Annotated in this window: 48 protein-coding genes and 1 pseudogene (1 of these 49 only partly in view); 21 read left to right on the top strand and 28 right to left on the bottom strand. The window is 72.5% G+C overall.

The features are described from left to right. From hpnH to ACGFQC_RS29420, 15 genes are all read right to left on the bottom strand, one after another. Positions 1-152 carry the start of an adenosyl-hopene transferase HpnH gene (gene hpnH, locus ACGFQC_RS29490; RefSeq protein ID WP_363090673.1) on the bottom strand. Its footprint begins 871 nt before the window's first position, so the window shows 152 of its 1,023 coding nt (coding positions 1-152); its start codon is at positions 150-152; its stop codon lies off the left edge, out of view. 5 nt (positions 153-157) lie between these two features. Then, complete coding sequence (locus ACGFQC_RS29485) at positions 158-799, bottom strand: 1-hydroxy-2-methyl-2-butenyl 4-diphosphate reductase (protein ID WP_363090674.1); 642 nt, start codon at positions 797-799, stop codon at positions 158-160. Beyond that, positions 799-2,817 (bottom strand): squalene--hopene cyclase, encoded by a 2,019-nt coding sequence (gene shc / locus ACGFQC_RS29480; RefSeq protein WP_363090675.1) that lies wholly within the window; start codon positions 2,815-2,817, stop codon positions 799-801. Before shc ends, ACGFQC_RS29485 begins: the two co-directional genes overlap by 1 nt. A gap of 119 nt (positions 2,818-2,936) precedes the next feature. After that, positions 2,937-4,001 (bottom strand): polyprenyl synthetase family protein, encoded by a 1,065-nt coding sequence (locus ACGFQC_RS29475; protein WP_363090770.1) that lies wholly within the window; start codon positions 3,999-4,001, stop codon positions 2,937-2,939. A 74-nt stretch (positions 4,002-4,075) separates the two neighbouring features. Then, on the bottom strand, positions 4,076-5,596 hold the full coding sequence (hpnE, locus tag ACGFQC_RS29470) for a hydroxysqualene dehydroxylase HpnE (RefSeq protein WP_393288907.1): 1,521 nt from the start codon (positions 5,594-5,596) through the stop codon (positions 4,076-4,078). Beyond that, positions 5,593-5,745, bottom strand: coding sequence for a DUF6380 family protein (locus ACGFQC_RS29465; RefSeq protein WP_363090676.1), 153 nt, complete (start codon positions 5,743-5,745; stop codon positions 5,593-5,595). The genes hpnE and ACGFQC_RS29465 overlap by 4 nt, the downstream gene beginning before the upstream one ends. Further along, on the bottom strand, positions 5,745-6,695 hold the full coding sequence (hpnD, locus tag ACGFQC_RS29460) for a presqualene diphosphate synthase HpnD (protein ID WP_363090677.1): 951 nt from the start codon (positions 6,693-6,695) through the stop codon (positions 5,745-5,747). The genes ACGFQC_RS29465 and hpnD overlap by 1 nt, the downstream gene beginning before the upstream one ends. Then, positions 6,692-7,615, bottom strand: coding sequence for a squalene synthase HpnC (hpnC, locus tag ACGFQC_RS29455; protein WP_363090678.1), 924 nt, complete (start codon positions 7,613-7,615; stop codon positions 6,692-6,694). Before hpnC ends, hpnD begins: the two co-directional genes overlap by 4 nt. 329 nt (positions 7,616-7,944) lie before the next feature. Beyond that, positions 7,945-8,724, bottom strand: a complete 780-nt coding sequence (locus tag ACGFQC_RS29450; RefSeq protein WP_363090679.1) for an ABC transporter ATP-binding protein — start codon at positions 8,722-8,724, stop codon at positions 7,945-7,947. Continuing rightward, positions 8,717-9,646, bottom strand: a complete 930-nt coding sequence (locus tag ACGFQC_RS29445; protein ID WP_363090680.1) for an ABC transporter permease — start codon at positions 9,644-9,646, stop codon at positions 8,717-8,719. Before ACGFQC_RS29445 ends, ACGFQC_RS29450 begins: the two co-directional genes overlap by 8 nt. A gap of 97 nt (positions 9,647-9,743) precedes the next feature. Continuing rightward, positions 9,744-10,589 (bottom strand): glycosyltransferase family 2 protein, encoded by an 846-nt coding sequence (locus tag ACGFQC_RS29440; RefSeq protein WP_393288919.1) that lies wholly within the window; start codon positions 10,587-10,589, stop codon positions 9,744-9,746. A 35-nt stretch (positions 10,590-10,624) separates the two neighbouring features. Next, the gene (locus tag ACGFQC_RS29435) at positions 10,625-11,404 is read right to left on the bottom strand and encodes a CDP-alcohol phosphatidyltransferase family protein (protein ID WP_363090682.1); all 780 of its coding nucleotides are present in this window, start codon (positions 11,402-11,404) and stop codon (positions 10,625-10,627) included. Next, positions 11,382-12,443: an iron-containing alcohol dehydrogenase family protein gene (locus ACGFQC_RS29430; RefSeq protein ID WP_363090683.1), complete on the bottom strand. Its 1,062-nt coding sequence runs from the start codon at positions 12,441-12,443 to the stop codon at positions 11,382-11,384. The genes ACGFQC_RS29435 and ACGFQC_RS29430 overlap by 23 nt, the downstream gene beginning before the upstream one ends. Continuing rightward, on the bottom strand, positions 12,431-13,192 hold the full coding sequence (locus ACGFQC_RS29425; RefSeq protein ID WP_363090684.1) for a phosphocholine cytidylyltransferase family protein: 762 nt from the start codon (positions 13,190-13,192) through the stop codon (positions 12,431-12,433). The genes ACGFQC_RS29430 and ACGFQC_RS29425 overlap by 13 nt, the downstream gene beginning before the upstream one ends. Continuing rightward, on the bottom strand, positions 13,189-15,036 hold the full coding sequence (locus ACGFQC_RS29420) for a DUF5941 domain-containing protein (protein WP_363090685.1): 1,848 nt from the start codon (positions 15,034-15,036) through the stop codon (positions 13,189-13,191). The genes ACGFQC_RS29425 and ACGFQC_RS29420 overlap by 4 nt, the downstream gene beginning before the upstream one ends. A gap of 300 nt (positions 15,037-15,336) precedes the next feature. On the opposite strand from ACGFQC_RS29420, the gene galE reads away from it, so the two are divergent. The 3 genes from galE to idi all read left to right on the top strand — a co-directional run bounded on the left by galE (position 15,337) and on the right by idi (position 18,195). Then, complete coding sequence (gene galE / locus ACGFQC_RS29415) at positions 15,337-16,326, top strand: UDP-glucose 4-epimerase GalE (RefSeq protein WP_363090686.1); 990 nt, start codon at positions 15,337-15,339, stop codon at positions 16,324-16,326. Between the two features lie 118 nt (positions 16,327-16,444). Next, positions 16,445-17,386: a cation diffusion facilitator family transporter gene (locus tag ACGFQC_RS29410; protein WP_363090687.1), complete on the top strand. Its 942-nt coding sequence runs from the start codon at positions 16,445-16,447 to the stop codon at positions 17,384-17,386. A 215-nt stretch (positions 17,387-17,601) separates the two neighbouring features. Further along, positions 17,602-18,195: an isopentenyl-diphosphate Delta-isomerase gene (gene idi, locus ACGFQC_RS29405; protein ID WP_363090688.1), complete on the top strand. Its 594-nt coding sequence runs from the start codon at positions 17,602-17,604 to the stop codon at positions 18,193-18,195. Between the two features lies 1 nt (position 18,196). On the opposite strand, the gene ACGFQC_RS29400 is transcribed toward idi, so the two are convergent. After that, the gene (locus tag ACGFQC_RS29400) at positions 18,197-18,757 is read right to left on the bottom strand and encodes an ATP-binding protein (RefSeq protein WP_363090771.1); all 561 of its coding nucleotides are present in this window, start codon (positions 18,755-18,757) and stop codon (positions 18,197-18,199) included. A gap of 399 nt (positions 18,758-19,156) precedes the next feature. Between ACGFQC_RS29400 and ACGFQC_RS29395 the strand changes: the two genes are divergently transcribed. Continuing rightward, entirely contained in the window at positions 19,157-19,918 is a 762-nt protein-coding gene (locus ACGFQC_RS29395) for a DUF1254 domain-containing protein (protein WP_363090689.1), read from the top strand. 297 nt (positions 19,919-20,215) lie between these two features. Further along, positions 20,216-20,965, top strand: coding sequence for an enoyl-CoA hydratase/isomerase family protein (locus tag ACGFQC_RS29390; protein ID WP_363090690.1), 750 nt, complete (start codon positions 20,216-20,218; stop codon positions 20,963-20,965). A gap of 100 nt (positions 20,966-21,065) precedes the next feature. Here the strand turns inward: ACGFQC_RS29390 and ACGFQC_RS29385 are convergent. Next, a pseudogene (locus ACGFQC_RS29385) lies at positions 21,066-21,611 on the bottom strand (GlxA family transcriptional regulator); the annotation flags it as partial. A 255-nt stretch (positions 21,612-21,866) separates the two neighbouring features. Here ACGFQC_RS29385 and ACGFQC_RS29380 point away from each other — a divergent pair. Then, a complete protein-coding gene (locus ACGFQC_RS29380; RefSeq protein ID WP_363090691.1) occupies positions 21,867-21,998 on the top strand; it encodes an LPFR motif small protein in 132 nt (43 codons plus the stop codon). Between the two features lie 89 nt (positions 21,999-22,087). Further along, positions 22,088-24,493, top strand: a complete 2,406-nt coding sequence (locus ACGFQC_RS29375) for a Tex family protein (protein WP_363090692.1) — start codon at positions 22,088-22,090, stop codon at positions 24,491-24,493. Between the two features lie 190 nt (positions 24,494-24,683). Here the strand turns inward: ACGFQC_RS29375 and ACGFQC_RS29370 are convergent, their stop codons facing one another. Beyond that, positions 24,684-26,324 carry an ABC-F family ATP-binding cassette domain-containing protein gene (locus ACGFQC_RS29370; RefSeq protein ID WP_363090693.1) on the bottom strand — a complete coding sequence of 547 codons (1,641 nt, stop codon included), beginning with the start codon at positions 26,322-26,324 and terminating at the stop codon, positions 24,684-24,686. Between the two features lie 352 nt (positions 26,325-26,676). Between ACGFQC_RS29370 and ACGFQC_RS29365 the strand changes: the two genes are divergently transcribed. After that, the gene (locus tag ACGFQC_RS29365; protein WP_363090694.1) at positions 26,677-27,399 is read left to right on the top strand and encodes a MerR family transcriptional regulator; all 723 of its coding nucleotides are present in this window, start codon (positions 26,677-26,679) and stop codon (positions 27,397-27,399) included. A gap of 13 nt (positions 27,400-27,412) precedes the next feature. Here ACGFQC_RS29365 and ACGFQC_RS29360 read toward each other — a convergent pair whose 3' ends face one another. From ACGFQC_RS29360 to ACGFQC_RS29350, 3 genes are read right to left on the bottom strand one after another with little or no spacing between them, the layout of a single operon-like run. After that, complete coding sequence (locus ACGFQC_RS29360; protein ID WP_363090695.1) at positions 27,413-29,605, bottom strand: 3-hydroxyacyl-CoA dehydrogenase NAD-binding domain-containing protein; 2,193 nt, start codon at positions 29,603-29,605, stop codon at positions 27,413-27,415. Positions 29,606-29,646: 41 nt separating this feature from the next. Beyond that, a complete protein-coding gene (locus ACGFQC_RS29355; protein WP_363090696.1) occupies positions 29,647-30,861 on the bottom strand; it encodes an acetyl-CoA C-acetyltransferase in 1,215 nt (404 codons plus the stop codon). Then, positions 30,858-32,033, bottom strand: coding sequence for a CaiB/BaiF CoA-transferase family protein (locus ACGFQC_RS29350; RefSeq protein ID WP_363090697.1), 1,176 nt, complete (start codon positions 32,031-32,033; stop codon positions 30,858-30,860). The genes ACGFQC_RS29355 and ACGFQC_RS29350 overlap by 4 nt, the downstream gene beginning before the upstream one ends. A 203-nt stretch (positions 32,034-32,236) precedes the next feature. Between ACGFQC_RS29350 and ACGFQC_RS29345 the strand changes: the two genes are divergently transcribed. Beyond that, complete coding sequence (locus ACGFQC_RS29345) at positions 32,237-33,415, top strand: saccharopine dehydrogenase NADP-binding domain-containing protein (protein WP_363090698.1); 1,179 nt, start codon at positions 32,237-32,239, stop codon at positions 33,413-33,415. 73 nt (positions 33,416-33,488) lie between these two features. On the opposite strand, the gene mmpA is transcribed toward ACGFQC_RS29345, so the two are convergent. Together mmpA and ACGFQC_RS29335 are read right to left on the bottom strand one after the other, a co-directional pair. Continuing rightward, positions 33,489-33,635, bottom strand: a complete 147-nt coding sequence (mmpA, locus tag ACGFQC_RS29340) for a morphogenic membrane protein MmpA (RefSeq protein ID WP_094102551.1) — start codon at positions 33,633-33,635, stop codon at positions 33,489-33,491. 155 nt (positions 33,636-33,790) lie between these two features. Beyond that, complete coding sequence (locus ACGFQC_RS29335; RefSeq protein ID WP_363090699.1) at positions 33,791-34,486, bottom strand: endonuclease V; 696 nt, start codon at positions 34,484-34,486, stop codon at positions 33,791-33,793. Positions 34,487-34,536: 50 nt separating this feature from the next. Here ACGFQC_RS29335 and ACGFQC_RS29330 point away from each other — a divergent pair, with 50 nt between their 5' ends. Beyond that, positions 34,537-34,833 (top strand): YciI family protein, encoded by a 297-nt coding sequence (locus tag ACGFQC_RS29330; RefSeq protein WP_363090700.1) that lies wholly within the window; start codon positions 34,537-34,539, stop codon positions 34,831-34,833. A gap of 17 nt (positions 34,834-34,850) precedes the next feature. On the opposite strand, the gene ACGFQC_RS29325 is transcribed toward ACGFQC_RS29330, so the two are convergent. Together ACGFQC_RS29325 and ACGFQC_RS29320 are read right to left on the bottom strand one after the other, a co-directional pair. Then, positions 34,851-35,177, bottom strand: a complete 327-nt coding sequence (locus tag ACGFQC_RS29325) for a plasmid stabilization protein (protein WP_363090701.1) — start codon at positions 35,175-35,177, stop codon at positions 34,851-34,853. Between the two features lie 50 nt (positions 35,178-35,227). Continuing rightward, the gene (locus ACGFQC_RS29320; RefSeq protein WP_363090702.1) at positions 35,228-36,373 is read right to left on the bottom strand and encodes an oxidoreductase; all 1,146 of its coding nucleotides are present in this window, start codon (positions 36,371-36,373) and stop codon (positions 35,228-35,230) included. Positions 36,374-36,597: 224 nt separating this feature from the next. Here ACGFQC_RS29320 and ACGFQC_RS29315 point away from each other — a divergent pair, with 224 nt between their 5' ends. The 4 genes from ACGFQC_RS29315 to ACGFQC_RS29300 all read left to right on the top strand — a co-directional run bounded on the left by ACGFQC_RS29315 (position 36,598) and on the right by ACGFQC_RS29300 (position 41,062). Next, positions 36,598-37,014, top strand: coding sequence for an SsgA family sporulation/cell division regulator (locus ACGFQC_RS29315; RefSeq protein ID WP_363090703.1), 417 nt, complete (start codon positions 36,598-36,600; stop codon positions 37,012-37,014). Between the two features lie 307 nt (positions 37,015-37,321). Next, positions 37,322-38,944: an ABC-F family ATP-binding cassette domain-containing protein gene (locus ACGFQC_RS29310; protein ID WP_363090704.1), complete on the top strand. Its 1,623-nt coding sequence runs from the start codon at positions 37,322-37,324 to the stop codon at positions 38,942-38,944. 129 nt (positions 38,945-39,073) lie between these two features. Beyond that, positions 39,074-39,850: a dimethylargininase gene (gene ddaH, locus ACGFQC_RS29305; RefSeq protein WP_363090705.1), complete on the top strand. Its 777-nt coding sequence runs from the start codon at positions 39,074-39,076 to the stop codon at positions 39,848-39,850. Positions 39,851-40,084: 234 nt separating this feature from the next. Continuing rightward, positions 40,085-41,062, top strand: a complete 978-nt coding sequence (locus ACGFQC_RS29300) for an acyl-ACP desaturase (RefSeq protein ID WP_363090706.1) — start codon at positions 40,085-40,087, stop codon at positions 41,060-41,062. 272 nt (positions 41,063-41,334) lie between these two features. Here the strand turns inward: ACGFQC_RS29300 and ACGFQC_RS29295 are convergent, their stop codons facing one another. Beyond that, a complete protein-coding gene (locus ACGFQC_RS29295) occupies positions 41,335-41,580 on the bottom strand; it encodes a WhiB family transcriptional regulator (RefSeq protein ID WP_363090707.1) in 246 nt (81 codons plus the stop codon). A gap of 245 nt (positions 41,581-41,825) precedes the next feature. On the opposite strand from ACGFQC_RS29295, the gene ACGFQC_RS29290 reads away from it, so the two are divergent. After that, positions 41,826-42,617, top strand: a complete 792-nt coding sequence (locus tag ACGFQC_RS29290) for a VOC family protein (protein ID WP_363090708.1) — start codon at positions 41,826-41,828, stop codon at positions 42,615-42,617. A 48-nt stretch (positions 42,618-42,665) separates the two neighbouring features. Here the strand turns inward: ACGFQC_RS29290 and ACGFQC_RS29285 are convergent, their stop codons facing one another. Both ACGFQC_RS29285 and ACGFQC_RS29280 read right to left on the bottom strand, forming a co-directional pair. Continuing rightward, the gene (locus ACGFQC_RS29285; protein ID WP_363090709.1) at positions 42,666-43,724 is read right to left on the bottom strand and encodes a LacI family DNA-binding transcriptional regulator; all 1,059 of its coding nucleotides are present in this window, start codon (positions 43,722-43,724) and stop codon (positions 42,666-42,668) included. Between the two features lie 106 nt (positions 43,725-43,830). Then, entirely contained in the window at positions 43,831-44,814 is a 984-nt protein-coding gene (locus ACGFQC_RS29280; RefSeq protein WP_363090710.1) for a multicopper oxidase domain-containing protein, read from the bottom strand. Positions 44,815-45,012: 198 nt separating this feature from the next. Between ACGFQC_RS29280 and ACGFQC_RS29275 the strand changes: the two genes are divergently transcribed. The 6 genes from ACGFQC_RS29275 to ACGFQC_RS29250 all read left to right on the top strand — a co-directional run bounded on the left by ACGFQC_RS29275 (position 45,013) and on the right by ACGFQC_RS29250 (position 57,569). Then, positions 45,013-47,526: a ThuA domain-containing protein gene (locus ACGFQC_RS29275; protein ID WP_393288901.1), complete on the top strand. Its 2,514-nt coding sequence runs from the start codon at positions 45,013-45,015 to the stop codon at positions 47,524-47,526. 14 nt (positions 47,527-47,540) lie between these two features. Further along, on the top strand, positions 47,541-49,745 hold the full coding sequence (locus ACGFQC_RS29270) for an OmpL47-type beta-barrel domain-containing protein (protein ID WP_363090773.1): 2,205 nt from the start codon (positions 47,541-47,543) through the stop codon (positions 49,743-49,745). 717 nt (positions 49,746-50,462) lie between these two features. Next, positions 50,463-50,723: a hypothetical protein gene (locus ACGFQC_RS29265; protein ID WP_363090711.1), complete on the top strand. Its 261-nt coding sequence runs from the start codon at positions 50,463-50,465 to the stop codon at positions 50,721-50,723. Between the two features lie 333 nt (positions 50,724-51,056). Then, positions 51,057-52,415 carry a DNRLRE domain-containing protein gene (locus ACGFQC_RS29260; RefSeq protein ID WP_363090712.1) on the top strand — a complete coding sequence of 453 codons (1,359 nt, stop codon included), beginning with the start codon at positions 51,057-51,059 and terminating at the stop codon, positions 52,413-52,415. Between the two features lie 2 nt (positions 52,416-52,417). Continuing rightward, on the top strand, positions 52,418-57,226 hold the full coding sequence (locus ACGFQC_RS29255; RefSeq protein WP_363090713.1) for an RHS repeat-associated core domain-containing protein: 4,809 nt from the start codon (positions 52,418-52,420) through the stop codon (positions 57,224-57,226). A 7-nt stretch (positions 57,227-57,233) separates the two neighbouring features. Then, positions 57,234-57,569 (top strand): hypothetical protein, encoded by a 336-nt coding sequence (locus tag ACGFQC_RS29250; RefSeq protein WP_363090714.1) that lies wholly within the window; start codon positions 57,234-57,236, stop codon positions 57,567-57,569. Positions 57,570-57,671: the final 102 nt, after the last annotated feature.

Genomic DNA, 57,671 nt, shown 5'->3' with positions numbered 1-57,671 from the left:
GGATGCTGGATCTTGCCGCAGCCCTCGCACTTGAGGTTGCAGGCGAAGAGGGGCTCCAGCTCGACGATGAGCGGGAACTTCTCCCGCTTGCGGAGCTTTTGTTCAGCCAAGTAAGTAGCGACCTTGATGGACTGGCGCAGCGGCATGGCCATCTGGCTCACCTCCGGGGGAGCAGCACGTTGCGGTGCCATTCGAAGAATGCGGGCAGGACGGAACGAAGGACGCGGAAAGCCGATATTCCACCGCGCACCGTTCCGATCCGGACGAGTTCATGTTCAGGAGCGTCCACGACCACCCGGACGGCCGCAACCGGGCGCGTGCCCGCGCGGACGGCGCTCAGGAGCGTGGCCGCCGACTCCATGTCGACCGCGATCGCGCCGGTGGCGAGCAGGTCGGACCGCTCCGGTCCGCGCACCACGTGGTCGGAGCCGGTCAGGGGGCCGGTGTGGACGGTGCGCCCGGGCAGGGTGCGCACGAGTTCCTTGACGAGCAGTTCGGTGTCCACGCACGGCACGGTGCCGCACGGGTCGCGGGTCTCCTCGGCGACCACCAGGTCGCCGGGGTGCATTCCGGGGGCCAGGCCCGCGCAGAAACCGGTGGCGAGCACGGCCGCCCCGCCGAGCACCGGGTCGGTGAGGACCCGGGTGACGGAGCGCTCGGCCGCCTTCGGCCCCATGCCGGTGCGCAGGACGGTCACCGGCCCGCCGGCCCCGCCGCGGTCGCCCATGCGCAGGGCGAGGTGCTCGATGCCGAGCGCGCAGGCGATCAGCAGCGGGGCGGAGGCGGGCTGGGCGTTCATCAGCTCCCCTCGGCCTCGGGGGGAACCGGCGCCTTCGGGGCGACGGGCTCGCCGTGGACGTACCGGCCGAGCGCGGTCAGCGGGAAGACCTGCCGGTACAGGTGGTAGTTGATGGAGAAGTCCCAGGGGAAGCCGGTGCCGGTGAACTGGGGCTCGTCCCAGGAGCCGTCCTCGCGCTGGGTCCCGGCGAGCCAGGCGACGCCCCGCTCGACGGCCCCGGAGTCCTTCTCCCCGGCCGCCAGCAGCGCCATCAGCGCCCAGGCGGTCTGCGAGGCGGTCGAGGCGCCCCGGCCGCTCCAGCCCGCCCGGTCGTCGTAGGAGCGCAGGTCCTCGCCCCAGCCGCCGTCGTCGTTCTGCACGCGCTCCAGCCAGGCGACCGCCCGCCGGATCGCCGGGTGCCGGGCGGGCAGTCCGGCGGCGGTGAGCGCGGGCACCACCGAGCCGGTGCCGTAGAGGTAGTTGACGCCCCAGCGGCCGAACCACGAGCCGTCCGGTTCCTGTTCGGCGAGCAGCCAGGTGATGCCGCGCCGGGTGCGCGGATCGTGGGAGAGGCCCTCGAAGGCGAGCATCTCGACGACGTGCGCGGTGACGTCCGCCGACGGCGGGTCGATCACCTCGCCGAAGTCGCAGAACGGCAGCCGGTTGGGGAAGGGGCTGGTGTTGTCGACGTCGAACGCGCCCCAGGCGCCGTTCCTCGACTGCATCCCGAGGTTCCAGCGCACCCCGCGTCCGATCGCCTTCTCCACCCGCTCCGGGTCGTGGTGGCGGACCCGGCGCAGCGCGAGGACCACCTCGGCGGTGTCGTCGATGTCGGGGTAGTTGTCGTTGTGGAACTCGAACGCCCATCCCCCGGGCGGGAGTCCGGGCCGTCGCACGGACCAGTCGCCGGGCCGCACGATCTGCTCGCCCAGCATCCAGTCGGCGGCCTTGACCAGTTGGGGGTGGTCGGCCGGCACCCCCGCGTCGGCCAGCGCGATGGTGGCCAGGCAGGTGTCCCACACCGGGGACTGGCAGGCCTCGATCATCCGGGACCCGTCCTCGCGCCAGACCGCGTACCGGTCCAGCGACTTCAGGCCCTCCCGCATCACGGGGTGTTCGAGGTCGTAGCCGAGCAGGTACAGGGCGATGACCGAGTACACGGCGGGCGGCTGGATGCCGCCCCAGCAGCCGTCGTTCTCCTGCCGCTCGATGATCCAGCGGGCCGCCGAGTTCAGGGCGGCCTCGCGCAGTCTGCGCACCGCGACCGCGCGGTAGCCGCGCACGACCTTGTCCAGCCGCTGGAACAGCCCGTCCCAGCTCGCCAGCGGCGCCGGCGGCCTGGGCGGGTGGGGAACGGCCGGGTCGGTGTGCAGCTCGTCGAGCCCGAAGGGCGCCGGGCGCACCGGGCGCTTCGCCGAGACGACGGTGAGGGGCACGATGGTCTGCCGGGCCCAGCAGCCGAAGTTGTAGATGCTGAGCGGGAACCACTTCGGGAAGTACAGCAGTTCCGGGGGGAGTTCGGGCAGGTCCTCCCACTTCCACCAGCCGAACAGCGCCAGCCAGATCCGGGTGAAGACCCGGGCGGCGGCGATCCCGCCCTGGTCGCGGACCCAGGCGGAGGCCTTCGCCATGTGCGGCGCGTCGGGCTCGTCCCCGGCCAGCCGCAGGGCGACGTACGCCTCGATGGTGGCGGACAGGTCGCCGGGGCCGCCGTAGAAGGTGGCCCAGGTGCCGTCATCGCGCTGCTCGCCGCGGACGAACAGGGCGGCGGCGCGGGTGGTCGCCTCGTCCTGGATGCCCAGGAACTGGCGGAGCAGCAGGTCCTCGGCGTCCATCGTGACGTTCGTCTCGAGGTCGCCCTTCCACCAGCCCTCGACGTCCTGCCGGGCGAGCAGGAAGTCGGTCGCGCGTCGCATCGCGCGCGCGGCGGCTTCTTGTCCCCCGGCCGCCGCGGGGATGTCGATGTCGATACGGGTTTCGCTGGCCGCGGCAGCACGGGGCGGGAGGGCCCCGGTGCTTCCGTCGGTCGTCGCTGTCATGGCTTCCCCTTCGTGCAGTGTGCATGGCGTTGCGTCTGCTGTGGGTCCGCCGTCGGCCGGTGCCTCTCTTCCCGCGACACCGGCCGGCGACTACGCGAGGGCTATTCGACCGATAGTGATCATCTCTTTCGTACGACGACGAAGTCGGCGAGCGCCGTGAACCGTTCCCGCACCTGCTCGGGCATGTCGACGGCGTTCAGGGCCTCGATGGCGACGGTGTGCTGGCGGCGGGCCTCCTCGGCGGTCCACTCACGGCCGCCGGCCTCCTCGATGAGCGCGGCACGGGCCGCGAACTCCTCCTCGGAGAAGTTCTCGAAGTCGCTGCGCTTGGCGTCGGCGGCGAGCATCTCCCCGAGCCGTTCGGAGGCGGGGCCGCCGGCGTCGAGCGCGGCCACCACCGGCAGGGACTTCTTGCGCTGGCGCAGGTCGCTCCAGGTCTGCTTGCCGGTGGCCTCCGGGTCCCCCCAGATGCCGAGGAGGTCGTCGACGGCCTGGAAGGCCAGGCCGAGGTGGTGGCCGTACCGCTCCAGGGTGTCGGCGGTGTGCGCGTCGGCGCCGCCGAGCACCGCGCCGACGGAGCTGGCGCAGGCCAGCAGTGCGCCCGTCTTGTTGCCCTCCATCTCCAGGCACTCCGCGACGCTGACGCGGTCGCGGTGCTCGTAGGAGATGTCCTGGGCCTGGCCGTCGATCAGGGCGCGGCTGGCGGTGGTCAGCCGCCGGGCGGCCCGGCCCGCCTCGACCGTGCCGAGTTCGAGCAGGACCTCGTTGGCCAGCGCGAACAGGGCGTCGCCGACCAGGATGGCCTGGGCGGGGCCGTGCACCTTCCAGACGGTGTCGCGGTGGCGGCGCTGCTCGTCACCGTCCATCAGGTCGTCGTGCAGGAGCGAGAAGTTGTGGACCAGTTCGACGGCGACCGCGCCGGGCACGCCCACCTCGGGCGCGGCACCGGTGACCTCGGCGGAGAGCACGGCGAGCGCGGGACGCACGGCCTTGCCGCCGTCCCCGTCGGTCGGGTTGCCCCGGGCGTCGATCCAGCCGAAGTGGTAGGCGGCGACCGTGTCCATGGGAGACGCCAGTCGGTCGACGGCCGCGCGCAGGACCGGTGTGGCCAGGGTCCGGCCGCGCTCCAGCAGCGCGGTCACGTCCACCGCGGTCCTCCTTGCGGCCTTCTCGGCCGGGGGCACAGTGGGCACAGTTTCTCCTCTTGTTGCGGTACCGGAGGGGGTGCGGGGGTGTGCCGAGCCGTGCTGGTCGAACGTCACCGGGTCCCACCTCGCAGGGGAACACCGGGGCCCTCCGGTTCTCGGCCGGGGGTCCGGCCCGCGGCGCGGCCGCCGTCGGCTGCGGCGTCCCCCGGGACGGTGCGGCGGGCCGCCTCCTCGAAGGCGAAGAGGCGGCGGGGGCGGGGCCGGCCGAGGGCGGCGAGGGCGGCGTCCGCCGCGCTCACGCCGCTGCGGACCGCACTCTCCATGGTCGCGGGCCACCCGGTGGCGGTCCACGCCCCGGCCAGGTAAAGGCCGGGTGACTCGGTGCGGGCGCCGGGCCTGAGCCGTCCGACGCCGGGGGCGGGAGCGAAGGTGGCCGTGCGCTCCCGGGTCACGAAGAAGTCCCGCACGGTGGCGCCGCGGGTGCCCGGCAGCAGCCTCTCCAGTTCGGGCAGGTAGCGCTCGCGCAGGGCGGCGACGGGCGCGTCGATGTCGTCCTGCGCGGCGGACTGCGACAGGGCGAGGTACTGGCCCTCGCGCAGCCCGGAGGCGTCGGTGCGGTCGAACACCCACTGCACCGGGGTGCCGAGCGCGGCGAGGAAGGGGACGCCGAGCACCTTGCGGTCGTAGACGACGTGCACGTTCAGGATCGGCGCCGTGCCGATCTCCAGGAGCCGCTCGGGAGCGTCGAGCGCCCCGTCCGGCAGCAGGTCGTGGGCCTCGCGCTGCGGTACGGCGAGCACGACGGCGTCCGCGCGGAGCGTCTCACCGGGAGCGCGGACGGTCCACGTGCCGTCGGCGGCGGCGGAGACGGCGGTGACGCGGGCACGGACCTCGGTGCGCACGCCCGCCGAGTCGAGTGCCCTGCGGGCCAGCCGGTCGTGGAGTTCGCCCAGCGGGACGTGGGCCCAGCCGATGTCGGCGGCGCCCGGGTCGGACAGCAGACCGGTCTTGAACACCATCGCGGCCAGGGCGAGGGAGGTGTCGCCGGCGACCGCGTTGAGGGTGGCGACCCCGACCAGGTCCCACAGCGCCTCGACGGCTCGCGGCGACTGCCCGTGGGCGGCCAGCCAGCTGCCGAAGTCCTGCGCGTCCAGGGCCGGATCGGCGGGGTCGAGGCCCTTGAGCGCGAGCGCGGCCCGGCCGACCGAGGCGCGTTCGGCGAGCGAGAGGTGCGGGTACGTGGCGAGGCTGCGGCCCAGGTGGAGGGGGACCGGCAGCGCGTCGCGCCGCAGCCTGCCGAGCCGTCGCCCCGCGGGCTTGTCGAGGTCGACGACGGGCACGTCGAGGCGGTCCTGGAGCGGCGCCAGCGCGGTGCCCTCGATGCGGTCGAGGAACCAGCGGTAGGCGGTGCAGCAGCGCAGGTAGACGTGCTGGCCGTTGTCGACGGTGAGCCCGCCGCGCCGGAAGGAGAAGGCCAGGCCGCCCAGCCGGGGCCGGCCCTCGAGCAGGGTGACGCGGACGCCCGCGTCGGCGAGTGCGAGCGCGGCGGTGACGCCGGCGAGCCCGCCGCCGATCACGACGGCGTCCCGCCCGGAGGTCTCCGGTTCGCCGGAGCGCGGCTCGTCGCTCATCGTGCGCCCTCCCCTGCGCGCCCGCCGTGCCGGTCGGACTCCGCACGGCGTGCCGTCGCCGTCAGGGACGCGGCATCGCGGCGGAGGGTTGCGTGCCGTTCCTCCCCGGTGACATCACCGTGGTCCGCGTGCTCACCCCGTGGGTCCATCAGATCGGCCTCCTGACGGTCAGCCGGGACACGTGGCGGGTGTCCAGACCGGAGAGGCCGCGGACGGCGACGTACGCCTTCTCCCGGCCGGGCAGGGAGACCCGGCCGCGCAGGACGGCCTCGGGGTCGCGCTCGATGCGGTCCAGCAGGCGGCGGTAGATGCCGGCCATGGCGGCGACGCAGGCGCCGCTGCGCCGGTCGAGCAGGGGCAGCAGCCGGTAGCCCTCGGCGAACAGTGCGCGGGCGCGCCGCACCTCGAAGTGCACGAGGCCGGCGAAGTCGGAGCCCTCCGGCGGCGTCGGCCCGTCGAAGCCGGCCGAGCAGCCGAACTTGGCGAGGTCGTCGGCGGGCAGGTAGGTGCGCCCGCCGGCGGCGTCCTCGCGGACGTCCCGGAGGATGTTGGTCAGCTGGAGGGCCAGGCCGAGGGTGTCGGCGTACTCCGGCGCCCGTTCGGCGCCGCGCGCCCCCGGTCCGGTGCCGAAGACGCCGAGGGAGAGCCGTCCGATGGCGCCCGCCACACAGCGGCAGTACGCCTTCAGGTCGTCCCAGGTCTCGTAGGTCTCGCCGCGGACGTCCATCAGGACGCCGTCGATCAGCTCGTCCAGGCCGCCCAGCGGGATCGGGAAGGTCCTGGCGGCGTGCGCGAGGGCGACCGCGACGGGGTCGGTGTCGTCCTCCTCGACCTCGCCCGCGCGCACCCGGGTGAGCAGCGCCCGCGTGTCCTGCAGCCGGGCGCTCTTGACCTCGCCGTCCAGCGCGCCGTCGCCGATGTCGTCGACGCGGCGCGAGAACGCGTACAGCGCCGACATGGCGCGGCGCTTCGCGGTGGGCAGCAGCCGGATGCCGTAGGCGAAGTTGCGCGCCTGCTGTCCGGTGACGGTCTCGCAGTAGCCGTAGGCGGCCAGTACCGGTGCGGACACGGGTGTCGGAGAGTCCACGGTCCGGATCACCCCTCTCCTCGCAGGGTCACGCCCACCTCGCGCAGCAGCCGGAGCTTGCCGGGCTTGGGCGGGCCGGGAAGAACGTCGTGGTGGGCGGCGGCGATCGCGTGTAGCGCCGCCCTTCCTCCCGCCACGAAGCCCGCGAGCAGCAGCCTCAGCCTTCCGTGGACGCTGCCCACGAGGGGGGCGCCTTCGTCCAGGAGGTCGCGGGCGCGCTGGGCCTCGAAGGCGACCAGGGCGCGCACCGACGCCCCCGCGGTCGCCGCGGCGAGATCCGCCTCCTGGACGTGGAAACGCTTCATGTCCGTGGCGGGAAGGTAGACACGGTCGCGGCCGAGGTCCTCGGCCACGTCCTGGAGGTGCTCGACGATCTGGAGCGCGGTGCAGACCGCGTCGGAGCGGCGGACGCGCTCGGGGGTCGTGGTGCCGGTGACGGCGAGGACCAGCCGGCCCACGGGGTTGGCGGACAGCTCGCAGTAGGCCAACAGGTCGTCGTAGGTCTCGTACCGGGTGACGAGCTGGTCCTGGCGGTTGGCGGCGATCAGGCCGAGGAAGGGTTCGGGGGTGAGCGAGCGGCGGCGCACGCTCGGCTGGAGGCGACGCAGCAGGGGGTGGCGGGGCGTGCCGTCGAAGACGCGCCGCAGGTCGGCCTCGAAGGCGTCGAGGAGGACCAGCCGGTCCTCGGCCTCGGTGGCCGGCACGCCGAGCAGGCGGGCGTCGGCGCCGCCGGGCGCGAGGTCGCCGTCACCGATGTCGTCGACGAGGCGGGCGAAGCCGTACACGGCGACCAGGTCCTCGCGCCAGTCCCGGGGCAGGAAGAAGGGGGCCACGGGGAAGTTCTCGTCCGCGGCCTTGGCGAGGGTGGAGCGCTCCGTGTCCGCGACGCCCGGCGCCGTCACCGTCGGCTGCCCGGGGCAGGGACGGCACATGCTGCGTTGAGCAGGGGAGTTTCCGTAGCCATCGCCGTCACATCTCCCGTTCTACACCGACAACCCGACACCCACTATTTCGGACACGCCGCCCGGCCGCCCGCGCGGCGTCGGCGCTCGAGGGTGTCGCGCATTATCGCCCCACTTGCCGCGTTTCGGGACCGGTACAGCTTACGTTGTACAGCGCACCAGGGCCCGCGCGGGTGTCCCGCACATCACAACAACACACCGATCCGCGTCAAGATTCCTACGAACGGCGGGAGTTGACGCTTCCTTTGCAGACGCGGGGCCCCACCGGAAGGTTCCGGCGGGGCCTCGACGGCACCGGTTCACTTCCCGGTGAACTTCTCGTACTCCTTGAGGACCTCTTCGGTCGGTCCGTCCATGCGCAGTTCGCCGCGTTCCAGCCACAGCACGCGGTCGCAGGTGTCGCGGATCGACTTGTTGCTGTGGCTGACCAGGAACACCGTCCCGGCCTGCCGGCGCAGCTCGCGGATCCGCTCCTCGGAGCGCTTGCGGAACTTCGCGTCGCCGGTGGCCAGCGCCTCGTCGATCATGAGGACGTCGTGGTCCTTGGCGGCGGCGATGGAGAACCGCAGGCGGGCCGACATGCCGGAGGAGTAGGTGCGCATGGGGAGGGTGACGAAGTCGCCCTTCTCGTTGATGCCGGAGAAGTCGACGATCTCCTGGTAGCGCTCCCTGATCTGCTCCCGGGACATGCCCATGGCGAGTCCGCCGAGGACGATGTTGCGCTCACCGGTGAGGTCGTTCATGAGGGCGGCGTTCACACCGAGCAGGGAGGGCTGGCCGTCGGTGTAGACCTTGCCGCTCTCCGGCGGCAGCAGGCCGGCGATGGCGCGCAGCAGCGTGGACTTGCCGGAGCCGTTGGAGCCGATCAGGCCGATGGCCTCGCCGCGGTGGGCGACGAAGGAGACGCCGCGCACCGCGTGCACCTTGCGCACCCCCCGCTCCTCGCCGCGCTTGACGATCCGGCTGAGGGCGGCGGTGGCGCTGCCCTTGCCCGTCCGGGCGCCGTTGACGCGGTAGACGATGTGCACGTCGTCCGCGATCACGGTGGGCACCCGGGGGCCCGGCGGCTGCTCAGCCACGGCCGTACCTCTCCTCCGCCTGCCAGAAGTAGACGAAGCCGCCGATCGCGAACAGCGCGGCCCAGCCGACGGCGACCGCCCAGACGTGGTCGGGGAGGTTCTCGGCGCCGTACTCCTCGATGAGGGCGAAGCGCATCAGGTCCATGTAGATGGCCGCCGGGTTCCACTGGAGGACGTTGGCCACCCAGGCCGGCTTGTCGGCGAGGAAGACCGGGATGGAGAACATCACGCCCGAGGCGTACATCCAGGTCCGCATCACGAACGGCATCAGCTGCGCCAGGTCCGGGGTCTTGGCGCCGGCCCGCGCGAAGACCAGCGCCAGGCCGGTGTTGAAGCAGAACTGGAGCGCCAGCACCGGGACGATCAGGGCCCAGGAGGCGTCCGGGTAGCTGCCGAAGCCGATCACCACCAGGAACAGCACGATCATCGAGTACAGCAGCTGCTGGAGCTGCTGGAGCGCGAAGGAGATCGGCAGCGAGGCCCGCGGGAAGTGCAGGGCGCGGACCAGACCGAGGTTCCCGGAGATCGCGCGGACCCCGCTCATCACCGAACTCTGCGTGAACATGAAGACGAACACGCCCGTGACGAGGAACGGGATGTACACCTCCTTCGGCATGCCCTTGCTGGCGTTGAGGATCACGCCGAAGATCATGAAGTACACGGCGGCGTTCAGCAGCGGGGTGGCCACCTGCCACAGCTGTCCCAGCTTGGCCTGGCTGTACTGAGCGGTCAGCTTCGCCCGGGAGAAGGCCAGGATGAAGTGACGACGCCCCCAGAGCTGGCGGACGTACTCCCGCAGCGGGGGCCGGGCACCGCTCACGGCCAACCCGTACTTGGCGGCCAGCTGCGCCGCCGTGAGGCCCTCGTCGGGCGACGGCGGCGCACTCACCGCGACTGCGCCGTCATGCGTTGTCTCACTCACCAGTAGGAAACTTTCGTCTTCGGGATGCGCGGCCTGAACCGGGCCGGCACGTGCCGGGGGGCCGCGGAACGGCCCGGGGCCCTCGGGGACGAGCTTGTCAGATGACGGGAGGCCGGCCCAGTCGGGTCAGCCGCCACACCGTACGCCACTTCATGGGCCGGCGCGGTCCGCAGGGTGTGGTCCACCCTTCCCGGAAACCACCGAACCACGCCTTCAGGGCCGGGCGCGAGGGGCGGCGCAGCAGGGTGAGCAGCAGCCACACGCCGAGGTAGACCGGGACCAGGGGAGCGGGAAGGTTGCGCCGGGCCAGCCAGACCCGGTTGCGGGCGACCATGCGGTGGTAGACGGCGTGCCGCGAGGGCGCGGTCGTCGGGTGGTGCAGCACCATGTCGGACCGGTAGTCGATCATCCAGCCCGCGTCGAGGGCCCGCCACGCCAGGTCGGTCTCCTCGTGGGCGTAGAAGAAGGCGTCCGGGAGGGCGCCGACCTCGGCGAGGACCTGGGTGCGCACCGCGTTGGCGCCGCCGAGGAAGGTGGTGACGCGGGAGGAGCGCATCGGGTCGGAGGCGCGCAGCCGGGGCACGTGGCGGCGCTGGGTGACGCCGGTCTCCGGGTCGGCGATGCGGAAGCTGATGATGCCGAGCCTCGGGTCCTCCTCGAAGGCCCGGCGGCACAGCTCGGCGGTGTCGTGGTGCGCGAGGAGGCCGTCGTCGTCGAGGAAGAGCAGGACGTCGACGTCGCGGCCGCTCGGACCGAACGCCTCGATGCCCACGTTGCGGCCGCCGGGGATGCCGAGGTTCTCGGGCAGCTCGACCGTGCGGACGCCGTCGGGGACGTCGGGGACGGGCGAGCCGTTGCCGACGACGACCACCTCGACCCGGTCGCCGTCCTGCCCCGCGATCGAGTCGATCAGGGCGCGCAGTTCGTCGGGGCGGTTGCCCATGGTGATGATCACCGCGCCGACCTTCACGGGCGCGCTCACTTCAGCCTGCTCGACGCGAGGATGGACACCAGGTGCAGCACGGTCTGCAGCAGGGCGATGCCCGCGAGGACGGCGACCCCGAGCCGGGTGAAGAAGAGGTCGCCGCGCGCCTGGTCCACGACCGCCAGGACCAGGATGAGCAGGGAGGCCTCGATGCCGAGGATCAGGCGGTGGAACTTCAGCATGGCGGCGGCCCTGCGGGCCAGTGCCATGCCGGAGGAGCGCATCTCCGCGGCCGCCTCCTGCACCGGCGGCTTCCCGGCCTGGTGGCGGGCGACGCCGACGAGGTCGGTCTCCGCCTTGATCAGGATCGCGCCGAGCGCGGCGAGCGTGCCGAGGAAGGCCCACAGCCAGTCGACGCGGCCGGTGCCCCACAGGTCGGCGGCGCGCAGGCCGAAGCCGGTGAGCACGGCGGCGTCGGTCAGGTAGGCGCCGACCCGGTCCAGGTAGACGCCGTTGAGGGAGTACTGCTTCTTCCAGCGGGCGATCTCGCCGTCGACGCAGTCCAGCAGCAGGTACATCTGGACGCAGACCACGCCGAGCACCGCGCCCGTGATCCCCGGCACCAGCAGGGCCGGGGCCGCGAGCACGCCGAAGACGGTCATCAGGTACGTGAGCTGGTTGGGCGTGACCCTGGTGTTCACCAGATAGCGGTCGACCCGCAGGGACACCTCACGCATGTAGAGGCGTCCCATCCAGTGCTCACCGCTGCGCCGGTCCTTCACCCCCGCGGGGTGGACGACCGGTCTGAGTTCAGCTACTGATGGCCTTGACATAGTCGGCGTAGGTGTCCTTGATCTGTTCGGTCTTGAGGTCGAGGTGTTCGAGGATCGTGTAGCGGCCGGGGCGGGTCTGCGGGGCGTACTCCACGACCTTGACGAACTCCTCCGTCGTGAAGCCGATCTCGTCGGGCAGCACCGGCAGTCCGTGCCGGCGCAGCACCTCGGCCATGTACGCCGACTCCTCGTGGGCTCCGCGCAGGTACATCGCGAAGGCCGCGCCCAGTCCGCACTGCTCGCCGTGGGCGGCGGCGCGCCTGGGGTACAGCAGGTCGAAGGCGTGGTTGATCTCGTGGCAGGCGCCGGACGACGGGCGGGAGTCGCCGGACACCGACATCGCGATGCCGCTGAGGACGAGCGCCTCGGCGAGCACCTGGAGGAAGCCGGTGTCGCCGACGCCGCCCGGGTGCCGCAGGACCGCCTCGCCGGCCTGCCGCGCGATGGCGGCGGCCAGTCCGTCGATCTTCTCGCCCTTGACGCGGTGGGCCAGCTCCCAGTCCGCGATCGCGGAGATGTTGGAGACGGCGTCACCGATCCCGGCCCGCACGTAGCGGACCGGCGCGTCCCGGATGACGTCCAGGTCGATCACGACGGCGATCGGGTTCGGCACTCCGTAGGAGCCGCGGCCCGCGTCGTTGTCGAGGGTGGCGACCGGGGAGCACAGTCCGTCGTGCGCGAGGTTCGTCGGTACGGCGACCAGCGGCAGGCCCACCCGTGCCGCGGCGAACTTGGCACAGTCGATGATCTTGCCGCCGCCCAGGCCCACGACGGCGTCGTAGTGGCCGGCCTTTATGTCACCGGCGAGCCGCACGGCGTCGTCGAGGGTGCCGCCGTCCACCTCGTACCAGGTGGCGCCGGACAGGGCGGGGGTGAGGCGCTCGCGCAGCCGGGCGCCCGAGCCGCCGCTGACGGCGACGGCGAGCTTGCCCGAGTGCGAGATGCGCTCGTCGGCGAGGACCCCGACGAGGTCGTCGAGGGCACCCGGACGGATGTCGACGACGACCGGCGAGGGGATCAGCCGGGTCAGTAGTGGCACGCGATCTCCCGTCCACGGGCGAGATCGTCGTGGTTGTCGATCTCGACCCACTCGACATCGCCGATCGGCGCCACGTCGATGCGGAAGCCGCGGTTCACGAGCTCCTGGTAGCCGTGCTCGTAGAACTGCTGGGGGTCCTTCTCCCAGACGGTCTTCAGCGCGTCGGCCAGGTCGGGGGCGGCGTCGCCCTCGATGAGGGTGACGCCGATGTACTCGCCGGTGGCCTCGGCGGGGTCCATGAGCTTGGTGATCCTCGTCATGCCCTTGGCGGGGTCGACGACGACCTTCATCTCCTCGTCGGCGAGGGACTTCACGGTGTCGAGCGCGAGGATGATCCGCCTGCCGTCGCCGCGGGCGGCGAGCAGGGTCTTCTCGACGGAGACCGGGTGCACGGTGTCGCCGTTGGCGAGGATCACACCGTCCTTGAGGGCGTCACGCCCGCACCACAGGGAGTAGGCGTTGTTCCACTCCTCGGCCTTGTCGTTGTCGATCAGGGTGAGCTTCAGCCCGTACTTCGCCTCCAGGGCCGCCCTGCGCTCGTACACGGCTTCCTTGCGGTAGCCGACGATGACCGCGACCTCGGTCAGACCGATCTCGGCGAAGTTGCCGAGGGTCAGGTCCAGCACGGTGACCGCATCGGGTCCGTCCTCTATGCCCGCGGGCCCCACCGGCACCAGCGCCTTGGGAAGGCTGTCGGTGTAGGGGCGCAGACGCCGTCCGGCGCCGGCCGCCAGCACGAGGCCGATCATGCGGGTTCTCCTTCATCGTGTACGGACGGGGCGCCTGCCCGGTGGGCGGCGACCCAGAAGCGGATGCTCTCGGCGAGCACCACGAGGGCGACGGCCACGGCGAGAACCGTGAGCGCGACCGTGAACTGCCGGGCGGTGAGCACCGCGGCGAGCACGGCCACGAGCAGCGTCCGCCCCTCCTGTCCCCCGACGGCGCGCACCAGCCAGGCCGGCGGCGCTCCGGCGTCGCCGCGGATGCGGTACACCGTGTCGTAGTGATGGTAGGCGACGGCGGCAACCAGCCCGAAAGCGGCCGGTAGTGCTCCGTTCACGTCGGCCTTCGCCGCGAGGATCAGCACCGTGCCGTACTCGGCGGCGCGGAAGAGCGGGGGGACGAGCCAGTCGAGGGCGCCCTTGAGGGGGCGGGCGACGGCTTCGGAGGACACCAGCGCGTAGACGACGGCACCCAGGACGACCCCCCAGCCGGCTCCCTGGATCCAGGCCCCGAGCGTCAGGAGTGCCGCCCCGCAGGCGGCCCAGACGACCGGCGGGAGGAAGCGGGTGGGCGGCAGGACGCGGGCGAACAGTTCGGCCAGCGGCCCGCTGTCGGAGAGGTCCGCCAGGGCCTGCGCCGCCCGGTCCGTGCGGCGCGCCTTGCGGGTGAGGGAGCGCAGGACCCGGCCCGCCGTGGTGTACGCGGCGGCGAAGGCGCAGCCGACGAGCAGGACGCAGAAGGTGATGCGGGGGGTGGTGGCCGCGGTCAGGACGGCGATCATGGCCCATCGTTCGCCGATGGGCAGCACTATCATCCGGCGCACCCAGACCGTCCAGCCGACGCTGTCCAGCTTGCCGGAGAGGGCGGCGGTGGGGCTGGTGTTGGCGGTGGCGTCGTGATTGGCCTCGTTGAAGGAGAAGTCCACGACGTGCCGGCAGGTCTGCAGGACCATCGCGCCGAGGGCCAGCGCCCAGACGTCGTCGCCGCCGCGGGCCGCCCCGAGGGCGAGGCCCGCGTAGTAGGCGTACTCCTTGGCCCGGTCGAAGGTGGCGTCCAGCCAGGCACCGAGGGTGGAGTACTGGAGCGAGTAGCGGGCGAGCTGGCCGTCGGTGCAGTCCAGGACGAAGGAGAAGATCAGCAGCAGTCCGGCGGCGACGTAGCCGGGGCGGGTGCCGGTGGCCGCGCAGCCGGCCGCGATCAGCGCGGTGACCAGCGAGGCGGTGGTGACCTGGTTCGGGGTGAGGCCCCGGCGGGCGCACCAGCGGGCGAGGTAGCGCGAGTAGGGGCTGATGCAGAACGTCGTGAAGAAGCCGTCGCGGGCCTTCACGGCCGACTTCAGGCGTACGGCCTCGTCGTCGACGGCGTCGACGGCCTGCCGCGCCTCGTTGCGGGCCTGCGGGTCGACGGGGACGGCGGCGACCAGGCTGCCCAGTTCGGGCCGGTGGACCTCGCCGCCGTCGGCGTCGAGGGCGGTGGCGATGCGGTCGGCGAGGCTGTCCGCATCCCCTGCGTTCCCCACGCCCGGCTTCGCCCGCGCGGGGGCGCCCCCGTGCGCGGTGCCGCCGTCCGCGGAGTTCTCGCGGGCCATCGCGCGGGTCAGGGCCCGGCGGCCGGCCGGCCGGGCGGTGACGGCGCCGGGGACCGCGGCGAGCGGGAAGCGGGGGTCGGTCAGGCCGAGGCGCAGCGCGTGCCGGTGGCCCACGAAGCGGGTGTCGACGACGGCGACCCGCTGGTCCTCCGGGACGGCGGCGAGGAGCGTCTCCGCGTCGGCGGCGTCGGCGGCGGTCCGGACGTCGAAGCCGAGGGACCGCAGGTCGGCCTCGATCGACGAACCGGGGACCGGCTGACCGGTGAGGATGGCGGTCGACAACCGAACTCACTCCCTGGGTCCGGCGCGCGTGCGCCGGTCTTCTGCATGGTGGGCTCTGCATGGCGGGCGCCCCTGTACGGCACCGGTGACGGCACCGGGCGCGCGGCATTCGGCAGAGGCTATCGGATGCCGGGAAGGCCGTGTTCACCGGCCGTTCAGGTCCGATCCACGCGGTCCGGACCGGCCTTCGCCGAGATCATCATGTGCGATCGGCGGCCCCGCCCACAAACCGCGCTCCCCCACGGCGGACATCCGGGACATTGCGCGCGGACCCGGGGCCTCGGCATAGGGTTGGCGGCCATGACGTGGCTGATCACCGGCGGGGCCGGATACATAGGGGCACATGTGGCGCGGGCCATGACCGGCGCCGGCGAACGCGTCGTCGTGCTGGACGACCTGTCGGCCGGCGTCCCCGCGCGGCTCCCGGCGGACGTGCCCCTCGTCGCGGGTTCGGCGCTCGACGCCGGCCTGCTGGAGCGGGTCCTGGCCGAGCACGCGGTGACCGGGGTGGTGCACCTGGCGGCACGCAAGCAGGTCGCCGAGTCGGTGGCGCAGCCCACGCGCTACTACCGGGAGAACGTCGGGGGTCTGGCCACCCTGCTGGAGGCGGCCGCCGGGGCCGGTGTCCGGCGGTTCCTGTTCTCCTCGTCCGCGGCCGTCTACGGCAACCCGGACGTGGACCTCATCACGGAGGACACCCCCTGCGCCCCGGTCAACCCGTACGGCGAGACCAAGCTCGCCGGGGAGTGGCTGGTGCGGGCGGCGGGCGAGGCGCACGGCATGGCGACGACGTGCCTGCGCTACTTCAACGTGGCCGGGGCGGCCGGGCCCGAGCTGGCCGACACGGGCGTCTTCAACATCGTCCCGATGGTCTTCGACCGGCTCACCCGCGGCGAGGCCCCGCGCATCTTCGGCGACGACTACCCGACCCCGGACGGCACCTGCGTACGGGACTACATCCACGTCGCCGACCTGGCCGAGGCGCATCTCGCGGCGGCCCGCCGGCTCGGCGCGCCGGACGCGTGCGGCGATCTGACGGTGAACATCGGCCGCGGCGAGGGCGTCTCGGTGCGCGAGCTGGTCACCCTGATCGGCGAGGTCACCGGCGACACCCGGCCGGCCGTGGTCGAGGGGCGCCGCCCCGGGGACGCGCCGCGCGCGGTGGCCTCGGCCGCGCTGGCCGCCCGGGAGCTGGGCTGGACCGCCTCGCGCGGGGTGCGCGAGATGGTCGGTTCGGCCTGGCGGGGCTGGCGGCTGCGCCGGTCGGCCGAGTTGCCGGAGGACGCCTGACCTGGACTTCGTTTCCGCAGGTCAGGGGAGATGACAACGGTGTTCAGTGCCGCGTTGCCGGATACCCCCCGCCCGTAGTTCACTGGGGTCCCGGGCCGATCGCAGGAGGCTGTTTCCCATGGGGGCTGGGCACGACCACGGACACGGTCACACGCACGTGCCGGCCACGGGTACGGCCGCGGCGGCGTACCGCGGCCGGCTGCGGGCCGCGCTGGCGATCACGCTCACCGTCATGGTGGTGGAGATCGTCGGCGGCGTGCTCGCCGACTCCCTCGCCCTGATCGCCGACGCGGCGCACATGGCGACGGACGCGCTGGGTCTCGGCATGGCACTGCTGGCCATCCACTTCGCGGGCCGCCCGCCGACCGGGAACCGCACCTTCGGGTACGCCCGCGCCGAGATCCTGGCCGCCCTCGCCAACTGTCTGCTGCTGCTCGGCGTGGGCGGGTACGTCGTGTACGAGGCCGTCCAGCGGTTCCTCACGCCGGCCCCCACCGAGGGCGCTCTGATGATCGTGTTCGGCGGGATCGGCCTGGTCGCCAACATGATCTCGCTGACGCTGCTGATGCGCGGGCAGGCCGACAGCCTCAATGTGCGGGGCGCGTTCCTGGAGGTGGCGGCGGACGCGCTGGGCTCGGTCGCGGTGCTGCTGTCGGCGGTGGTGATCCTGACGACGGGCTGGCAGGCCGCCGACCCGGTCGCCTCCCTCGTCATCGGCCTGATGATCGTGCCGCGGACCGTGAAGCTGCTGCGCGAGACGCTGGACGTGCTGCTGGAGGCGGCTCCCAAGGGCGTCGACATGGCCGAGGTGCGCACCCACATGCTGGCCCTGGACGGGGTGGAGGACGTGCACGACCTGCACGCCTGGACGATCACCTCGGGAATGCCGGTGCTGTCGGCGCACGTGGTGGTGCGCTCGGACGTGCTGGACGCGATCGGCCACGAGAAGATGCTGCACGAGCTCCAGGGCTGCCTGGGCGACCACTTCGACGTGACGCACTGCACCTTCCAGCTGGAGCCGCACGGCCACGCGCAGCACGAGGCGCGGCTCTGTCACTGAGGACCCGGGCGGCCCGGCGTTCGCACATCCGTTCCGGACGGTTCGCGTGCGCGGCACCGGGCAAGATCACCCACCGGGCCCCGTTTCCGGCCACGAAGTGGTGACGGCCGCGGTCACGCCGTGCGGCAGGACATGCGGGCGTTCGCGCGGAAGTGCCGGGAGCGCCGTGTGCGTACGGCAGACTGGGGGCGCGAGGACCGATGTTAAGGATGGGTATGCCGATCACACCTGCCACCGCGACGACCGGCTCGTCGAACGGCACCGCGGACGCGATTTTGCTGGAACTGGTCGATGAGGACGGCGTGACCATCGGCACCGCGGAGAAGCTCGCGGCCCATCAGGCGCCGGGACGGCTGCACCGGGCGTTCTCGGTGTTCCTCTTCGACGAGCGGGGCCGGCTGCTGCTCCAGCAGCGGGCGCTGGGCAAGTACCACTCCCCCGGTGTCTGGTCCAACACGTGCTGCGGTCACCCCTACCCGGGTGAGGCGCCGTTCGCGGCGGCCGCGCGGCGCACGTTCGAGGAGCTGGGGGTGTCCCCCTCGCTGATGGCGGAGGCGGGCACGGTCCGCTACAACCACCCGGACCCGGCGTCGGGCCTGGTGGAGCAGGAGTACAACCACCTGTTCGTGGGGATGGTGCAGTCCGCACTGCGGCCGGACCCCGAGGAGGTCGGCGACACGGCCTTCGTGACGCCCGCCGAGCTGGCGGAGCGGCATGCGAAGGACGTGTTCTCCTCCTGGTTCATGACCGTGCTGGACGCGGCCAGGCCGGCGGTGCGGGAGCTGACGGGTCCCTCGGCCGGCTGGTGAGCTAGCGGTTTCCCGCGGGTTCGAGCGGCAGGGCGGCCCAGATCACCTTGCCGCCGCTCGTGGTGTGTTCGACGTCGCACACGCCGCCCGCCTCCCGGGCGATCTCCCGCACCAGCAGCAGTCCCCGGCCGCCCGTCCGGCCGTGGTCGGCCTCCAGCGCGGTCGGGCGGTAGGGGTGGCTGTCCTCCACGGACACCCGCACCCACTCGGCCCCGACGGCCACCTCCACCGCGAGGACCGGCGACAGCAGTGCCGCGTGCCGTACGGCGTTGGTCACCAGCTCGGAGACGATCAGCAGCAGGCCCTGGACCAGGTCGTCCGAGGCCGGCACCCCCTGCCGGTGCAGCAGGTCCCGCACGGCGTGTCTCGCCTGCGGGACCGAGGCGTCCACGGCGGACGCGGTGAACCGCCAGACGCCTTCGTACGGCTGCGGTTGCGGTTGCGGTTGCGGTTGCGGTTGCGGTTGCGGCACTCTGCCGGCCGGGGGGTCCTCCGTCGTTCCGGGGGGCGCCCCCGCCTGGCCCTCCGGGCGTGGGCCGGGCCCGCGCCCCTGGTTCTCCATCGTCCGGTCGCCGTCCTCGCGCTCGATTGTCACCACACGTCGAGTGTTGGCAACCGGGCGCCTCCCCCGGACGTCTGAACAGAAGTCAGCCGGTATAGAGCGCTCTCGACCACCCCGGCCTCCTTCTGCCCGAAAAGTGACCACTTTTGTTGTGCTCACGTTGTCTTCACTCACTCTTCGGGTTGTACGGGTTCGGCGGGGCGCCCTCGCCCGATTCGCCCCCGGGGCGGGTTCCCGGCCGTGCGGGTGTCCGCGGGCCGCCCCGGCAGCCTTCCACCCGCCCCTTTTCCGCCGTCCGAGCCCTTCGCTCGCGCCGCATGGCACAGCACCGCGGAGTCCGGTGGCCGTGGAGAACAGCGGTCATCAAGGTGCGATTCCACGAGAGACGGGGGCCATGCCTTGCAGGAAGCAGCACAGATCTCACCCGAGATCCTGGAATCGATTTCGACTCCCGAGCGGGTCGAGACACAGCTGGGATCCCTCGATTTCCCCCTCGGCGTTCCCACCGAGGAGACGGCTGACCGCCTGTACGACCACGTGGACCACGTACGGGCGGTCACCGCCTTCCTCGACGCGTATTCCGGCGTCAGCCTGTGGGCGGCCCGCAAGGGATTCCTGGAGGCGGGAATCCAGGACCACGACGTCATGTTCTGCTCCGAATTCATGGGTCCGAAGACACTCGTGCTCACCGGCAACGCGGACACCGTCTATTTCGTGACGTTCCTCGACCTGACCGAAGGGCCGCTGGTGGTGGAAATTCCACCGCTCTCCCTCTGTTTCCTCAACGACATGTGGTTCCGCTGGGTCGCGGACCCCGGCATGGCCGGTCCCGACCGCGGTGCCGGCGGCAGGTACCTCTTCGTGTCGCCCGGCCACGAAGGCCCTCTTCCCGAGGGCGGGTTCTTCACGTGCCGGACGCGCACCACGCGACTCATCCTGGGCGGGCGTTCCTGGAGGGCGACGACCCGAAGCCGGCGGTCGAGCGCATCAGGCAGGGGCTGCGCATCCACCGCTACGTCCCCGGGTTCTACGGGACGAGCATCGGGGAGATCGTCACCGGTGGCACGGCGCCGCCGCTGCCGTGGACCGCCGAGACCTGGACCGCCGCGCTCCGGAGAGCCGATCCGCCGCGCTTCGTCGAGGGCACCGGGCTCCTCGTGAACATGATCCCGCCCGCCGTTGGAGTGCTCGGGGTGGCCGTCCAGGATGCGGCCCATCGCCGCGCGGAACACGCGCTCGTGCGCACCGGAGCACACCCGTGCGCGCTCCACCGCCAGCAGTCCACACCCCCCGCGGAGTTTCGCCGCCTCGCCCCGGGGCCGGGGGGACGTGTCCTTGGGCGCCTCCTCGCTCCGCTCCCTCTTTGATCCCTTTTGCCCTCGATTCCTCCCTCGGTGTCGTGCCGCTCACCCCACCGGGCGTGATCGGGTGCGCGGCCGCACGATTAGCATCCGGGCCATGGAGCCCGAACTGCTGCACGGTGTCACCGACGCCGTCGCCACCGTCGTCCTGCACCATCCGGCCAAGCGCAACGCCATGACGGCCGCGATGTGGCGGGCGCTGCCGCCGCTGCTGGCGGAGCTGGCCGCCGATCCCGGAGTGGGGGCGCTGGTGCTGACCGGCGCGGGCGGCACGTTCTGCGCGGGGGCCGACATCTCCACGCTCCAGGGCTCGCCGGACGAGGCCCAGGCGCTGGCCGTGCGGGCCGAGGAGGCCCTCGCCGCCTTCCCCAAGCCGACGCTGGCCGCCGTGAAGGGGCACTGCGTGGGCGGGGGCGCACAGCTGGCGGCCGCCTGCGACCTGCGGTTCGCCGAGGAGAGCGCGCTGTTCGGGGTGACGCCGGCCAGGCTCGGGATCGTCTACTCCTCCTCGGCCACCCGGCGGCTGGTGACGCTGGTGGGGCCGGCCGCCGCCAAGTACCTGCTGTTCTCCGGCGAGTTGATCGACGCGGCGCGGGCGCTGCGCACAGGCCTGGTCGACGAGGTGCTGCCGGCCGGCGAACTCGACGGCAGGGTGCAGGAGTTCACACGCGTGCTGGTGTCCCGTTCGCGGCTGACGCAGGCCGCGGCGAAGGAGTTCGCCGACGGCCGCACGGACCGCGACGCCCACTGGGCGGCGCAGGCGCGCGGCAGCGGCGACACCGCGGAGGGGGTCGCCGCCTTCCTGGAGCGCAGGGAGCCGCGCTTCACCTGGACTACGTCAGGATGAACCGGCTCGTGGCGCGGAACTCCTCCACGAGGTGGGCCGGCGCCTTGTGCGGTGATCCGGCGTCGTAGGGCGGCCGCGGGTCGTACTCGGTGAGCAGCTGGACGGCCTGGGCGTGTTCGTCGCCGGCGATCCGGCCGAGCAGGGTGAGTCCCATGTCGATGCCCGCGGGGACGCCGGCCGAGGTGGAGACCTGCCCGTCGCGCACGTAGACGGGGTCGGGGTCGACCTCGATCGCCGGGTGGTGACGGGCGAGGGTGTCGCAGTAGGCCCAGTGGGTGGTGGCGCGGCGGCCGTCCAGCAGGCCCGCGCGGGCGAGCAGGATCGCGCCGGTGCACACGGAGACCAGCCGCGCGGCGCGCGGGCCGTGCTCGCGCAGCCAGTGGGTCAGCCGCGGGTCGGGCCCGCGGGTGCCCTCCCCGCCCGGCACGAGGAGCGTGTGCGGTCCGGGCACGTCGGCGAGGGCCGTGTCGGGCACCAGGGTCAGGCCGCTGGAGGTGCGCACGGCACCGCCGTCCAGGGACGCGGTCCGTACGCGGTACGTGCCGGGAGCGTGCCGGTCGGCCCCCGCGAAGACCTCCACGGGGCCGGTGACGTCGAGGCTCTGGACGTCGTCGAAGAGGACGACGAGGACGGTTCGCTGGGCCATGCGGTCGATTCTTCGCGGGCCGCGCGACGGCCGCAACGACGAGTTCCCCACCTTTCCCGCCATGGGCGGCCGGTCGCCGCCCGCGGACGGCCGAGCGGGCGATCACCGGCGAAAGCGGACGAATGCCCTGGTCGCGAGGATGGTGGCAGCCGGACACGCATGATCGGCCGCGGTCGAGGTAGACGGAGGTTCCGGCCGCGACGGCCGGAGACGACAGGGTCCGGCCATGACGGCCGGAGACGAGAGGAGACTTCCGTGTTCCGTGCGATCGCAGATGTACTGCGGCAGATCGGTGGAGCGATCGCCACAGTGGTGACGCTGCCCTTCCGGGCCGTGGCCAGGCTGTTCGGCGGGGCCTCCTCGAGCACGCGGCACGGCCGGGCCTGAGACCCGCCCGGACACGCCCCGGTCCCCGGGTGTCGGCGCCGCCTGCCACAATTGCCGCGCAACCCCAGTGGAGAAGGCGGTACGGGATCGTGACGACACCCGGGTCCATCGAAGTAGGGTCCATCGAAGGCAGGATCGCCGAGGAACTCGGCGTGCGGGAGCGGCAGGTGAGGTCCGCCGTGGAGCTGCTCGACGGCGGCTCCACGGTGCCCTTCATCGCCCGCTACCGCAAGGAAGCGACCGAGATGCTCGACGACGCGCAGCTGCGCACGATCGAGGAGCGGCTGCGCTATCTGCGGGAGCTGGAGGAGCGCCGGACGGCGATCCTGGAGTCCGTGCGCGAGCAGGGCAGGCTCAGCGACGAGCTGGAGGCGCGGATCCGGGGCGCCGAGACCAAGGCGCGGCTCGAGGACATCTACCTGCCGTTCAAGCCGAAGCGCCGGACGAAGGCGCAGATCGCGCGGGAGGCGGGCCTGGTGCCGCTCGCCGACGGGCTGCTCGGCGACCCGTCGGTGGAGCCGCTCGCCGCGGCGGCCGCCTTCGTCGACGCCGACAAGGGCGTCGCCGATCCGCAGGCCGCCCTGGACGGCGCCCGGGCGATCCTGACCGAGCGGTTCTCGGAGGACGCCGACCTGATCGGCGAGTTGCGCGAGCGGATGTGGGTGCGGGGCCGGCTCGCCGCGCGGGTGCGGGAGGGCAAGGAGGAGGCGGGCGCGAAGTTCGCCGACTACTTCGACTTCGCCGAGCCGTTCACCGCGCTGCCCTCGCACCGGATCCTGGCGATGCTGCGCGGGGAGAAGGAGGAGGTCCTCGACCTCGTCCTGGAGCCCGAGGAGGCGACGGACGGGCCGTCGTCGTACGAGGGGATCGTGGCGCACCGGTTCGGCATCGCCGACCGGGGGCGGCCGGGCGACAAGTGGCTGAAGGACACGGTCCGCTGGGCCTGGCGCACCCGCATCCTGGTGCACCTCGGCATCGACCTGCGGCTCAGGCTGCGCACGGCCGCCGAGGACGAGGCGGTGGACGTCTTCGCGGCGAACCTGCGCGACCTGCTGCTCGCCGCCCCGGCCGGCACGCGCGCGACACTCGGCCTGGACCCCGGCTTCCGTACGGGCGTGAAGGTGGCCGTCGTCGACGCGACCGGCAAGGTGGTGGCCACCGACGTCGTCCACCCGCACGTCCCGGCCAACAGGTGGGACGAGGCGATCGCCGGGCTCGCGCGGCTGGCGAAGAAGCACGCGGTCGAGCTGATCGCGATCGGCAACGGCACCGCGTCCCGCGAGACCGACAAGCTCGCCGGGGAACTCATCGTCAAGCACCCGGAGTTGAAGCTCACCAAGGTGATGGTGTCCGAGGCCGGGGCCTCCGTGTACTCGGCGTCCGCGTTCGCCTCGCAGGAGCTGCCCGAGATGGACGTGTCGCTGCGCGGCGCGGTCTCGATCGCGCGCCGGCTCCAGGACCCGCTCGCCGAGCTGGTGAAGATCGACCCGAAGTCGATCGGCGTCGGGCAGTACCAGCACGACCTGTCCGAGGTGAAGCTGTCGCGTTCGCTGGACGCGGTGGTGGAGGACTGTGTGAACGGCGTCGGCGTCGACGTCAACACCGCCTCGGCCCCGCTGCTCGCCCGCGTCTCGGGCATCACCTCCGGCCTCGCCGAGAACATCGTGGCGCACCGGGACGCCAACGGGCCGTTCACGTCCCGGCAGGCGCTGAAGAAGGTGCCCCGGCTCGGCCCGAAGGCGTACGAGCAGTGTGCGGGCTTCCTGCGGATCCGCGGTGGCGACGACCCGCTGGACGCCTCCAGCGTGCACCCTGAGGCCTACCCGGTGGTGCGGCGGATGGTGAAGACGTCCGGTCAGGAGGTGGCGTCGCTGGTGGGCAACACGGCGGTGCTGCGTTCGCTGCGGCCGGCCGACTTCGTGGACGAGACGTTCGGTCTGCCGACCGTGACCGACATCCTCAAGGAGCTGGAGAAGCCGGGGCGCGACCCGCGGCCGGCGTTCAGGACGGCCTCGTTCAGGGAGGGCGTGGAGAAGATCTCCGACCTGGAGTCCGGGATGGTCCTGGAGGGCGTGGTCACGAACGTGGCGGCCTTCGGGGCGTTCATCGACATCGGCGTCCACCAGGACGGGCTGGCGCACGTGTCCGCGTTGTCCAGGACGTTCGTCAAGGACCCGCGGGACGTGGTCAAGCCCGGTGACATCGTCAGGGTGAAGGTCCTGGACGTCGACATCCCGCGCAAGCGGATCTCGCTGACGCTGCGGCTGGACGACGAGGCGGCCCCGAAGAGCGATCCGTCGGGCGAGGGCCGACCGCAGCGCGGCGGTCGTCCGCCGCAGCAGCGCCGGCAGGGCGGGCAGCGGCAGCAGGGCGGTCAGCGCGGCGGGGGCGGGCGGGCCGACGGCTCGCGTCAGGCGCCGCCGCCGGCCAACAGCGCGATGGCGGACGCCCTGCGCCGGGCGGGCCTGACCGACGGCCCGAAGGGCAAGCGGTAGGACGCGTGCGCCGGGCCCGGTTCCCCGCACTCCGCGGGGGCCGGGCCCGGCGGCGTGTGAGCACCTCGCGTGGACGCACCCCGGCGTACCGGCGGCGGGGCCCCGGGAGCGTCCGGGCCGAACCTGATCGGCGGGTGAGCTGCCCCGGGCCCTGTCGTCACCTTCCCGCCGTCCGTCCGCAGAGCAGGCCCTAGCGTTCCGTCACCTTGCCGTCGGCGACCTCCAGGCGCCGGGTGACGTGGACCGCGTCCAGCATGCGGCGGTCGTGGGTGACCAGCAGGAGGGTGCCCTGGTAGGCGTCGAGGGCCGACTCCAGCTGCTCGATGGCCGGGAGGTCGAGGTGGTTGGTGGGCTCGTCGAGGACGAGGAGGTTCACCCCGCGGCCCTGGAGGAGTGCGAGAGCCGCACGGGTGCGTTCACCCGGTGACAGGGTGGCCGCCGGGCGCAGCACGTGCTCCGCCTTCAGACCGAACTTGGCCAGCAGCGTGCGTACTTCCGCCGGTTCGGTGTCGGGGACGGCCGCGCCGAACGCGTCCAGCAGCGCCTCGGGTCCGTGGAACAGCTTGCGGGCCTGGTCGACCTCGCCGACCAGGACGCCCGAGCCGAGGGCGGCGTGTCCGGCGTCCAGCGGGACCCGGCCGAGGAGCGCGCCGAGCAGGGTCGACTTGCCCGCGCCGTTGGCGCCGGTCACCGCGACCCGGTCGGCCCAGTCGATCTGGAGGGTCACCGGACCGAGGGCGAAGTCGCCGCGCCGCACCTCGGCGTCGCGCAGGGACGCCACGACGGCGCCGGAGCGCGGGGCGGACGCGATCTCCATGCGCAGCTCCCACTCCTTGCGCGGCTCGTCGACCACCTCCAGGCGTTCGATCATGCGCTGGGTCTGGCGGGCCTTCGCGGCCTGCTTCTCGCTGGCCTCGCTGCGGAACTTGCGGCCGATCTTGTCGTTGTCGTTGGCCGCCTTGCGGCGGGCGTTCTTGACGCCCTTGTCCATCCAGGAGCGCTGGGTCTGCGCGCGGTCCTGGAGGGCGGCCTTCTTGTCGGCGAACTCCTCGTAGTCGTCGCGGGCGTGCCGGCGGGCCACCTCCCGCTCCTCCAGGTAGGCGTCGTAGCCGCCGCCGTAGAGCCTGATCCGCTGCTGGGCGAGGTCGAGTTCGAGGACCTTGGTGACGGTCCGGGTGAGGAACTCGCGGTCGTGGCTGACGACGACGGTGCCGGCGCGCAGGCCGGTCACGAAGCGCTCCAGGCGCTCCAGGCCGTCCAGGTCGAGGTCGTTGGTGGGCTCGTCGAGGAGGAAGACGTCGTAGCGGGACAGGAGCAGGGAGGCCAGGCCCGCGCGGGCCGCCTGGCCGCCGGACAGGGAGGTCATCGGCTGGTCCAGGTCGACACCGAGGCCGAGGGAGTCGGCGATCTCCGCGGCGCGCTCGTCGAGGTCGGCGCCGCCGAGGTCGAGCCAGCGCTCCAGGCTGGTGGCGTACGCGTCGTCGGAGCCCGGCGCACCCTCGACGAGGGCCTGGGTGGCCTCGTCCATGGTCCGCTGGGCCTCGGCGACGCCGGTGCGGCGGGCCAGGAACTCCCGCACGCTCTCGCCGGGGCGGCGCTCGGGCTCCTGGGGCAGGTGGCCGACGGTCGCGGTCGGCGGGGACAGGCGCAGCTCGCCCTGCTCGGGTGCGGTGAGCCCGGCGAGGAGCGTCAGCAGGGTGGACTTGCCCGCGCCGTTGGCTCCGACCAGCCCGATCACGTCACCGGGGGCGACGACGAGGTCGAGCCCGGAGAAGAGGGAGCGGTCGCCGTGGCCGGCGGCGAGGTTCTTGGCGACGAGGGTGGCAGTCATCAGAGGGTAGATCCTAGTCGGCGGCCGGGGCCGGGATCGCACCGCACCGTCGGCGGTCGGGGCCGGGGCCGGGGGCGTCACCGGCGGTACGCGGGTCGGCTCGCCGTCGGTCAGCAGGTACGCGCCCTCGGCGCCGGCCGTGGCGCTCCGCGGGCCGGGTATGGCCGGTCGCGCGGTTCCCCGCGTCCCTGGGGTGTTTCCACAGCCGTCCGCCGACAGATCGGACGGCGCTTCGGCGAGGTCCCGGCGGCCGTTCGACGGTCCGCGTCACAGAGCGTCCCTCCACGCGAAGGGATCTCCGTGGCGCGCCCACGGGTTTCACAGCACTGGTGTGACAGCGATACTGCTGCGCATGACGATCGAGACCGAGGAGCCGGCCCTCACGGTCGACGAGCTGGCCGCTCGCGCGGGGGTCACCGTGCGGACGGTGCGGTTCTACAGCACCAAGGGGCTGCTGCCGCCGCCGGTGATCGGTCCGCGCCGGGTGGGGCGCTACGGGCAGGAGCACCTCGCGCGCCTCGCGCTGATCGAGGAGCTGCAGCGGCAGGGCCTGACGCTGGCGGCGATCGAGCGCTACCTGGACCGGCTGCCGCCCGGCCTCGACGCCCGCGACCTGGCCGTGCACCGGGCGGTGGTGGCGTCCTGGGCGCCGGGCGCCGTGGAGACGGTGTCGCGGGAGGAGCTCGAGCGGCGGGCGGGGCGGGCGCTGGACGACGAGGACGTGGCGCGGCTCACCGCCATGGGCGTGCTGGGCGAGCGGACCGGCGACGGCTCGTACCGCGTCGACGCCGGGCTGCTCAGGCTGGGCGTCCGCCTCCTCGACGTACCGCTGTCCCAGGAGGCGATCCTCGCGGCCCGCCACGTCCTGGTGGACCATGCGCGGGCGGCGGCGCACGAGCTGTCGCGGCTGCTCCGCGAGGACGTGGCGGAGCGGGACGCGCGGGCGGTGCGGTCGCTGTCGGCGCACATGCAGCCGCTGGTCGTGCAGGCGCTGCTGACGGCCTTCCAGCGGTCGCTGACCGAGGAGGTGCGGGAGTGGCTCGGGGAGCCGCCGGAGACGGGCGGCTCCCCGTGACGTGCGGGACCGCTCAGCGGGCGTCCGTGAAGGTCTCGCCCTTCTCCGCCTTGGCCACCAGCAGCGCGGGCGGGGTGAAGCGGTCGCCGTAGCGCTCGGCGAGTTCACGCGCGCGTGCCACGAATCCGGGCAGGCCGCCGTCGTAGCCGTTGATGTACTGCAGGACGCCGCCGGTCCAGCCGGGGAAGCCGATGCCGAACAGGGAGCCGATGTTGGCGTCGGCGACGGACGTCAGGACGCCCTCCTCCAGGAGCCTGACGGTGTCGAGGGCCTCGGAGAACAGCATGCGTTCCTGCATGTCCTCGAAAGGCACGGTCTCGGAGGGGGTCCGCGCGTCGTCGCGGGTGAAGTGCTCGCGCAGGCCCGGCCACAGTCCGGCCCGCCGGCCCTCCTCGTCGTAGTCGTAGAAGCCCGCGCCGCCGCTGCGGCCGGTGCGGCCGAACTCGTCGACCATGCGGTCGATGACGGCCTCGGCGGGGTGGCCGGGCCAGGTGCCGCCGGCCTCCTCGACGGCACGCTTCGACTCGCCCCGGATCTTGCGCGGCAGGGTGAGGGTCAGCTCGTCCATGAGGGAGAGGACCTTGGCCGGGTAGCCGGCCTGGGCGGCCGCCTGCTCCACGGACGCGGGCTCGATGCCCTCGCCGACCATGGCGACGCCCTCGTTGATGAAGTGGCCGATGACCCGTGAGGTGAAGAAGCCGCGCGAGTCGTTGACGACGATCGGCGTCTTGTTGATCTGCCGGACCAGGTCGAAGGCGCGGGCGAGGGCCTCGTCGCCGGTGCGCTCGCCCTTGATGATCTCGACGAGCGGCATCTTGTCGACGGGCGAGAAGAAGTGCAGCCCCACGAAGTCGCCCTGCCGCTCGACGCCCTCGGCGAGGACGGTGATGGGCAGGGTGGAGGTGTTGGAGCAGAGCAGGGCGTCGGGCTCGACGATGTGCTGGATCTCCTGGAACACCTTGTGCTTGAGCGAGGTGTCCTCGAAGACGGCCTCGATGACGGCGTCGCAGCCGGCCAGGTCCTGCGGGTCCGCGGTGGGCGTGATGCGGGCGAGGAGGGCGTCCGCCTTCTCCTGGGTGGTGCGGCCGCGGGAGACGGCCTTGGCGCAGAGCTTCTCGGAGTACGCCTTGCCCTTGAGGGCCGCTTCGAGGGAGACGTCCTTGAGGACGACGTCGATGCCCGCGAGGGCGCACGCGTAGGCGATGCCGGCGCCCATCATCCCGGCGCCGAGGACGGCCGCCCTGCGGACCTGGCGGGGCTCGACGCCCCGGGGCCGGCTGACCCCGGAGTTGACGGCCTGGAGGTCGAAGAAGAACGCCTGGATCATGTTCTTCGACGTCTGTCCGGCGGCCAGTTCCACGAAGTAGCGGGCCTCGATGACCTGCGCGGTCTCGAAGTCGACCTGGGCGCCCTCGACGGCGGCGGCCAGGATGCCCCGCGGCGCCGGGTAGGGGGCGCCGCCGGTCTGCTTGCGCAGTGTGGCGGGGAAGGCGGGCAGGTTCGCCGCGAACTTGGGGTGGGCGGGGGTGCCGCCGGGGATGCGGTAGCCGGGCCGGTCCCAGGGCTGCTGCGACTCGGGGTGGGCGTCGATGAAGGCGCGGGCCTTGGCGAGCATCTCCTCGTGGGTGTCGGCGACCTCGTCGACCAGGCCGTTCTCCAGGGCGCGCCGCGGGCTGTACTGGGTGCCCTGGAGGAGGACCTTGAGGAGGGCGTCCGCGATGCCGAGCAGGCGGACCGTGCGCACGACGCCGCCGCCGCCGGGGAGCAGTCCGAGGGTGACCTCGGGGCAGCCGATCTTCGAGCCGGGCGCGTCGAGGGCGACGCGGTGGTGGCAGGCGAGGGCGAGTTCGTAACCGCCGCCCAGGGCCGCGCCGTTGAGGGCGGCGACGACGGGCTTGCCGAGGGTCTCGATGCGGCGCAGGTTGCGCTTGATCTCCAGGCCGCCGTCGAAGAGCTCCTGGGCGGTGTCGGGGGTGACACGGATCAGGTCGCGCAGGTCGCCGCCCGCGAAGAAGGTCTTCTTCGCGGAGGTGACGATGACGCCCCGGACGGTGTCCTTCTCGGCCTCCAGACGGTCGGCGACCTGCGCGAGCGAGGCGCGGAACGCCTGGTTCATGGTGTTGGCGGACTGGTCGGGGTCGTCGAGGACGAGGGTGACGAGGCCGGTGCGGTCCTGTTCCCAGCGGATGGTGGTGCTCTGTGTCATGACAGGGTCTCCGTAGCAGTCTCTTGGTTCCGCCGGGGTGGTCAGACGCGTTCGACGATCGTGGCGATGCCCATGCCGCCGCCCACGCAGAGGGTGGCGAGGCCGTAGCGCTTGTCCTGGCGTTCCAGTTCGTCGACGAGGGTGCCGAGGATCATGGCGCCGGTGGCGCCGAGGGGGTGGCCGAGGGCGATCGCGCCGCCGTTGACGTTGACCTTGTCCAGGGACAGGCCCATGTCCTTGACGAAGCGCAGGACGACGGCGGCGAAGGCCTCGTTGATCTCGACGAGGTCGATGTCGTCGATGGTCAGCCCGGCCTTGGCGAGGGCCTTGCGGGTGGCGGGCGCGGGGCCGGTGAGCATGATCGTGGGTTCGGAGCCGGAGACGGCCGCGGAGACGATCCGCGCGCGCGGGGTGAGGCCGTACCGCTCGCCCACCTCCTTGCTGCCGACCGCGACGAGCGAGGCGCCGTCGACGATGCCGGAGGAGTTGCCCGCGTGGTGGACGTGGTCGATCCTCTCGACCCAGTGGTACTTCTGCAGTGCCACGGCGTCGAAGCCGCCCAGTTCGCCGATGTCGGCGAAGGAGGGCTTCAGCCTGGCGAGGGAGTCGGCGGTGGTGCCGGGGCGCGGGTGCTCGTCGTGGTCGAGGACGACGAGGCCGCTGCGGTCCCTCACCGGCACGAGCGAGCGGTCGAAGCGGCCCTCCTTGACGGCGGTGGCCGCCCGCTCCTGGGAGAGGGCGGCGTACTCGTCGACGTCCCGGCGGGAGAAGCCCTCGATGGTGGCGATGAGGTCGGCGCCGATGCCCTGCGGCACGAAGTTCACGGCGAGGTTGGTCATCGGGTCGTTGAACCAGGCGCCGCCGTCGGAGGCCATCGGCACCCGGGACATCGACTCCACGCCGCCCGCGAGGACGAGGTCCTCCCAGCCGGAACGGACCTTCATGGCGGCCAGGTTGACGGCTTCGAGACCGGAGGCGCAGAAGCGGTTCTCCTGCACGCCCGCCACGGTGTCGGGCAGTCCGGCGGCGATGGCGGCGATCCGCGCGATGTCGGAGCCCTGGTCGCCGACCGGCCCGACGACGCCCAGCACGATGTCGTCGATCGCGGCCGGGTCCAGGTCCGGGAAGCGCCCGCGCAGTTCGTGGACGAGTCCGACGACGAGGTCGATGGGCTTCGTGCCGTGCAGGGCGCCGCCTGCCTTGCCGCGCCCGCGCGGGGTGCGGATCGCGTCGTACACGTACGCTTCGGTGCTCACGGGGAGGCCTTTCGGTGAGGGGCGGGGGGCTGGGTGTCCGGTGGGCCGGCGAGCCGGGGCACGCCCCAGTCGCGGGCCACGGCGGCGGTGTCGGCCCCGGGCCGCGCGGGCGCGCCGCGCACGGCCGTCGGGGTGACGGAGAAGCGCGGGGCGGGGGCGGGCTGGGTGAGGCCGTCGTGGTCGGTGAAGGTGCCGCGGGCCGCCAGGTGCGGGTGGTGCGGGGCCTCGCGCAGCGACAGCACGGGCGCCACGCACGCGTCGGTGTCCTCGAAGACGGCCGTCCACTCCGCGCGGGTGCGGGAGGCGAAGCGGGCCGTGACAGCCTCGCGCAGCTCGCCCCAGCGGGTCCAGTCCGTGCGGGCGTCGGCGAAGTCGTCGAGGCCGAGGAGCCGGACGAACTCCTCGTAGAAGCGCGGTTCCAGCGCGCCGACGGCCATGTGGCCGCCGTCAGCGGTCTCGTAGGTGCCGTAGTAGGGGCAGCCGCCGTCGAGGAGGTTGGCGGCGCGGTGGTCCTGCCAGCTGCCGGCGGAGAGCATGCCGTGGATCATGGCGGAGAGGTGGGCGGTGCCGTCGACGACAGCGGCGTCGACGACCTGTCCGGTGCCGGTGGCGCGGGCGTGGTGCAGCGCGGCGAGGACGCCGACGACGAGGTAGAGGGAGCCGCCGGCGTAGTCGCCGAGGAGGTTGGCGGGGGCGGGCGGGGGCGTGCCGGGGGTGCCGATCATGCCGAGGGTGCCGGTGAGGGCGATGTAGGTGATGTCGTGGCCGGCGCGCCGGGCGAGGGGGCCGTCCTGGCCCCAGCCGGTCATCCGGCCGTAGACCAGCCGGGGGTTGCGGGCGTGGCAGGCCTCGGGGCCGACGCCGAGGCGCTCGGCGACGCCGGGGCGGTTGCCCTCGATGAGGACGTCGGCGCGGGCGGCGAGGTCGAGCACGCGCGCGGGGCCGTCCGGTGCCTTGAGGTCCACGAGCACCGAGCGCTTGTTGCGGTTGGTGACGTCGTGGTCCGGGTCGATGCCGAGGGAGGGGCCGCCGGGGCGGTCGACGCGGACGACGTCGGCGCCGAGGTCGGCCAGCAGCATGGCCGCGAAGGGACCGGGCCCGATGCCGGCCAGTTCGACCACGCGCACCCCGGCGAGCGGGCCGGGCCCCGCTGTCCCTGCCGTCGTCGTCATCCGGCTCCCTCACTGTGACACAACCGATGTAACACCAGTGATGCTAAGAACGTGTTCCAGCGGGCACAAGACGTGGCGAGCAAGCGCTTGGCCAGTTTCCGGGAGCCGGGGCCGGTCCTCGGCACCGGGGTCGGCCGGTCCCGCCGTCCTCACGCTAGCCTCAGCCGGCGACAGCGGCACGGGCTGCGGGACCAAGGAGTGTCATGAGCAGGCTGAAAACGACGGACCGTCCCTACGACATCGTGCTCTTCGGGGCCACCGGCTTCGTCGGGACGCTCACCGCGGAGTACCTGGCCGCCCACGCGCCCGGGGAGCTGCGCTGGGCGATCGCCGGCCGCGACGAGGAGAGGCTGCGGCGGCTGCGCGACCGGCTGCCGGGCGGCGCGGAGCCCGGTGTGCTGCGGGCGGACGTGTCCGATCCGGCCTCGCTGCGCGCGCTCGCCGGCCACGCGCGCGTGGTCGCCACGACCGTCGGCCCCTACGTGACGTACGGCGAGGAGCTGGTGGCCGCCTGCGCGGACGCCGGCACCGACTACCTCGACCTCACCGGTGAGCCGGAGTTCGTGGACCTGACGTACGTGCGGCACGACGCCCGCGCGCGGGAGACGGGCGCCCGGCTGGTGCACGCGTGCGGGTTCGACTCGGTCCCGCACGACCTGGGCGCGTACTTCACCGTCCGGCAGCTGCCGGAGGGCGTGCCCCTGACGGTGGACGGCTACGTCAGCGTCGACGCCGCCTTCTCGGGCGGGACGTTCGCCTCCGCGCTCGGCCAGTTCGCCCGCGGCCGCCAGCTGTCGGCCGCGGCCCGCGAACGGCACCGGCACGAGCCGCGGCTGATGGGCCGCCGGGCCACGGCACCGCTGGGGGCACCCCGGTTCGCGCCGGAGGTCGGCGCCTGGGCGCTGCCCCTGCCGACGATCGACCCGCAGGTCGTGCGCCGGTCGGCGAGGGCCCTGGAGCGCTACGGCCCCGACTTCCGCTACCGCCACTACGCGGCCGTGCGACGGTTGCCCGTCGCGCTGGGCGGGACCGCGGCCGTGGGAGCGCTGTTCGCCGCCGCCCAGGTGCCGCCCGCCCGGCGGTGGCTGTCGGACCGGCTGAAGCCCGGACAGGGCCCGAGCGCCGAGAAGCGGGCGCGCAGCTGGTTCTCCGTCCGGTTCGTGGGCGAGGGCGGCGGCCGGCGGGTGTGCACGGAGGTCTCCGGCGGGGATCCCGGCTATGACGAGACGGCGAAGATGTTCGCCGAGGCCGCGCTGGCCCTGGCCCTCGACGAGCTGCCGGAGACGGCCGGGCAGGTCACGACGGCGGTGGCGATGGGCGACGCGCTGACCGGGCGGCTGCGCGCGGCGGGCGTCCGCTTCCGGGTGGCGTCGAGCCGCTGACCGCGGGCCGGCCGCGGGGTTTCCGGTCCGGTCGCGGGCCTTCCGGTCCGGGGCCCGTCCGGTGGGTCGTGCCCTAGACCGGCCACTCCACCAGCGTGTAGATCATCCCGGCTATCCAGCCGAGTCCGGCCAGCACGGCGAGGACCAGCGCGGCGTTCACGGCGCGCTCGACGGGCCGGTCGGGGTCGGCGAGGGGCTTCGGGGCTCGGTGCGTCGTCATACGGCTCAGAGTGCCCGGCATGCGCCGGACCTCACATCCGTACGGGTACTCAGTTCGGCGCGCTCGGGCTCCGGAAAGCGTCGACGGCCCCTACGGCCCCGGTCACCGTGTCCCGGAGCCGGGCGGCGGGCCGTCGGCGCGCGCCGGGCGGCCGGTCAGTGGCGGGTGGTCGCCTCCCGGAGTGCCCTGCGGCACAGCGCGTCCGCCCGCCGGGTCGACTCCGGCAGGCGGAACTCCGGTGTCAGTGCCAGGGTGTGGGCGCAGGCGTTGTCCAGGCTCACCCGGTGGCCGACCGAGACGAAGACCGGCTTGACACCCGCCCGCGTGCGCAGGGCCCGGCCCACCTCCTCGTCGCCGGCCAGCAGCGGCGCGGCCGATCCGCGCGCGGCGGCCGGATCGGCGCAGGAGAAGGCGAACGGGTTCTTGGCGACGCCGATCGTGGGCAGGCCGGTGAGGACGCCGAGGTGGCTGGCGAGGCCGAAGCGGCGGGGGTGGGCGAGGCCGTAGCCGTCGCAGACGACCAGGCCGGGCCCGCCGGGCAGGGCCTCCAGGGCGGCGAGCACGGTGGGGATCTCGCGGAAGGCGAGCAGGCCGGGGACGTAGGGGAAGGAGATCCGCCCCACCGCGGTGGCCTCGGCGACCACGTCGAGGCTCGCCGCGTCCAGCACGACGGCCGCCGCCGCGACGACGTCCCGCTCGTCGTCGTAGGCGACGTCGACGCCGGTCACCCGGCCGGTGCCGGGCGGCGGCCCCGCCTCGCCGAGCACCACCTTGGCCCGCAGCTCGTCCTGGACGGCGCGGGCCTCCTCCTCGGTCGCGGGCCAGCCCGCCGGAACGTCTACGGTCGTCATGGTGAGGGCGAGCCTACGCGGGCGGCCCCGGACGGCGTAGGCTCGCGATCATGTTCGTAATGGAACTGACCTACACGGCACCCCTGGACGCCGTGGACGCCGTCCTGCCGGCCCACGTGGCCTGGCTCGACGAGCAGTACGCGCGCGGGGTGTTCCTGGCGTCCGGGCGCAAGAACCCCCGCGACGGCGGTGTGATCCTCGCCGTCGCACAGGACCGCGCCACGATCGAGGGGATCGCCGCGGGCGACCCCTTCGTCGTGGCCGGCGTGTGCGCGTACCGCGTCACGGAGTTCGCGGCGACCAGGACGGCTCCCGAACTGGAGCGGTACCGGGAGACGCCGGGCTGACCGCGTCGGCCGCGTCCTCAGTCCTTGCCCAGGGCGCGCCGCAACTGGCCCTTGTCCATGTCCGAACGGCCGCGGACGCCACGGCGCCTGGCCTCCTCGTACAGCTGGTCGTAGGTGGGCCCCCCGGAGCCCTTGCCGGACCGCCGTCCGCCCCGCTCGCCGGACGACATGTCCTCGGTGGAGGTGCGGCTCGCGGTCTTCGACTCGCCGGACCGGGCACGTTCCTTGTTCACCGTGCGGGCGGCGATCTCCTCCGCCCGGCCGGCGCTCTCACCCCGTTCCCGCGCGCTCTCCTTGATGTGCTCGTACTGGCGCTCCCGCTTGGGGCTGGAACCGCGTGGCATGTGCGCTCACTCCTCTCGTGTCCGCACCACCCGGGTACCCCCCGAACCGCTCACCTCTCCAGGCGTGCCACCCGCCCCTGTTCACCGGCGGCCCAGCAGCCGTGGTCCGGGGCGCAGTCGACGGTGTCGTACGAGCCGGTGTCGAGGGTGCGCCAGGTGCGGCCGGCGTCGGTGGTCAGGTCGGTGCCGGTGGGGCCGACCGCGAGGGCGGTGGTGCGGCTGTGCGGCAGCCAGGCGACGCCGGAGCGGTAGGCGGGCGGGGGCGTGCCGGCGGGCCGCCAGGTCCGGCCCGCGTCACCGGTCGTGGCGGCGGCCGACGGGGAGGGCTGGTCGGCGCGGTGGTCGCCGCCGACCGCGAGGCCGTGACCGCGGTCGCGGAAGGCGAGCGCGAACACCCCGCGCGCGGGGTCGCCCGCCGGGATCGGGGCGTCGGCGACCGTCCAGGTCCGGCCCCGGTCCGCGGAGTGCAGCACGCGCGCGCGTGCGGCGCCGCCGGTGGCCAGCCACACGTCCCGGGGACCGGCCGAGACCAGGCACTGGCCGCTCGCCGCGAAGCCCGCCTCGCCCGGCAGGGCGGGCGGCATGCCCGCGTCCGGCAGCACCGTCCAGGAGCGGCCGCCGTCGCTGGTCGACAGGATGCGGAACCTGCCGTCCACCGGGTCGCTCATCGCGAGGCCGTGGCGGCGGTCGAAGAAGGTCAGGCAGTCGTAGAAGGCCCGTGCGTCGGTGTTGCGGAAGGACTCCGTCCAGGTCGCCCCGCCGTCGGCGGTGCGATAGACCCGGGAGGCCTCGCCCTCGCCGATGGCCAGCACCACGGCGTGCCGTGCGTCGAAGGCCTCCACGTCCCGGAACTGGAGGTCGGCGGCGCCGGGCGGGGAGACGTTCCGCCAGCTCGCGCCGCCGTCGGTGGTGCGCAGGACGGTGCCCCGCGTACCCGCCAGCCAGGCGGTGTCCCGGTCGACCGCGGCCAGCCCGCGGAAGCGGACGGCCGGAGTCCCGGTGTCCTTGGGCGCCCACGCGGGCGCGTGGCCGGGCCGCCCCGTGGCTTGCTCCCGCCCGCCGGCGTGCGCCTGCGCGGGTACGGCCGTCAGCAGTGCCAGCACCGCCGCGCAGGCCGCTCCCACCGCCGCCGTCCGCCCCACGCGCCTCGCCGGTGCCGTGCGGATCGTGTGTCGCGTCTTCCCCGAGGGCCTCATGGCGGGCGAAGCTAGTCCACCGCTCCGGTGACGTCCAGATGCCCTCCCCCGCCTCACCGGTCCGCGCGGGCACTGCAGGAGAGGTGGGTCACTCGTGTGCATGAAAGGCGGTGACCGAGGTCACTCGGACTGCGTGTGCACGCATCGGCCGGTTCCGGCGTCTCTTCCAGTGTCCGGCCTGACCCACCCGGTAGTTCGCCCCGCCGTCACAAGGGAGCAAGGCGTTGTCCATCGTCATCGAGCAGCCCGTCGAGGCGCGCCTGGTCGCCGCCGCGCCGCGGATGCAGAGCATCCCCGCCACGCTGCACTACGACCGGCGTGACCCCTTCGCCGTCCGCATGACCTTCCCGGCCCCGGCCACCCTGGAGGGCGTGGACGTCTGCTGGACCTTCGCCCGCGACCTGCTCACCGCGGGTCTGCACGACGCCGAGGGCGACGGTGACGTGCGCGTGCGGCCGTACGGGTACGACCGGACGGTGCTGGAGTTCCACGCGCCGGAGGGCACGGCGATCGTGCACGTGCACTCGGCGGAGATCCGGCGCTTCCTCGAGGCCACCGGCGAACTCGTGCCGGCCGGTCTGGAGCACCTGCAGTTCGATCTGGACCGCGACCTGGCGGAGCTGATGGGGGACGCCCTTTAATCCGTTGACAGCCCCTCCCGGCCCCTCCTACGGTCTGTCACGCATCTGTTGCCGCCGATAGGAGAAGGACGTTGCTCGTCTGAGGTCCTGAGACACCACGCCGCACCCCCAGGGGTGTGGGCGTAGCGTGCGACCTCGGCGTTCGAGCCGTCCTTGCGGAGCCAAGGGTGCTCCCACGGGTTCCCGTGGCGTTCCCCACGGCCCCGCGTTCCCCACGGCCCCGCGCTCCCCCGCTCCCGCGGTGGTCGCCGCCCTCCGGTGTCTCGACACGCGTCGTCCCGACCGCACACGCGACCGCGAGGCCCCCTTGTCACATTCGATCACCTGTACGTCCCTGTCCTTCGCCTGGCCCGACGGCACCCCCGTCCTCGACGGGCTCGACGTCGCCTTCGGTCCCGGCCGGACCGGACTCGTCGGCGTCAACGGCGCCGGCAAGTCGACCCTGCTGAAGCTGATCGCCGGCGAACTCACCCCCTCCGACGGCACCGTCCGCACGGCGGGCGAGATCGGCCACCTCCCGCAGAACGTCACGCTCGACACCTCCCTCCGCGTCGACGAGGTCCTCGGCATCGCCGCCCGCCGGGCCGCGCTGCACGCCATCGAGGGCGGCGACGGGGCCGAGGAGCACTTCGAGACCCTCGGCGACGACTGGGACGTCGAGGAACGCGCCCTGGCCACCCTCGGCGAACTCGGACTCGGCCGCATCGGCCTGGACCGCACCGTCGGCGAGGTGTCCGGCGGCGAGTCCGTCCTGCTGCGGCTGGCCGCGCTGCTGCTGCGCCGGCCGGACGTCCTGCTGCTCGACGAACCGACCAACAACCTCGACCTGTACGCCCGGCGGCGGCTGTACGCGGCCGTCACGGCCTGGCCGGGCGTGCTGGTCGTCGTCAGCCACGACCGGGAGCTGCTCGAACTCGTCGACCAGATCGCCGACCTGCGCGCCGGGGAGGTGGCCTGGTACGGCGGCAACCTCTCGGCCTACGAGCAGGCGCTCGCCACCGAACAGGAGGCCGCCGAGCGCATGGTGCGCGCCGCGGAGTCCGACCTGCGCAAGCAGAGACGCGAACTGTCCGAGGCCCACGTGAAACTGGCCCGGCGCAAGCGGTACGGCCAGAAGATGTGGGACCAGAAACGCGAGCCGAAGATCGTGATGGGGGCGCGCAAGCGGGCGGCGCAGGAGTCCGCCGGCAAGCACCGCATCCTGCACGAGGAGAGGCTCGCCGAGGCCAGGGAGCGGCTCGACGAGGCCGTCGAGGCGGTCCGCGACGACGACGAGATCCGCATCGACCTGCCGTACACGGCCGTGCCGCCGGGCCGTGAGGTGCTCACCCTGCTGGACCTGCGGCTCGCGCACGGCGCGCGCGTGGCGGGCGGTCTCGACCTGCGCGGGCCCGAGCGGGTGGCGCTGGTGGGGCGCAACGGCGCGGGCAAGACGACGCTGCTGCGCACGATCGCCGGGGAGCTGGATCCGGTGGCGGGCGAGGCACGCGCGCACGTGCCGCTGCGTTTCCTGCCGCAGCGGCTGGACGTCCTCGACGACGGGCTGACGGTCGCCGAGAACGTGGCCCGCTTCGCGCCGGACGCCACGAACAACCGGATCCGGGCCCGGCTGGCCCGCTTCCTGTTCCGGGGCGCCCGCGCCGACCAGAAGGCGGCGACGCTGTCCGGCGGCGAACGGTTCCGGGCGACGCTCGCGGCCCTGATGCTGGCCGAGCCCGCGCCGCAGCTGCTGATGCTGGACGAGCCGACGAACAACCTCGACATGGCGAGCGTGCGGCAGCTCACCTCCGCCCTGGAGTCCTACGAGGGCGCGCTGATCGTGGCCGGCCACGACCTGCCGTTCCTGGAGTCGATCGGCATCACGCGCTGGCTGCTGCTGGACGGGGAACTGCGGGAGACCTCGGCACAGGAGCTGGCGGACCCGGCGTAGCGTGGCGGGTCTCAGGAGGGCCACAGCCCGGCGGCCAGGGTTTTGCCCCGCTGGACCGGCCCTGCATGATGGCTGACCGGCGCCCCTCACCCGGCGCCGGTCAGCCACCGCCGATTCGGAGATCTGGACGTGCCCAGCAAGAAGGCCCTCATCCGCCGCCCCGGCCCGCGCCTCGCCGAAGGTCTGGTGACGCACGTCGAGCGCGGGACGGTCGACGTGGGCCTCGCCCTGGAGCAGTGGGAGGCCTACGCCGAGGCCCTGCGGTCGGCGGGCTGGGAGACCGTCGAGGTCGACCCCGCCGACGACTGCCCGGACGCCGTGTTCGTCGAGGACACGGTGGTGATGTACCGCAACGTCGCCCTGATCGCGCGGTCCGGTGCCGAGTCCCGGCGCGCGGAGACCGCCGGGGTCGAGGAGGCCGTGGCCCGGCTGGGCTGCTCGGTCAACTGGATCTGGGAGCCGGGCACGCTGGACGGCGGTGACGTCCTCAAGTGCGGCGACACGGTCTACGTGGGCCGGGGCGGCCGCACCAACGCGGCCGGCGTCCAGCAGGTGCGGGAAGCCTTCGAACCGCTCGGGGCGCGGGTCGTGGCCGTCCCCGTGAACAAGGTGCTGCACCTGAAGTCGGCGGTCACCGCGCTGCCCGACGGCACGGTGCTCGGCCACATCCCGAAGGTGGACCGGCCGGCGCTGTTCCCGCGGTTCCTGTCGGTGCCCGAGGAGGCGGGCGCCCACGTGGTGCTGCTCGGTGGCCCGAAACTGCTCATCGCCGCGAGCGCGCCGAAGACCGCGGACCTGCTCTCCGACCTCGGGTACGAGCCCGTCGTGGTCGACATCGGCGAGTTCGAGAAGCTCGAGGGATGTGTGACGTGCCTCTCGGTACGGCTGCGGGACCTGTACGCCTGACCGGGTGACCGTGTCACCGGTCGACTCCACGACCCGCGTGTCCCGGGCCCCTCGGGGTACCCGGAAACCTCCCTGGGCGTCCGGCGGGACAGGTGCTGATCAGCGGTCTTTTACGAGAACCTTAACCTACGGCTACGTAACCTACGGGTTCGTAGCCTACGATCCCGTAAGTTGTAGGTTCAGGCACCGCCCGCCGGACGCAGTCCGCTTCACATCACGTCCCCTGGAGTACCCGTGACACTCACCTCCCCGCACCTCGGCAGCCCCTCCGCCGTCTGGACCGACGCCCGGCTGCTGTACGCCCTGGAGGAAGTGGTCGAGACGGAACTGAACCGGCACCTGAAGGTCGCCAAGGACTGGATGCCGCACGAGTACGTGCCGTGGAGCGACGGCCGCAACTTCCCCGGTCTCTTCGAGGACGGCGAGGCCTGGGACAAGGAGCAGTCGAAGGTCACCGAGATCGGCCGGATCGCGCTGGTCGTGAACCTGCTCACCGAGGACAACCTCCCCAGCTACCACCACGAGATCGCCTCGCTGTTCGGCCGTGAGGGCGCCTGGGGCACCTGGGTGCACCGCTGGACGGCGGAGGAGGGCCGGCACGGCATCGTGATGCGCGACTACCTGCTCACCTCGCGCGCGGTCGACCCGGACAAGCTGGAGGCGTTCCGGATGTCCCACATGAGCGAGGGCTTCGAGTCGGACAACCGCCACTCGATGCTGCACTCGGTGGCCTACGTCGCCTTCCAGGAGCTGGCGACCCGCATCTCGCACCGCAACACCGGCCACCAGTCCGGCGACCCGGTCTGCGACCGCATGCTGGCGCGCATCGCGACCGACGAGAACCTCCACATGGTCTTCTACCGCAACCTGCTGAAGGCCGCCTTCGAGCTGGCGCCCGACCTGACCATGCAGGCGGTGCGCGACGTGGTCGTCAACTTCCGCATGCCCGGCCACGGCATCCCCGGCTTCGAGCGGGCGGCGGCGCAGATGGCGATCGGCGAGGTCTACAACATGCGCATCCACCACGACGACGTGCTCCAGCCCGTCCTGCGCCACCTGAAGGTCCTGGAGCTGGACGGCCTCGGCCCGGAGGGCCTGAAGGCACAGGAGGAACTCGGTCTGTTCATGGGCGGTCTGGACGCCGAGGCCCTGAAGTTCGACGAGAAGCTGGCGGCACGCAAGGCCCGTATGGCCGCCCGCGCCGCCGGCTGACCCACCGCCACCGCGACACCTCGCGAACGGCCCGCACCCGGGCGTGCTTCCCGGTGCGGGCCGTTCGCCGTCCGGCCCCCACCGCGTCGGCCCCCACCGCGTCGGCGTCCGGCACCCCGGAGTCAGGTGCGTCCGGCACCCCGGCGTCAGGTGCGTCCGGCGCCGCGGCCGCCCGTCGCGGGGGAAGGACGCGGCGACCTCGGCCCACCCCCGTCGACCACACCCCCGCGGTGCGGTCGTACGGATGCGCCGGCTCCCCGCCACCCACCCGTTCAGCGCGAGGCACGGCGCAGGTGCAGGCGTTCCTTCTCGGACAGGCCGCCCCACACGCCGAAGCGTTCGTCGTGGGCGAGGGCGTAGTCGAGGCACGCGGACCGCATCTCGCACATGCCGCAGATGCGCTTGGCCTCCCGAACCGAGCTGCCCGGTTCCGGGAAGAAGAAGTCCGCCCCGGTCTGCGCGCACAGGGCCTGCCGCTGCCAGTCGAGGTCGGGGGAGGGAATCGTGTCGGTGTACATGGGCAGCATCGTGACGCGCGGCGAAAAACGTTCCCTCAACGGCGGATATACGCGCTCCGGCAGGGCCCCGGCCGCACTGATGGTGCCCCCCGGGAACGCCGCGGCGCACGGCGGCGCGCCGGGCCCGCCGTCCCGGCTCCGGCAGCGGTTGTCGGTGGGCGGTGCGAGACTCGGCAGAGCGGAGAAATAAGAAGCAGCGCACGCGAGCAGTGGGGAGAACCGGACTCCCGAGGAGGAGGGCGAAGATGCTCACCACCCGTTTCGTCGACGGCGCTCCGAACTGGCTCGACATCGGCACGTCCGACATCGACCGCGCCGCCGCCTTCTACCACGCCCTCTTCGGCTGGCGGTTCCGGTCGGCGGGACCCGACGCCGGCGGTTACGGCTTCTTCCAGCTGGACGGGAGGACGGCGGCGGGCGGTATGCAGACCGCTCCCGAGCAGGGCCCGCCGTCGTGGACGGTCTATTTCCGGACAGCCGACGCGGACGCCACCTGCAAGGCCGCCGAGCGGGCGCACGGCAGGACACTGTTCCCACCGCTGGACGTCATGGGCCAGGGCACGACGGCCCTCGTCGCCGACCCGGCGGGTGTGCCCTTCGGCGTCTGGCAGCCGGGCCGGCTGGAGGGCGTGGACGTGGCGGGCGAGCCGGGCTCGCTGTGCCGGGTCGAGCTGTACACCCCGGACATCGCCGCGGCGGCCGCCTTCTACCGCGCCGCCCTGGGCCTGGAGACCGCGGGCGTCGCCCTGCCCGCCGGCACGTACACCAGCGTGAATCCGGCCGGGACGGGCGAGGAGTCCGCGTTCGGCGGGTTCGTGCCGCTGGCCGACGACCCCGCGGAGGCGCCGTACCCGGCGTACTGGCTGCCGTACGTCGAGGTGGCGGACGTCGACGCGGTCGCGGCACGGGCCGGGGAGCTGGGTGGTGTCGTGCGGACGGCCCCGGCGGACGTGGCGGGCGTGGGCCGGACCGCCAGGCTGGCCGATCCGGACGGGGCGCGCTTCGCGGTGATCAGGAGCGAATCCCGGGACGGGTGAGGGCACAGGCGCGCCGCCCCGTGCCCTGCCGTCCGGAGGCGGCCCGCGCTACGCGGAGGCGCGGCACACCAGGGTGGTCGGCAGGACCAGACCGTTCGGGGCGGCGGGTTCCCCGGGGTACGGGGCCGGGGAGGGCTCCGCGGTGTCGCGGCGGTCGGGGCCGCGCAGCAGGAGGCGGGCCATGACGCGGCCCATCTCCTCGATGTCCTGACGGACCGTGGTCAGGGGCGGGTCGGTCTGTTCGGCCAGCGGCACCATGTCGTCGAAGCCGACCACGGCGACGTCCTCGGGCACCCGCAGTCCGCGTTCGCGCAGCACGCGCAGGACGCCCGAAGCGGTGAGGTCGTTTGCGGCGAACACGGCGTCGACGTCCGGGCAGCGGTCGAGCAGCTCGCGCATGGCGCGTTCACCGCCGCCGGGGGTGAAGTCGCTCTCCACCACGAGCCGCGGGTCGGCGTCCCCCCGCACGTCCCGGAAGCCCTGGAGCCGGTCCGCCGCGGAGGTCTGGTCCAGCGGCCCGGTGACGTGCGCGACGCGGGTGCGGCCGAGCCCGACGAGATGCCGTACGGCCTCCCGGGCACCGCCCCGGTTGTCGCTGTCGACGTACCTGACGTCGCGCGTGCCGTCGCCCCAGCCGGGGCGGCCGCCGAACACCGTCGGCACCCCGGCGCCCTGGATCAGTCCGGGGAGCGGGTCGTCGACGTGGAGGGAGAAGACGAGGGCGCCGTCGACATGGCCGCCGGCGAGATAACGGGCGACCCGGACGTGGTCGTCGCGGCCCTCGGTGAGCAGCAGCACGAGTTGGTTGTCGTGAGCGGTCAGCTCCTTGCTGATGCCGCGCAGTTGCAGGGCGAAGAAGGGGTCGGCGAAGACCCGGGTCTCGGGTTCGGCGATGACTACGGCGACGGCGTCGTGCCGCCTCGTCACCAGGCTGCGCGCGGCCTGGTTGGGGACGTACCCGAGTTCGTCCACCGCGCGCCGGACCCGCTCGACGAGCGGCTCGCGGACCCCGTCGCCGCCGTTGACGACCCGTGAGACGGTCGCCCGCGAGACCCCCGCCCGCGCGGCCACTGCCTCCAGCGTGGGACGGGGCGCTGTGTCGCTCACTTCGGGGCTCCTCCTCGGTGCGGTGCGGCTCAGGATAACCGCGGCGGGAGGAGGGGACGGGGGCGCTTTCGCCGCCGGGGGCGGTGGGTCCGCCGTCCGGGGTCCGTCAGTGCTCGTGGGATTCCTGCGGGTCGTGGGAGGCATGGGGGTCGTGGGGCTCGTACCCGGGGATCGTGCCGTCCGGTTTGCGCACCAGGAACAGGCCCACCATCCCCATGTCGGAATGGCTCTGCACATGGCAGTGGTACATCCACGCGCCGGCGCCGACCCCCTCCCCCGCGATCACCTGGAAGCCGAAGGAGTCGGCCGGGCCGACGATCTTGTTGTCGACGACCTGGCTGGAGTCGTCCGGGCCGGTGAGCGTGCCGGTGCGGTTGTCGGCCCAGCGATGTCCGTGCAGGTGGAAGGTGTGGTAGTACTCGCCGTGCGTGATCATCACGAACTCGACGCGGTCGCCCACGACGGCCTCGAAGTCCGGGCCGCCGTGGGCGGGCCTGTTGTTGATCGTCATGTCGTTGAAGACGATCGTGTGGGTGGCGTCGGGCAGGACGTCGCCCTCGCGCCGGACGATCACCGGTCCGTAGAGGCCCTTGCGGATGCCGCCGGTGCCGTGTTCCGTGCCGACGACGTGGTCGTGGTAGTGCCAGTAGCCCGCGCTGCCGGCCCGCCAGGTGCCGTCCGCGCGGCGGCCGGGGAGGTGGGTGCGCCAGGTGTAGGTGCGCGAGCCGCCCGGTTCCACGTCGCTGTGGTTCAGTGCCGTGCCGTCGCTGGAGGTCTCGTAGTCGAGGCCGTGCACGTGCAGGCTCGCCGGCACGTCCAGGGTGTTCTCGAACTCGATGTGGACGGTGTCGCCCTCGTTCACCTCGATCAGCGGGCCGGGGATCGTGGCCCGGCCCTTCTCGAACCCGTAGCCGAGCTGCCCGTCGGGGAGCCTCTCGGCGTACAGCCTGAGGTGCCGCACCTGGCCGCCGGCCGGAGCCGCCGCGGCCCGGGTGCCGGCACCGGCGGCCCGGGAGGCGGTCAGTGACAACGATGTCGCCGCCGCGGCGCCGCCGAGCAGCACCCGCCGGTTGAAACCGCGTCTGTCCATACGGAACTACCCATCCTGGTAAGGGACTTGTGGAGGCGTACCGGTGATGCCCGTGATGAGCCCGTGTGACGGTACCGGTCGCCGCGCCGTTCATCCACACCCAGGACAAAGTTCGTGCCATTGCGGTCATCGGTATTGGCGAGCCGGGCAAAGGGGTCTAGCTTCCTTGGCGCTGCCGCCGCGACCAGGGAGGTGCCCATGCACTTACGAGGGTTGAGCACGACAAGGGTGAGCGAGGCGCGAAGGGCCGGGCGCCGCAGGAGACGGGCCAGGGTGGCCGCCGTGGCCGCCGGGGCCGTCACCGCCGGGCTCCTGTCGGGTCCCGCCGCGCAGGCGCGCCCGGCGCCGGAACCGCCGCTGACAACGATGTCCGTGAAGTCGCCGCCGGGCGGTCCGGGGGTGAACGTCCTCGTCTTCCACGGCTCCGCGGCCGCCGGGGAGGAGTCGCCGGTCGTCGACGCCGGCATCGAGGCGATCGAGGCGATCGGCCTCACCGGGGCGGCGGGGCAGCGCTTCGAGGTCGAGGCCACCGGCGACGCCTCGGTCTTCACCGACGGGGCGCGGCTGGGCGGCTACAACGCCGTCGTGTTCCTGACCGGGGGCGGCGACGTCCTCGATCCCGAGCAGGAGGCGGGCCTGGAGGCCTACATGGAGGCGGGCGGCGGTTTCGTCGGCCTCCACGACGCGGCGCGCGCGGAACCGTACTCGGACTGGTTCACCGGTCTGATCGGCGCCCGCCCGGCGGCGAACGGTCCGAGCGCCGTGCAGCGGGCCACCGTCGAGGTGGGCGACCGCCGGCACCCGGCCGGGAAGGACCTCCCCGTCGAGTGGAAGCGCCCCGACCGGTGGCCGAACTGGACGCGCAACCCCTCCGGCACCGTGCACACCGTCGCCCGGGTGCGCGAGTCGACGTACCGGCCGGGCGCTAGCGCCAACGGCGCCGACCACCCGATCAGCTGGTGCCGGGACTACGACGGCGGCCGGTCCTTCTACACGGGCATGGGCGGCACCGCGTCCTCGTACGACGAGACGGACTTCCGCGCGCACCTGCGGGGCGCGCTGCTGTGGACGACCCGGCTGGCGCAGGCCGACTGCAAGGCGACGATCGCGGCGAACTACAGGGCCGAGCGGCTGACCCGGCCCAACCGGCCGGGCCAGAACGACCAGATCGGTGAGCCGCACGGCCTGGTCACGGCACCCGACGGGCGGGTGCTGTACATCGGCCGCGGCGGCGCCGACTCCTCCCGGCCCGTGATCACCGACTGGAACGATCCGGACGTCGGCAAGGGCCTGGGCGAGATCCACGTCTACGACCCGGCGACGAGGGAGGTGACCCTGGCGGGCGCGTTGACCGTGTTCGGCAACAAGGGCGGCGGCGACGAGCTGGTCAAGGTCGAGGAAGGGCTGCTCGGCATCGAGCTGGACCCGCGGTTCGAACAGAACGGCTGGGTGTACCTGCACTACACGCCCCACGCGGGGGTCGACCGCGAGAAGCGGACGGCCGAGCGGCGCGTCTCCCGTTTCACGCTCGACCCCGCCACGGACAGACTGGACCTCGGCAGCGAGAAGGTACTGCTGAAGTGGCCGGTGCAGGTGCACAGTTGCTGCCACGCCGGCGGCGGGATGGCCTGGGACTCCAAGGGCAACCTGTACATCGCGACCGGCGACAACAACTCGAGTGGCTTCAGCGGTGGTTACTCCGGCAACAACCCACAGCCGAACTACAAGGGCGTCTCCTTCGCCGACGCGCGCCGCACCGCCGGGAACACCAACAACCTCAACGGCAAGATCCTGCGCATCCACCCGGAGCCGGACGGCACGTACACGCTCCCCGAGGGCAACCTCTTCACCGGCCGGGAGACCGACGAGGGCGGCGGCAAGACGCGCGGCGAGATCTACGTGATGGGAGTCCGCAACCCGGCCCGCATCTCGGTCGACCGGCAGACCGACGTCCTGTACGCGGGCTGGGTGGGACCGGACGCGAGCGCCCCGTCGACGACGTGGGGCCCCGCGAAGTACGACACGTTCGCCGTCATCACCAAGGCGTCCAACCGGGGTTGGCCGTACTGCATGGGCAACAAGCAGCCCTACCGCGACCGCAACCTGCCGGACCCGACGCAGCCGCTCGGCTGGTACGACTGCGACCACCCGAGGAACGAGTCGCCGAACAACGACGGTCTGGTCGACCTGCCGCCGGTCACCGGCAACAACATCTGGTACTCGCCCCAGGGCGGCGCCCCGGACTATCCGCGGGACGCGAGCGGCATCCCGTCGTACAAGCAGGAGGAGGCCCGCCATCTGCTCCCCTGGCTGAAGGGCGGCGGTCAGGCCGCGATGAACGGGCCCGTCTACCGCTACGACGCGGCGAACGCGAACCCGGCCAGGTGGCCCGCCTACTGGGACGGCAAGTGGTTCGTCGGCGACTTCTACGACGGCGACCAGCCGCGCGACGCGGTGCTGATGAACCCGGCGACCCAGGGCGACGGGGGACTGCCGGTGCACTCCGAGTCGTTGAAGAAAATCGTGCCGGTCGGCAACGACGGCATCAAGAACCTCATGGACTGGAAGTTCGGCCCGGACGGCGCGCTCTACGTCCTCGACTACGGGCGCGGCTTCTTCACCTCCGACGCCAAGTCGGCTCTGTGGCGGGTCACTTACACCGGCGGCGGGCCGACCCCGGCCGCGGGGCAGCTCGTGAGGGGGACGCTGTGACGGGGCGACGGAGGGTGTGGACGGCGCTGCTGGCCGCCGTACTGACGGTGCTCGGGCTGCAGGCCGCGCCGAGCGCCGCGCGGCCCGGGCAGGACCTGCCGTCCGCGCCGCCCGCCGCGGCCGCGCAGGTGCTGACCTGGACGGCGGGCGACGACATCACCCGGTACACGACGGCGCCGACGACGGCGGTGGCGGGGCCGGCGACGGTCGTCTTCGAGAACAGCGCGGCGACCGGCAACACCACGGGAATGCCGCACACGTTGACGTTCGTGACCAGTGACCCCGAGTTCAACGACGACGTGCGGCTGAACATCCTGGCCAACCCGAACGACGACACGGGCGGCCGGCACACCGCCGAGGTCACGCTCTCCCCGGGCCGCTACCTCTACCACTGCACGATCCCCGGGCACGGCCAGATGCAGGGCATCCTGGTGGTGACCGAGGGCAGCGGCGAGGACACCACCGCGCCGGAGACGGCGGCGCGGGTGAGCGGGGTACAGAACGCCCAGGGCGAGTACGTCGGATCGGCGAGCGTGACGGTCTCGGCGACCGACGACGCCGGCGGGTCGGGGGTCGACCGGATCCAGTACGCCGTCGACGCCACGGGCGACTGGCTGCCGTACACCGCGCCCGTGGTCGTCGACCGGGTCGGCGGCCACACGGTCCGCCACCGCGCCTTCGACAAGGCGGGCAACGTCTCCGCCGAGAAGAGCGTGACGTTCACCGTGGCTGCCCCGCCCTCCGACGACACCACCCCGCCGGAGACCTCGGCGACGGTGAGCGGGGAGCGGAACACCGACGGGACCTATGTCGACATGGCGACCGTCACGGTCACGGCGTCCGACACGGGGTCGGGTGTCGACCGCATCCAGTACGCGGTCGGCACGGCGGGCGACTGGACCCTGTACACCGCCCCCGTCATGCTCCATCAGGCCGGCACCCACACCGTCCGCTACCGGGCCGTCGACAAGGCGGGCAACGCGTCGGCCGAGCGGGTCGTCACGTTCACGGTGGTCGCCGCGCCCCCGCGGGACACCACTCCCCCGGTGACCGGCGTGACCGTCGAGGGCACGCGCAACTCCGCGGGCGCCTACGTCGGCAACGCCCGCGTCACCGTCAGCGCGAGCGACGAGGGCGGCTCCGGGGTCGCGGCCGTCGAGTACTCGCTCGACGGCGGGCCCTACCTGGCGTACGGCGCACCGGTGGTCGTCGACCGGGCCGGCACCCACACGGTGGCGTACCGGGCGAGCGACAGGGCGGGCAACACCGCTGCGGCGCGCAGCGTGAGCTTCGCGGTGGCGGCCGGCGGCGGGGTGCCCGCGCCCGACTGCCCCGAGTGGGACGAGCGGTCGACGGTGATCGTCGGCACGGTCGGCACCGGGGTGCCGAACCGGGTGACCGACAACCGGTGCCGGATCAACGAGTTGATCGAGGACGAGCGGGAGTGGACGTCCCACGCCCTGTTCCTCAAGCACGTGCGGACCGTCCTGGACGGGCTGCTGCGGGGCGGGGTCGTCGACGAGCGGGAGCACGGCGCCGTCCTCGACGCGGCCCGCGCGTCCGGGATCGGCAGGCCGGGGCAGACCGAGGGCTACCGCACGATCATGGACGGCAGCGCGGAGTCCCTCGCCCGGTGGGAGCACGTGGGCGGCGGCTCCTTCGCCCCGAACGGCGACGGCTCGATCACCTCGGGCACCACGAGGGACGGTCTCGGGATGCTGTGGTTCCCGCAGCGCAGGTACGGCGACTTCTCGCTGCGGTTGCAGTGGCGGGACGACGCGCCGGGCACCGGGAACGCCAACTCCGGTGTGTTCGTGCGCTTCCCGTGGGTCCACGGCCAGGCCGAGGAGCCGCGTCCGGAGTGGGCGGCCATCAAGTACGGGCACGAGGTGCAGGTGCTGGACCGGCCCGACGGCGACCTGTACAAGACCGGCTCGGTCTACGGCTTCGACCGGGTGGGCCTGGCCGGGGCCGGCGTGACCCAGAAGGGCACCTGGAACGACTACGAGATCCGGGTGGTCGGCCAGCACTACTCGGTGTTCCGCAACGGTGTGCTGATCAACGAGTTCGACAACACGGGTGGCCAGGAGTTCTCCCCGCCGCGGGCGGACGATCCGGGCACGGACGGGCGGCGGTTCGCCTCCGGCTACCTGGGCCTCCAGGTGCACGGCACGACGGACGTGGTGTCGTACCGGGACATCCGGATCAAGGACCTGTAGGTGCCCGCGACCGGAGTCGTGTCGCTGTGGCCCGGCCTCGGGGAACACCGGTACAGCGGTTGCCGGTGAGACGGTCATGGTCCGATCGGTGTGAGGGTGCTGACGCGGTTCTCGTATTCGCGGCAGGCCTTGCGCTGGGCCGGAACAGCCGGGACGCCCCGGCCGCCGTCGAGCGGCCGGCGGCGGTCGAGGAGCCGGCGGCGGTCGAGGAGCCGGCGGTGCACGGCGGGACAGCGCTGACGCGCAGGCTGTAGCCCTGGCCGCGTCGTACGGCCGCCCCTTGATCGAGCGTGGCGCGCTCGGCGGGCTCCAGTTCGGTGGAGCGGAAGAAGTCGGCGCCCTTGCCCGGCATGTCGAGGGTGACCGGCAGCTCCGGGGCGGGGGCGTCCTCCTCGATGGCGGCGTGGTCGGGCAGGAGGCCGGCGACGGCCATGCGGATCGCGCGCCGCGGCTGACGCCGTGGTCGCGGGTGAGGGCGGCTGTCGAACGCCCTTCCAGGTAGGCGGTGCGCACGGTCTCGGTCTTGTCGGCCGCCACGGCGGGGCGGCGCCCACCCTTGCTGCCCCTGGCCCCGGCGGCGCGCAGTCCGTCGTAGGTCAGCTCGCGCTGGAGTCCGCCGGCGGCGGCGAGGGTTTGCACCATGAACTTCACGGTGGACAGCAGCTCGCCGGTGCGCGGGTGGCGGGCGGTGAGGTCCATCGCGGAGAACGCGCCGTCGTGGACGCGCAGGGCGAGGCGGTCGCGGCGCAGGACGTCGAGCACGTCAAGGATGTGCCTGGTGCCGCGTACGAGGCGGAACATCTCGGAGATGTGCGCGGTGTCGCCCGGCCGCACGTACGCCAACGGCTCGCCGGACTTCGGCTGCTGGAGGGGGTGCAGGCGGCTGGAGGTGTCCGGGTCCTCCTCGAAGACGACCGGGTCCTCGATCCCGGATTCCTGAAGGACGAGGTTCTACCGGGCGGTCGACGTCTGGGTTGAATGCCCCATGTCCGCCCGGTGGTCCAGTGACCTCTGGAGTGACCTCGTGGCCGATCCGATGTTCATCCGGCTCACATGCAAGCACGTCAAGCCACTGATGGGTGCGGGCAGGCAACGGTCCTGCGGGACTTCCTCCCTGTGCGTCGAGTCGTGCCGGTTCGCCGTCAGCCCCAGCGTTTACGATCTTGAGACCCATGATGTGAAAGTTCGATGGGCGAGTCGTGTTACCGCAAGGGAGAAATGATGAAGCGAAGAGCGGGGAACGGGGTGCTCCGTCAACGGCGCAGACCGTCAACGGCCTTGCGCCGAATAGCCATGGCTGTGGCTGCGGTCATGGCGACCCAGGCCGCGACGGTGTCCGTCGCGACAGGTGGGGCGTTCGCGGCTGACTCGGGTGGAGCGGAGGCCATCACGGCTTCCGCGGAGACGAAGTCGGCTGCCTCGTCGGCGGATTCGGTGGCCGCGGCGCTGCTGATGGCCCGGATGCAGGACCGGAAGATCGAGGTGACCTCCGAGCGGACGGACACCTCGACGACCTACGCCCTGCCCTCCGGGGAGTTGCAAACGTCTACGTATGCCGGGCCGATCCGGCAGCAGGTGGACGGCAAGTGGCAGGACATCGACACCGATCTGTCGGACACCGGCGCGTCGCTGGAGCCCGGCGTGGTGGCGGCCGACATTGCCATCTCCGACGGCGGGGACACCGCGCTGGTGTCGGTCGGCAACGGGTCCAAGTCCTTCGGACTGGGCTGGGAGTCGAAGCTGCCGACCCCGTCGGTGAAGGACGACACCGCTTCCTACGACCTGGGCGACGGCCAGACCCTCACGGTCACCGCGCTCGCTCAGGGCTTCAGCCAGAACGTCGTACTCGACAAGGCGCCGGACCAGGCGCCGGTGTACCGGATCTCCCTGAATCTCAAGGGACTTGAGCTGTCGGTGGCCGACTCCGGGCATCTGCTGCTGAAGGACTCCGGCGGCAAGCTGGTCGCCGAGGCGCCCGCGCCGATGATGTGGGACTCCTCCAAGGACGACGCGTCCGGCGAGTCGAAGCACCAGGTGCCCGTCACCACCAAGGTCGAGACCGCGGATGACGGCTCCCAGGCCTTGGTCCTCGCCCCGGACGCGGACTACTTCGCGCAGGACCTGACCTACCCGGTCACCGTCGATCCCACTTCCACCCTGGCCGTGACCACGGACACCTGGGTGGCGACGAACTACACCGACTCACAGGTCTCCTCGACCGAGCTGAAGTCGGGGACCTACGACGCCGGTTCGACGAAGGCCCGGTCGTATCTGAAGTTCGATGTGTCGGCGTTCAAGGGCAAGCACATCACCGACACCAACCTGGCGCTGTACTCGTACTACTCCTCGACCTGTTCCACCTCCGGCGCGGGGACGCAGGTGCGGCGGATCACTTCGACGTGGTCGTCCACCGACATCACCTGGGCCGACCAGCCGTCCACCACCACGACCGGCGCGGTGACCAACACCGCGGCCAAGGGCTACAGCAGCACCGACTGCCCGGCTGGCACGATGAACTTCGACATCGATGCCATCGTGCAGGCCTGGGCAGACGGCTCGGCCAACTACGGGCTGCAGATCGCGGGCGCGAGCGAGACCGACAGTCTGACCTGGCGGCGTTTCCGCTCGGCGAACACGTCTCCGGGGACGGCTCGACCGAGCCACACCTGACGGTGACGTACAACTCCTACCCGTCGGTGCCGACGGCGACGGCCATCTCGCCGTCACAGGTCAACGCCTACAGCGGCAGGCGGTATGTGACGACGTACACGCCAACGGTGTCGGCGAAGGTCACGGACGTGGACGGTTCGTCGGTCAAAGCACAGTTCGAGATCACCAACGACCCGGCCTACTCCGGGGAAACGTCCTACTCCTACACCGGCACCTCGGCCTCGGTGGTGTCCGGCGGGACGGCGAAGCTGACCATCCCGTCGGCGAACCAGCTGGCCGCGGCGCATCTGCGGATGCGGGTGCGGGGCTATGACGGCACGGACTACGGATCTTGGTCGTCGTACCTCTACTTCGTGCCGAACGTCGCCAAGCCCGTTGCCCCGACCGTCACCTGCGACACATACACGCAGAACAACTGGACAGCCAAGGCCGACGCTGCCGTGTCCTGCACCCTGGACACCACGTCCTCCGACGGTGCGGGCTACCACTGGGGCCTGGACAACAGCAGCCTGCCGAACAAGAAGCTGGACACCACCAACGGCAACGGCGGTGACGCACTCACCGTCTCCATCGACCCCGCGAACGGCTGGCACACGCTGTACGCGCGCACGGTCGACTCCGGAGGAAACCTGTCTTCGGCCACGACCGCCTACAGCTTCGGCGTGGGCGCGGACGGCGCGGCGATCCTGTCTCCGCAGGACGGCGACGACACCGCCCGCCGCCTCACCCTGTCCGCCAAGGGCCTGACCTCCTACACCGGGGTCACCTGGCAGTACCGCCGCGGGGAGGAGGACTCCTGGCGCACCGTGCCAGTCGGTGACGTCACCGCTTCCGGCAATGCCGTCTCCGCCTGGCCGGTAGCGGTCGCCTCCGGCACCGCGACCAAGCTGGTGTGGAACACGGTGAACACCCTGTCCGAGGACGGTGTGATCGAACTCCGTGCCGCATTCACCGACGGCACCACCACCGGCCACACCCAGACCGTCGAGGTCACCCTCGACAGGGACGCCGGCACCGCACCGAGCGCCCCCGTGGGGCCCGGATCAGTGAACCAGCTGACCGGTGACTACACCCTGGCCGCCACCGACGCCTCGGCGTTCGACACGACGGTGAGTCGGGTCTTCTCGTCCCGGGCGAACGACACGGACGACGAGGGCCAGGCGCAGATCTTCGGCCCGGGATGGATCTCGTCCGTCGCTTCCCAGGGCGCTGCCTACACGCAGGTGCGTGCCACCTCCAGCACCTCGGTCGAGGTGCTGAGCGCGGACGGCAGCACCATCGCGTTCACCAGCACCACCGGCGGCGGCTGGAAGGCCCAGCCGGGCCATGAGTCCCTGACCCTGACGGGCACGCTGTCGGGGACGAAGTTCACCCTCACCGACACCGATGCCAACAGCACAGTGTTCGCCAAGGCCGCCTCCGCGGTCTCGACCTGGACCCTGTCGTCCACGGCTTCCGCGATGGGCGACTCGTCCGTCACCATCGCGTCGGAGTCGGTGGTGGTCGGCGACGACACGCTGGCCCGTCCGAAGTACGTCATCTCTCCGACGCCGGCGGTCACCACGGCCGGCTGCCAGGCGGACCCCTCGACGAAGGGCTGCCGGGTACTGGAGTTCGTCTACGCCGACAGCACCACCGCCACGAGCAGTGCCCTGGGCGACTACAGGAACCGGGTCAAGGCCGTGAAGCTGTGGGCAACCAGCCCGGGTGCCTCCGCTGCCACGACCGAGACGGTCACGTCCTACGCCTATGACGCTTCCGGGAACCTGCGCGGTGTGTGGGATCCGCAGATCAGCCCGGCGCTGAAGACTACCTACACCTACGACTCGGACGGCCGCCTCGCGACCCTCACCGAGCCGGGGGAGCTTCCCTGGACCTTCAGCTACGGCACGGCCGGCTCCACGCTGACCTCCGGTGCAGGCATGCTGCTGAAGGCCTCGCGCTCCGCGCTCACCCAGGGGTCGAACAGCGACGTCTCCGGTACGGCAGTGACCAGCGTCGTCTACGATGTCCCGCTGTCCGGCATCACAGCTCCGTACCAGCTGGACCAGGACACCGTCACCGGCTGGGCCCAGGACGAGGCACCGACCGACGCCACGGCGGTCTTCCCGCCCGGCTCGTCGCCTTCCTCCCACACCGGGAGCGCCCTCGCCGCCGACGCATACACCACCGCCACCATCACCTACATCGACGCCAACGGCCAGGAAACCAACACCGCCACACCCGGCGGCTCGATCACCACGACCGAGTACGACGAGTTCGGCAACACGGTTGCCGAACTGAGTGCCGCCAACCGTGAACTGGCGCTGGGTACCGCTACTGGTGCCGACACGCTGGCCGCGCTCGGTCTGGCCGACCTGTCCACCGCGGACCGCGCCCGGCTGCTGGCCGTGGTCTCCGAGTACTCCTCCGACGGTGAGCGCCTGCTGGACGAGTACGGTCCACTGCACGAGGTCACCCTCACCAGGCAACTGGCGGGTTCCACCGCCGAGTCCACCCTCCCGGCGGGATCGGTCGTCCCCGCGCGCACGCACACCTCGTACGCCTACGACGAGAACCGTCCCTCCGACGCCGAGTTGTCGGACCTGGTGACCACCACCAGGACCGGCGCCTTTGTCGACGGGTACGGTACGGACGCGGATGTCCGCACCGTGACCACCGCCTACGACTGGTCCACGGGCCAGACGACGGCCAGCGGCGGCGACGACACCACCGGCACGGTCGCTACCTACGACTCCGCCGGGAAGGTGGCCACCACCCGTACCGCGGGATCCAGCGGAGCGGACGCCGCGACCGTCAAGTACGAGTACTACACCGCCGACGGCACCGGCACCTACGAGAGCCGACCGGAGTGGGCGGGCCTGGCCTGCCGCACCTCACCGGCGGCCGACATCACCGAGGGAGGAACCAACCCCGACGAGACGGTGACCACGGTCTACACCTACGACCGGTGGCTCCAGCTCGCCACGAAGACCGAGACCGCCAATGGCGTGACCCGCACCACGACCATCACCAAGGACAACGCGGGACGGCCGGTAAGGACGACCATCAGCGGCGGCACCGGAAAGGACGTCCCGGCCACGACGGTCACCTACAACGAGACCAACGGCCGACTGTCCCAGCGGACCGCGAACGGGCAGACCATCGCCTACACCTACGACACCCTCGGCCGTCCGACGTCGTACGGCGACGGCGCCGGCAACGTCACCACCACCTCCTACGACATCCTCGACCGGCCCGTGAAGGTCACGGACTCGGCTCCGTCCACCGTGACCTACGCGTACGACACGGCCGGCAACCGAAAGTCGCTCACGGACTCGGTCGCGGGAACCTTCACCGCGTCGTACGACGCCGACGGCACCCTCGTCTCCGAGTCCCTGCCCGGCGGCACCACGCTGACCATCGGCACGGACACCACCGGCACCGAGACGGGCCGGGTATACGCCGATGCCAACGGCACGGCGATCGTCTCGGACACCGTCCGCCACAACGCACGCGGTGAACAGGTCGGACACACCCAGACCGACGGCTCCACCACAGACACGGCCTACACCTACGACAGTGCCGCACGCCTCACCCAGGCCACCGACACCACCGCCACCGGCTGCACCACCCGCGCCTACACCCTTGACGCGAGCAGCAACCGCACCGCGCTGAAGACCACCACGGACGACTGCGACAGCAGCACCGACGATGCCGCCACGGCCTCGACGTCGTACGACCACGACAGCGCGGACAGGCTCATCGCGTCCGGCGTGGCCTACGACGCGTTCGGCCGAACCACCACCAGCGGCAACAGCACACTGACCTACTACGCCAACGACCTCGTGAACAGCGAGACCGTCGGCACCAGCCGCCGCACCTGGTCCCTGGACCCTGCCGCGCGACTGGCCGTGTCCGCCGACCAGACCCAGGCGACGGACGGGTCCTGGACCACCACGGGCAGCATCACCAACCACTACGGCTGCGACTGCGACAGCCCCAGCTGGAGCAAGTCCTCGTCAGGCGCCGTCAGCCGCAACGTGGCCGATCTGACCGGCACTCTCGCGGCGGTCACCACGGCCTCGGGTGACACGGTGCTCCAACTGTCCAACGTCCACGGGGACATCACGGTCCAGCTCCCGCTGGACACCTCCGTAGCGCCGACCGTCCAGCAGTACGACGAGTACGGCAACGCACTCGACGGAACGGTATCGACCGCATACGGATGGCTGGGCTCCTACCAGCGGGACAGCGGCACGCTCAGCGGCATCACGCTCATGGGCGTCCGGCTCTACGACGCCGGAAGCGGCCGCTTCCTCCAGAGCGACCCGGTGTACGGAGGAAACGACAATAGCTACGAGTACTGCCGCGGAAACCCCGTCTCCTGCACGGACCTCAGCGGCGCCTACTCCTACACGTTCACCTACTACATCGGTGCGTACTTCAGCTCCGCCAAGACGGTGTTCAAGTGGATCCGCAATCATTTCTGGGTGTTCCCCCTCAGCGGATGTGGCGCCACCCTCAACCGAGGCGAGCGATGCAACCTCAAGCCCGTGCTCGGTCCCGTCAAGGTGGAGAAGCTGACCTCGACCTACTTCCAGTTCCTCTCCCTGAAGGGGCACTTCGAAGGACCCGGCAAGCGGCTGAGGTTCACCTTCAGCAAGAGCCGGGGAGTGATCTCCATGAAGGTCAAGGCATGGGGCCCCAACAACACCAGATGCAACAACAACACGCTCTGCTCGACAGCCAACAAGATCGCGGCGCGGACCGGATTCGCAGCGTTCGCTTCCAATATCGCGTTCTACACGTCGCTCTACGGGATCTGGTGATCACACGATGAACGCACAGATTCATGAACCGGCGAGGCCCGTCCTCACCTCTCTGGTGATCACGACGCTCGCGGCGGTTCCCTGGATCCTCGCCGTGCTCCCGCTCACCCTCAACGGCATGCAGCAGATAGAGGAATCCGGCGGTTTGGGAACCCGGTCCGTCGGACTGGGCATCACGATGCTGGCGCTTGCGGCACTGCCGCTCGTCGCCTCGGCACTGGTCCTCACATATGGGCTGACCGCCCGGATGGAGGTCCACAAGATGGTGCAGATCACGGCAGCGGCCCTCTTCTTCGGAGGCCTGGTGTCGTTCCTGTTCGCCGTCCTGCTCGCCATGGCGTAAGCAGGAGGCGGTAAGCACGGTGGTGGGGGGGGCCCCCCCCCCCCCCGCCCCCCCCCCCCCCCCCCCCCCCCCCCCCCCCCCACCCCAACCCCCCCCCGCCAG

The organism is Streptomyces sp. NPDC048734 (assembly GCF_043198675.1).
GTDB lineage: Bacteria > Actinomycetota > Actinomycetes > Streptomycetales > Streptomycetaceae > Streptomyces.
This window is presented reverse-complemented; position numbering and strand designations above follow the sequence as displayed.

Coding starts and splice junctions, on each gene's coding strand:
- ACGFQC_RS29485 (WP_363090674.1), bottom strand. CDS start 799: ATGAACGCCCAGCCCGCCTCCGCCCCGCTGCTGATCGCCTGCGCGCTC.
- shc (WP_363090675.1), bottom strand. CDS start 2,817: ATGACAGCGACGACCGACGGAAGCACCGGGGCCCTCCCGCCCCGTGCT.
- hpnE (WP_393288907.1), bottom strand. CDS start 5,596: ATGAGCGACGAGCCGCGCTCCGGCGAACCGGAGACCTCCGGGCGGGAC.
- ACGFQC_RS29465 (WP_363090676.1), bottom strand. CDS start 5,745: ATGGACCCACGGGGTGAGCACGCGGACCACGGTGATGTCACCGGGGAG.
- hpnC (WP_363090678.1), bottom strand. CDS start 7,615: ATGTGCCGTCCCTGCCCCGGGCAGCCGACGGTGACGGCGCCGGGCGTC.
- ACGFQC_RS29440 (WP_393288919.1), bottom strand. CDS start 10,589: ATGGGCAACCGCCCCGACGAACTGCGCGCCCTGATCGACTCGATCGCG.
- ACGFQC_RS29435 (WP_363090682.1), bottom strand. CDS start 11,404: ATGTCAAGGCCATCAGTAGCTGAACTCAGACCGGTCGTCCACCCCGCG.
- ACGFQC_RS29425 (WP_363090684.1), bottom strand. CDS start 13,192: ATGATCGGCCTCGTGCTGGCGGCCGGCGCCGGACGGCGTCTGCGCCCC.
- galE (WP_363090686.1), top strand. CDS start 15,337: ATGACGTGGCTGATCACCGGCGGGGCCGGATACATAGGGGCACATGTG.
- ACGFQC_RS29410 (WP_363090687.1), top strand. CDS start 16,445: ATGGGGGCTGGGCACGACCACGGACACGGTCACACGCACGTGCCGGCC.
- idi (WP_363090688.1), top strand. CDS start 17,602: ATGCCGATCACACCTGCCACCGCGACGACCGGCTCGTCGAACGGCACC.
- ACGFQC_RS29400 (WP_363090771.1), bottom strand. CDS start 18,757: ATGGAGAACCAGGGGCGCGGGCCCGGCCCACGCCCGGAGGGCCAGGCG.
- ACGFQC_RS29390 (WP_363090690.1), top strand. CDS start 20,216: ATGGAGCCCGAACTGCTGCACGGTGTCACCGACGCCGTCGCCACCGTC.
- ACGFQC_RS29370 (WP_363090693.1), bottom strand. CDS start 26,324: ATGACTGCCACCCTCGTCGCCAAGAACCTCGCCGCCGGCCACGGCGAC.
- ACGFQC_RS29365 (WP_363090694.1), top strand. CDS start 26,677: ATGACGATCGAGACCGAGGAGCCGGCCCTCACGGTCGACGAGCTGGCC.
- ACGFQC_RS29360 (WP_363090695.1), bottom strand. CDS start 29,605: ATGACACAGAGCACCACCATCCGCTGGGAACAGGACCGCACCGGCCTC.
- ACGFQC_RS29350 (WP_363090697.1), bottom strand. CDS start 32,033: ATGACGACGACGGCAGGGACAGCGGGGCCCGGCCCGCTCGCCGGGGTG.
- ACGFQC_RS29345 (WP_363090698.1), top strand. CDS start 32,237: ATGAGCAGGCTGAAAACGACGGACCGTCCCTACGACATCGTGCTCTTC.
- mmpA (WP_094102551.1), bottom strand. CDS start 33,635: ATGACGACGCACCGAGCCCCGAAGCCCCTCGCCGACCCCGACCGGCCC.
- ACGFQC_RS29335 (WP_363090699.1), bottom strand. CDS start 34,486: ATGACGACCGTAGACGTTCCGGCGGGCTGGCCCGCGACCGAGGAGGAG.
- ACGFQC_RS29330 (WP_363090700.1), top strand. CDS start 34,537: ATGTTCGTAATGGAACTGACCTACACGGCACCCCTGGACGCCGTGGAC.
- ACGFQC_RS29325 (WP_363090701.1), bottom strand. CDS start 35,177: ATGCCACGCGGTTCCAGCCCCAAGCGGGAGCGCCAGTACGAGCACATC.
- ACGFQC_RS29320 (WP_363090702.1), bottom strand. CDS start 36,373: ATGAGGCCCTCGGGGAAGACGCGACACACGATCCGCACGGCACCGGCG.
- ACGFQC_RS29295 (WP_363090707.1), bottom strand. CDS start 41,580: ATGTACACCGACACGATTCCCTCCCCCGACCTCGACTGGCAGCGGCAG.
- ACGFQC_RS29290 (WP_363090708.1), top strand. CDS start 41,826: ATGCTCACCACCCGTTTCGTCGACGGCGCTCCGAACTGGCTCGACATC.
- ACGFQC_RS29280 (WP_363090710.1), bottom strand. CDS start 44,814: ATGGACAGACGCGGTTTCAACCGGCGGGTGCTGCTCGGCGGCGCCGCG.
- ACGFQC_RS29275 (WP_393288901.1), top strand. CDS start 45,013: ATGCACTTACGAGGGTTGAGCACGACAAGGGTGAGCGAGGCGCGAAGG.
- ACGFQC_RS29260 (WP_363090712.1), top strand. CDS start 51,057: ATGGCGACCCAGGCCGCGACGGTGTCCGTCGCGACAGGTGGGGCGTTC.
- ACGFQC_RS29250 (WP_363090714.1), top strand. CDS start 57,234: ATGAACGCACAGATTCATGAACCGGCGAGGCCCGTCCTCACCTCTCTG.